This is a genomic window from Hydrogenophaga sp. (assembly GCF_011772445.1).
Classification (GTDB): Bacteria; Pseudomonadota; Gammaproteobacteria; order Burkholderiales; family Burkholderiaceae_C; genus Hydrogenophaga.
Genome location: NZ_WVZN01000026.1, coordinates 171,311 through 225,947 on the forward strand (window position 1 = coordinate 171,311; position 54,637 = coordinate 225,947).

General features: G+C 70.9%; 53 protein-coding genes and 1 pseudogene (2 of these 54 cut by a window edge). 30 read left to right on the forward strand and 24 right to left on the reverse strand.

What is annotated here, in order from left to right; all coding sequences use genetic code 11:
- The 9 genes from GTO19_RS12105 to GTO19_RS12145 form a co-directional block, all read right to left on the reverse strand.
- On the reverse strand, positions 1-973 hold the 5' end (the start) of the coding sequence (locus GTO19_RS12105) for a 3-deoxy-D-manno-octulosonic acid kinase (RefSeq protein WP_291021141.1). 1,076 nt of this gene lie to the left of the window's left edge; the window shows 973 of its 2,049 coding nt (coding positions 1-973); the start codon lies at positions 971-973; its stop codon lies beyond the left edge, outside the window.
- Positions 970-1,710, reverse strand: a complete 741-nt coding sequence (locus GTO19_RS12110; RefSeq protein ID WP_291021142.1) for a glycosyltransferase — start codon at positions 1,708-1,710, stop codon at positions 970-972. The genes GTO19_RS12105 and GTO19_RS12110 overlap by 4 nt, the downstream gene beginning before the upstream one ends.
- 81 nt (positions 1,711-1,791) lie before the next feature.
- Positions 1,792-3,123 carry a TolC family outer membrane protein gene (locus GTO19_RS12115; RefSeq protein ID WP_291021143.1) on the reverse strand — a complete coding sequence of 444 codons (1,332 nt, stop codon included), beginning with the start codon at positions 3,121-3,123 and terminating at the stop codon, positions 1,792-1,794.
- 21 nt (positions 3,124-3,144) lie between these two features.
- Positions 3,145-3,492 carry a rhodanese-like domain-containing protein gene (locus GTO19_RS12120; RefSeq protein ID WP_291021144.1) on the reverse strand — a complete coding sequence of 116 codons (348 nt, stop codon included), beginning with the start codon at positions 3,490-3,492 and terminating at the stop codon, positions 3,145-3,147.
- Between the two features lie 13 nt (positions 3,493-3,505).
- Positions 3,506-4,195, reverse strand: coding sequence for a protein-L-isoaspartate O-methyltransferase (locus GTO19_RS12125; protein ID WP_291021145.1), 690 nt, complete (start codon positions 4,193-4,195; stop codon positions 3,506-3,508).
- Positions 4,196-4,232: 37 nt separating this feature from the next.
- Positions 4,233-7,421: an efflux RND transporter permease subunit gene (locus GTO19_RS12130; RefSeq protein WP_291021146.1), complete on the reverse strand. Its 3,189-nt coding sequence runs from the start codon at positions 7,419-7,421 to the stop codon at positions 4,233-4,235.
- Positions 7,422-7,442: 21 nt separating this feature from the next.
- Complete coding sequence (locus GTO19_RS12135; protein ID WP_291021147.1) at positions 7,443-8,591, reverse strand: efflux RND transporter periplasmic adaptor subunit; 1,149 nt, start codon at positions 8,589-8,591, stop codon at positions 7,443-7,445.
- A 31-nt stretch (positions 8,592-8,622) separates the two neighbouring features.
- A complete protein-coding gene (locus GTO19_RS12140) occupies positions 8,623-9,282 on the reverse strand; it encodes a TetR/AcrR family transcriptional regulator (protein ID WP_291021148.1) in 660 nt (219 codons plus the stop codon).
- Between the two features lie 133 nt (positions 9,283-9,415).
- A complete protein-coding gene (locus tag GTO19_RS12145) occupies positions 9,416-10,891 on the reverse strand; it encodes a potassium/proton antiporter (RefSeq protein ID WP_291021149.1) in 1,476 nt (491 codons plus the stop codon).
- 92 nt (positions 10,892-10,983) lie between these two features.
- Between GTO19_RS12145 and GTO19_RS12150 the strand changes: the two genes are divergently transcribed.
- On the forward strand, positions 10,984-11,214 hold the full coding sequence (locus tag GTO19_RS12150) for an addiction module protein (RefSeq protein WP_291021150.1): 231 nt from the start codon (positions 10,984-10,986) through the stop codon (positions 11,212-11,214).
- Entirely contained in the window at positions 11,211-11,696 is a 486-nt protein-coding gene (locus GTO19_RS12155; RefSeq protein ID WP_291021151.1) for a type II toxin-antitoxin system RelE/ParE family toxin, read from the forward strand. Before GTO19_RS12150 ends, GTO19_RS12155 begins: the two co-directional genes overlap by 4 nt.
- Here the strand turns inward: GTO19_RS12155 and GTO19_RS12160 are convergent.
- On the reverse strand, positions 11,689-12,882 hold the full coding sequence (locus GTO19_RS12160; protein ID WP_291021152.1) for an acyl-CoA dehydrogenase: 1,194 nt from the start codon (positions 12,880-12,882) through the stop codon (positions 11,689-11,691). The two genes, GTO19_RS12155 and GTO19_RS12160, sit on opposite strands and share 8 nt — an antisense overlap.
- Positions 12,883-12,982: 100 nt before the next feature.
- Between GTO19_RS12160 and GTO19_RS12165 the strand changes: the two genes are divergently transcribed.
- Both GTO19_RS12165 and msrA read left to right on the forward strand, forming a co-directional pair.
- Positions 12,983-13,873: a LysR family transcriptional regulator gene (locus GTO19_RS12165; protein ID WP_291021153.1), complete on the forward strand. Its 891-nt coding sequence runs from the start codon at positions 12,983-12,985 to the stop codon at positions 13,871-13,873.
- A 63-nt stretch (positions 13,874-13,936) separates the two neighbouring features.
- Positions 13,937-14,473: a peptide-methionine (S)-S-oxide reductase MsrA gene (gene msrA, locus GTO19_RS12170; protein WP_291021154.1), complete on the forward strand. Its 537-nt coding sequence runs from the start codon at positions 13,937-13,939 to the stop codon at positions 14,471-14,473.
- Positions 14,474-14,806: 333 nt separating this feature from the next.
- On the opposite strand, the gene GTO19_RS12175 is transcribed toward msrA, so the two are convergent.
- Complete coding sequence (locus tag GTO19_RS12175) at positions 14,807-15,595, reverse strand: EamA family transporter (protein WP_291021155.1); 789 nt, start codon at positions 15,593-15,595, stop codon at positions 14,807-14,809.
- Between the two features lie 115 nt (positions 15,596-15,710).
- Here GTO19_RS12175 and GTO19_RS12180 point away from each other — a divergent pair, with 115 nt between their 5' ends.
- From GTO19_RS12180 to GTO19_RS12205, 6 genes and pseudogenes are all read left to right on the forward strand, one after another.
- Positions 15,711-16,217: a hypothetical protein gene (locus tag GTO19_RS12180; protein ID WP_291021156.1), complete on the forward strand. Its 507-nt coding sequence runs from the start codon at positions 15,711-15,713 to the stop codon at positions 16,215-16,217.
- Positions 16,218-16,247: 30 nt separating this feature from the next.
- A pseudogene (locus GTO19_RS12185) lies at positions 16,248-16,823 on the forward strand (ATP-binding cassette domain-containing protein); the annotation flags it as partial.
- Positions 16,820-18,055, forward strand: a complete 1,236-nt coding sequence (locus tag GTO19_RS12190; RefSeq protein ID WP_291021157.1) for an FtsX-like permease family protein — start codon at positions 16,820-16,822, stop codon at positions 18,053-18,055. The pseudogene GTO19_RS12185 and the gene GTO19_RS12190, both read left to right, overlap by 4 nt.
- Before the next feature lie 3 nt (positions 18,056-18,058).
- Complete coding sequence (locus tag GTO19_RS12195) at positions 18,059-18,304, forward strand: hypothetical protein (RefSeq protein ID WP_291021158.1); 246 nt, start codon at positions 18,059-18,061, stop codon at positions 18,302-18,304.
- Positions 18,305-18,446: 142 nt separating this feature from the next.
- Complete coding sequence (locus tag GTO19_RS12200) at positions 18,447-18,977, forward strand: DUF3299 domain-containing protein (RefSeq protein ID WP_291021159.1); 531 nt, start codon at positions 18,447-18,449, stop codon at positions 18,975-18,977.
- A 40-nt stretch (positions 18,978-19,017) separates the two neighbouring features.
- Positions 19,018-19,986 carry an AEC family transporter gene (locus GTO19_RS12205; protein WP_291021160.1) on the forward strand — a complete coding sequence of 323 codons (969 nt, stop codon included), beginning with the start codon at positions 19,018-19,020 and terminating at the stop codon, positions 19,984-19,986.
- Here GTO19_RS12205 and GTO19_RS12210 read toward each other — a convergent pair whose 3' ends face one another.
- Together GTO19_RS12210 and GTO19_RS12215 are read right to left on the reverse strand one after the other, a co-directional pair.
- Positions 19,987-20,439, reverse strand: a complete 453-nt coding sequence (locus GTO19_RS12210) for a hypothetical protein (protein WP_291021161.1) — start codon at positions 20,437-20,439, stop codon at positions 19,987-19,989. It abuts the gene before it with no gap.
- A 2-nt stretch (positions 20,440-20,441) separates the two neighbouring features.
- Positions 20,442-20,969 carry a GNAT family N-acetyltransferase gene (locus tag GTO19_RS12215; RefSeq protein WP_291021162.1) on the reverse strand — a complete coding sequence of 176 codons (528 nt, stop codon included), beginning with the start codon at positions 20,967-20,969 and terminating at the stop codon, positions 20,442-20,444.
- A 190-nt stretch (positions 20,970-21,159) separates the two neighbouring features.
- On the opposite strand from GTO19_RS12215, the gene rpsP reads away from it, so the two are divergent.
- The 6 genes from rpsP (at position 21,160) to GTO19_RS12245 (ending at position 25,051) form a co-directional block, all read left to right on the forward strand.
- On the forward strand, positions 21,160-21,417 hold the full coding sequence (gene rpsP, locus GTO19_RS12220; RefSeq protein WP_291021163.1) for a 30S ribosomal protein S16: 258 nt from the start codon (positions 21,160-21,162) through the stop codon (positions 21,415-21,417).
- An 8-nt stretch (positions 21,418-21,425) separates the two neighbouring features.
- Complete coding sequence (gene rimM, locus GTO19_RS12225; RefSeq protein ID WP_291021164.1) at positions 21,426-22,013, forward strand: ribosome maturation factor RimM; 588 nt, start codon at positions 21,426-21,428, stop codon at positions 22,011-22,013.
- A gap of 12 nt (positions 22,014-22,025) precedes the next feature.
- Positions 22,026-22,799 (forward strand): tRNA (guanosine(37)-N1)-methyltransferase TrmD, encoded by a 774-nt coding sequence (gene trmD, locus GTO19_RS12230; RefSeq protein WP_291021165.1) that lies wholly within the window; start codon positions 22,026-22,028, stop codon positions 22,797-22,799.
- A gap of 158 nt (positions 22,800-22,957) precedes the next feature.
- Positions 22,958-23,314 carry a 50S ribosomal protein L19 gene (gene rplS / locus GTO19_RS12235; protein WP_009518047.1) on the forward strand — a complete coding sequence of 119 codons (357 nt, stop codon included), beginning with the start codon at positions 22,958-22,960 and terminating at the stop codon, positions 23,312-23,314.
- A 65-nt stretch (positions 23,315-23,379) separates the two neighbouring features.
- On the forward strand, positions 23,380-24,072 hold the full coding sequence (locus GTO19_RS12240; RefSeq protein WP_291021166.1) for a CoA pyrophosphatase: 693 nt from the start codon (positions 23,380-23,382) through the stop codon (positions 24,070-24,072).
- Between the two features lie 49 nt (positions 24,073-24,121).
- A complete protein-coding gene (locus tag GTO19_RS12245; protein WP_291021244.1) occupies positions 24,122-25,051 on the forward strand; it encodes a CobD/CbiB family protein in 930 nt (309 codons plus the stop codon).
- 91 nt (positions 25,052-25,142) lie between these two features.
- Here the strand turns inward: GTO19_RS12245 and rsgA are convergent, their stop codons facing one another.
- Genes rsgA through GTO19_RS12260 form a run of 3 tightly spaced genes read right to left on the reverse strand, consistent with a single transcriptional unit; the run spans position 25,143 to position 27,652 of the window.
- A complete protein-coding gene (rsgA, locus tag GTO19_RS12250) occupies positions 25,143-26,057 on the reverse strand; it encodes a ribosome small subunit-dependent GTPase A (RefSeq protein ID WP_291021167.1) in 915 nt (304 codons plus the stop codon).
- Positions 26,057-26,377 carry a 4a-hydroxytetrahydrobiopterin dehydratase gene (locus tag GTO19_RS12255; RefSeq protein WP_291021168.1) on the reverse strand — a complete coding sequence of 107 codons (321 nt, stop codon included), beginning with the start codon at positions 26,375-26,377 and terminating at the stop codon, positions 26,057-26,059. The genes rsgA and GTO19_RS12255 overlap by 1 nt, the downstream gene beginning before the upstream one ends.
- Before the next feature lie 12 nt (positions 26,378-26,389).
- A complete protein-coding gene (locus GTO19_RS12260; protein ID WP_291021169.1) occupies positions 26,390-27,652 on the reverse strand; it encodes a M48 family metallopeptidase in 1,263 nt (420 codons plus the stop codon).
- 72 nt (positions 27,653-27,724) lie between these two features.
- On the opposite strand from GTO19_RS12260, the gene orn reads away from it, so the two are divergent.
- From orn to GTO19_RS12275, 3 genes are all read left to right on the forward strand, one after another.
- Entirely contained in the window at positions 27,725-28,312 is a 588-nt protein-coding gene (gene orn / locus GTO19_RS12265; protein ID WP_291021170.1) for an oligoribonuclease, read from the forward strand.
- 80 nt (positions 28,313-28,392) lie between these two features.
- On the forward strand, positions 28,393-29,973 hold the full coding sequence (locus tag GTO19_RS12270) for an inorganic phosphate transporter (protein WP_291021171.1): 1,581 nt from the start codon (positions 28,393-28,395) through the stop codon (positions 29,971-29,973).
- A 266-nt stretch (positions 29,974-30,239) separates the two neighbouring features.
- Positions 30,240-32,063: a DEAD/DEAH box helicase gene (locus tag GTO19_RS12275; RefSeq protein WP_291021172.1), complete on the forward strand. Its 1,824-nt coding sequence runs from the start codon at positions 30,240-30,242 to the stop codon at positions 32,061-32,063.
- Between the two features lie 43 nt (positions 32,064-32,106).
- Here GTO19_RS12275 and GTO19_RS12280 read toward each other — a convergent pair whose 3' ends face one another.
- Entirely contained in the window at positions 32,107-32,733 is a 627-nt protein-coding gene (locus GTO19_RS12280) for a hypothetical protein (RefSeq protein WP_291021173.1), read from the reverse strand.
- 112 nt (positions 32,734-32,845) lie between these two features.
- Positions 32,846-33,361 carry a MarR family winged helix-turn-helix transcriptional regulator gene (locus GTO19_RS12285; RefSeq protein ID WP_291021174.1) on the reverse strand — a complete coding sequence of 172 codons (516 nt, stop codon included), beginning with the start codon at positions 33,359-33,361 and terminating at the stop codon, positions 32,846-32,848.
- An 89-nt stretch (positions 33,362-33,450) separates the two neighbouring features.
- Here GTO19_RS12285 and GTO19_RS12290 point away from each other — a divergent pair, with 89 nt between their 5' ends.
- Together GTO19_RS12290 and GTO19_RS12295 are read left to right on the forward strand one after the other, a co-directional pair.
- Complete coding sequence (locus GTO19_RS12290; RefSeq protein ID WP_291021175.1) at positions 33,451-34,419, forward strand: tripartite tricarboxylate transporter substrate binding protein; 969 nt, start codon at positions 33,451-33,453, stop codon at positions 34,417-34,419.
- A 14-nt stretch (positions 34,420-34,433) separates the two neighbouring features.
- Complete coding sequence (locus GTO19_RS12295; protein WP_291021245.1) at positions 34,434-35,642, forward strand: flavin-dependent oxidoreductase; 1,209 nt, start codon at positions 34,434-34,436, stop codon at positions 35,640-35,642.
- 33 nt (positions 35,643-35,675) lie between these two features.
- On the opposite strand, the gene GTO19_RS12300 is transcribed toward GTO19_RS12295, so the two are convergent.
- Entirely contained in the window at positions 35,676-36,668 is a 993-nt protein-coding gene (locus GTO19_RS12300; RefSeq protein ID WP_291021176.1) for an AraC family transcriptional regulator, read from the reverse strand.
- 157 nt (positions 36,669-36,825) lie between these two features.
- On the opposite strand from GTO19_RS12300, the gene GTO19_RS12305 reads away from it, so the two are divergent.
- The gene (locus GTO19_RS12305) at positions 36,826-38,181 is read left to right on the forward strand and encodes a tetratricopeptide repeat protein (protein ID WP_291021177.1); all 1,356 of its coding nucleotides are present in this window, start codon (positions 36,826-36,828) and stop codon (positions 38,179-38,181) included.
- Positions 38,182-38,275: 94 nt separating this feature from the next.
- On the opposite strand, the gene GTO19_RS12310 is transcribed toward GTO19_RS12305, so the two are convergent.
- A complete protein-coding gene (locus GTO19_RS12310; RefSeq protein WP_291021178.1) occupies positions 38,276-38,989 on the reverse strand; it encodes a response regulator in 714 nt (237 codons plus the stop codon).
- A gap of 163 nt (positions 38,990-39,152) precedes the next feature.
- Here GTO19_RS12310 and GTO19_RS12315 point away from each other — a divergent pair, with 163 nt between their 5' ends.
- The 6 genes from GTO19_RS12315 to GTO19_RS12340 all read left to right on the forward strand — a co-directional run bounded on the left by GTO19_RS12315 (position 39,153) and on the right by GTO19_RS12340 (position 49,710).
- Entirely contained in the window at positions 39,153-42,731 is a 3,579-nt protein-coding gene (locus GTO19_RS12315; protein WP_291021179.1) for an LAGLIDADG family homing endonuclease, read from the forward strand.
- Positions 42,731-44,041, forward strand: coding sequence for an FAD-binding oxidoreductase (locus GTO19_RS12320; RefSeq protein ID WP_291021180.1), 1,311 nt, complete (start codon positions 42,731-42,733; stop codon positions 44,039-44,041). The genes GTO19_RS12315 and GTO19_RS12320 overlap by 1 nt, the downstream gene beginning before the upstream one ends.
- Before the next feature lie 86 nt (positions 44,042-44,127).
- A complete protein-coding gene (locus tag GTO19_RS12325; RefSeq protein WP_291021181.1) occupies positions 44,128-45,498 on the forward strand; it encodes a Fic family protein in 1,371 nt (456 codons plus the stop codon).
- A gap of 197 nt (positions 45,499-45,695) precedes the next feature.
- Positions 45,696-46,670: a tripartite tricarboxylate transporter substrate binding protein gene (locus GTO19_RS12330; protein WP_291021182.1), complete on the forward strand. Its 975-nt coding sequence runs from the start codon at positions 45,696-45,698 to the stop codon at positions 46,668-46,670.
- Positions 46,671-46,680: 10 nt separating this feature from the next.
- Positions 46,681-48,750, forward strand: a complete 2,070-nt coding sequence (locus GTO19_RS12335) for a metallophosphoesterase (protein ID WP_291021183.1) — start codon at positions 46,681-46,683, stop codon at positions 48,748-48,750.
- 42 nt (positions 48,751-48,792) lie between these two features.
- Positions 48,793-49,710, forward strand: a complete 918-nt coding sequence (locus GTO19_RS12340) for a LysR family transcriptional regulator (protein ID WP_291021184.1) — start codon at positions 48,793-48,795, stop codon at positions 49,708-49,710.
- Positions 49,711-49,737: 27 nt separating this feature from the next.
- Here the strand turns inward: GTO19_RS12340 and GTO19_RS12345 are convergent, their stop codons facing one another.
- From GTO19_RS12345 to GTO19_RS12360, 4 genes are read right to left on the reverse strand one after another with little or no spacing between them, the layout of a single operon-like run.
- On the reverse strand, positions 49,738-50,139 hold the full coding sequence (locus GTO19_RS12345; RefSeq protein ID WP_291021185.1) for a DUF2894 domain-containing protein: 402 nt from the start codon (positions 50,137-50,139) through the stop codon (positions 49,738-49,740).
- Positions 50,132-50,794, reverse strand: a complete 663-nt coding sequence (locus GTO19_RS12350; RefSeq protein ID WP_291021246.1) for an OmpA family protein — start codon at positions 50,792-50,794, stop codon at positions 50,132-50,134. The genes GTO19_RS12345 and GTO19_RS12350 overlap by 8 nt, the downstream gene beginning before the upstream one ends.
- Positions 50,794-52,524, reverse strand: coding sequence for a hypothetical protein (locus GTO19_RS12355; protein WP_291021186.1), 1,731 nt, complete (start codon positions 52,522-52,524; stop codon positions 50,794-50,796). Before GTO19_RS12355 ends, GTO19_RS12350 begins: the two co-directional genes overlap by 1 nt.
- A gap of 10 nt (positions 52,525-52,534) precedes the next feature.
- Positions 52,535-53,239, reverse strand: coding sequence for a DUF3348 family protein (locus GTO19_RS12360; protein ID WP_291021187.1), 705 nt, complete (start codon positions 53,237-53,239; stop codon positions 52,535-52,537).
- A 118-nt stretch (positions 53,240-53,357) separates the two neighbouring features.
- Between GTO19_RS12360 and GTO19_RS12365 the strand changes: the two genes are divergently transcribed.
- Positions 53,358-54,428: a flavodoxin family protein gene (locus GTO19_RS12365; protein ID WP_291021188.1), complete on the forward strand. Its 1,071-nt coding sequence runs from the start codon at positions 53,358-53,360 to the stop codon at positions 54,426-54,428.
- A 117-nt stretch (positions 54,429-54,545) separates the two neighbouring features.
- Positions 54,546-54,637 carry the 5' portion of a hypothetical protein gene (locus GTO19_RS12370; protein WP_291021189.1) on the forward strand. It continues 370 nt past the right edge of the window, so the window shows 92 of its 462 coding nt (coding positions 1-92); the start codon lies at positions 54,546-54,548; its stop codon lies off the right edge, out of view.

Below are 54,637 nucleotides of genomic sequence, written 5' to 3' on the forward strand. Positions count from 1 at the left end.
AGCACACGCTGGCGTGGCGGTACCAGTGCGTCAGCTCGCCCATGGCGTCGATCAGCAGCACGGCGGTTCGATCGTTCACCGCGTCGCGGCGGCTGCGGCGCGCGAAGGGCAGTCCACGGCGCTGCAGCTCGGCCGCGACAGCGTCGAAGCGCTGCGGGTGGCGCGGCACCAGCACCAGCAGGACCTGCGGGTGGTGCTCGCGCAGGCCGGGCCAGGCGTCGAGCCACGCGGCCTCGTCGCCTTCGTGCGTGCTGCCAGCCACCACGAGCCGGCGCGCCGCCAGCTCGGGCGACAGGGGCTCGGCCTGCTCGGGCGGGGCGACGTCGAATTTGAGGTTGCCGGTGATCGCGACGCGTTCGGTCGCGACACCCAGGTCGCGCAGCCGCTCGGCCGATTCCGCGTCGGCCGCCGCCACGCCGAGCCTGGGCCAGGCGTGCGCCATCAGTCCTGGCCAGCGCCGGTAGCCTTGCGCCGACGCCGCGGACAGGCGCGCGTTGACCAGCAGCACTGGCAGCGCGCGTTCGGCGCAGGCGAACAGCCACTGCGGCCACAGTTCGCGCTCCACCAGCAGCAGGGCCTGCGGTTGCAGCCGATCCAGGAAGCGCCGCACCGCGCCGGGGGTGTCGATGGGCGCGTAGCGGTGCGCGATGCGATCGCCCCAGGTGGCGCGCAGCGCGGCCGCGCCGGTGGGCGTCTGCGTGGTGACGGTGATGGCGTGCTCCGGCCAGTCGCGCAGCAGCGCCTCGATGAGCGGACGCGCCGCCTGCACCTCGCCCACGGAGGCCGCGTGCAGCCACAAGCCGCCGAAGCGTGAGGGCTCGACGGGGATGTGGCCGAGGCGTTCGGCGAGCCGCTCGCGGTAGCCGGGCTCGCGCCGGCCGCGCCACCACAGCCAGCCCAGCAGCAGGGGCGCGAGCGCGCGGCTCAGCAGCCGGTAGGCCCGCAGGGTGGTGGTGGCGCGTGGCGGGTTCAACGCCAGTGTTCGGCCACCCACTGCGTGGGCAGCACGCGCCGGTACCACTTGCCGCTCACGCCGGCGATGGCGTCGGGCGGGTTGGGTTTGCCGTGGAAGGCGATGATGCGCGCGCCCGGCGGGATCACGGGCGGCTGGAACCAGCCCATGAGGCCGCGGCGCATGCAGTGGCGCTTGAAGCTCACGCACCAGCCCTCGGGCCAGAAGCTCACCTTGCCCTGGCGGCCCAGGTAGCCGGTGATGAACTCCTGCTCGTTGCGCACGTCGGCGATGGACTGGGGGTAGCCGTTTTTCAGGTGCTCCAGCGCGTCGGTGTGGGCGCCGATGGTGTAGAGGTAGCACGAGGTGTTGCCCGTGCCGTCCTTCTTGTCCCATTCCTTGATGACGATGAACTCGCCGGGCTGGTCGAAGAAGGGGTCGAGGCTGTCGACGATGACGATGTCGAGGTCCAGGAACAGGGTGCGGCCGCTGAGGTCGTAGAGCGGGCTGGCGAAGCTGGTGAGCTTGAGCCAGCCGTGACCGAAGGTCCAGGGCTTGCGCTGGTCGAATTCGTCGAAGCCGACCGCGGGGATCGGCTTGACCTCGATGGCCGGGTCGATGCCGGCGCCGTCGTCGGTGAGGCAGACGAAACGAAACGGCCGGCTCAGGTGGCGCGACACCATGCTGTGGAGCTTGTTGACGTAGTCGGGGCCGTACTTGCGGCCCCATTTGATGCACAGCACGTTGACGGCTTGCACGTCGTCTCCTGCGGGGTGAAAAAACGGGTCCGCCCGGGTTGGGGCCGGGCGGACGGGGGGATCGGGGGAGTGTATCGGCTCTCAGCGGGCCAGCAAGGCGTCGATCGCCTGCAGATCGGCCGGCGTCAGTTCCCCGCTGGCCTGTCGCAGGCGCAGGCTGCCCAGCAGCACGTTGTAGCGCGCCTGGGCCAGGTCGCGCTTGGTCTGGAAGAGCTGGCTCTGCGCGTTGAGCACGTCGATGTTGATGCGCACGCCCACCTGGTAGCCCAATTGGTTGGCCTCCAGCGCGCTCTGGCTGGAGGTCTCGGCCGCCTCCAGTGCCTTCACCTGCCCCTGGCCCGAGACCACGCTCAGGAAAGCGCTGCGCGTGCGCAGGTCCACGGTGCGGCGCGCGGCGTCGAGGTCGGCGCGGGCCTTTTCCTCCAGTGCCAGCGTCTGCTTCACGCGGTTCTGGATGGCGTAGCCCGCGAACAGCGGCATGTTGAACTGCACGCCCACGCTGGCGTTGTTGCTGCGCACGTTGCCCGGCACGCCCTGGATGCCGGCCGGCCCGCGCGCCACCTGGTACTGACCCACCAGGTCCACCGTGGGCTTGTGGCCGGCCTCGGCGCGCTGCGTCTCCAGCTCGGCGATCTCCAGGTTGCGCCGCGCGCTCAGGATGGCGGGGTGGTTCTCGCCCGTGCGGTCCACCCAGGCCTGTGGCGTGGCGGGTTCCAGGGGCGGCAGGTTCAGGGGAGCGGCCAGGGGTAGCGGCGTCACGCCGCTGCGGCCCACCAATTGGTCGAGCGCGAGCTTCTTCACGCGCAGGTCGTTTTCGGCGGCGATCTCCTGCGCGGTCACCAGGTCGAAGCTGGCCTGGGCCTCGCGCGCGTCGGTCACGGTCGCCGTGCCGACCTCGAAGTTGCGTCGCGCGGCGGCGAGCTGTTGCTCCACCGCCGTCTTCTGCGCGCGCACGAAGGCGAGCGTGTCCTGCGCGGCCAGCACGTCGAAGTAGGCCTGCGAGGTGCGCACGATCAGGTCCTGCTCGGCCTGCACCAGCTGGGCCTGCGAGATGTCGCGCGAGAGATTGGCCTGGTCGTTGGCGAGCCGGTTGGCGGGCCGGTACAGCGGCTGGCTGGCCGACAGGGTCACGCTCTGGCTGTTGCTGGTGCCGTCGAGCAGGTTGTTGTCGCTGTCGCGGCGCGCCCAACTGGCGCCTGCGCCCAGGCCCACCTCGGGCAACAGGCCGGCGCGCGCCTGATCGGCCTGCGCCAGATTGGCCTCGTGCTGCGAGCGCGCGGCCAGGTAGGTGGCGTCGAAACCGCGCGCGGCCTCGAACAGCTGCGACAGGCTTTGCGCCTGCGCGGCGGATGCCGCCCCCAGGGCCATCAGCACGGCAAGCGTCAATGGGCGAAGGGGCGTGGCGAAGCGCATGGGAGGATCCTTGGGAGTTGATCAGTAGCGGGGGATCGACGGGTCGCGTTCCTGCGACCACAGATCGATGCCGCCGTGCACGTTGACGACGCGTGTGCGGCCCTGGTCCTGCAGGAACCGGGCCACCTGCGCGCTGCGGCCACCGTGGTGGCAGAGCACGGCGATGGGGCGGTCGTGGTCGAGCTCGGCCAGGCGCGCGGGCACGCTGCGCATGGGCATGGCCAGCAGCTCGTAGCCCGGGCCGCTCGCCACGCTGGCGGTCTGCAGTTCCCAGGGCTCGCGCACGTCCAGCAGCACCGGCGTGGCGCGGCCGTCCGCCGTTTCCTGGCGGATCCAGTCGTCGAGTTGGGCGGGGGTGATGGCTTGCATGCGCGGGCTCGCTTCAGAAACGGAAGCGCGAGGGCTCGGGGAAGTTGCGCAGGCGCGGCGCGACGGTGTCCCAGGGCTGCACGGTGCGGAAGTCGGCATCACCCGCGCGGGTGATGAAGGTGGCGCGCATCATGGGCTCGCTGCCGGTGATGACCGCGAGCCGGCCGCCCGGGGCCAGCAGGCCCAGCAGCGCGGGCGGCACCTCGGCCACCGAGCCGGCGAGCAGGATGGCGTCGTACGGGCCGTCGGCGCGACAGGCCGCGAAGTCGTTCGCGCAGGCGTCGGCCTGGCGCACCTCGACGTTGGTGATGCCGGCCTGCATCAGGCGCGTGCGCGCCTGAGAAGCCAGCGCGGGCTCGATCTCGAGCGACAGCACGCGCTGTGCCAGGCTGGCCATGAGGGCGGCGGTGTAGCCGCTGCCGGTGCCGATCTCCAGCACCTTGTCGGTGGGCTGCAGGGCGAGGTCTTGCACCAGGCGCGCCTGCACGCGCGGGGCGAGCATGCACTGGCCGTCCACCACGGGCTGCGTCAGGGGCAGTTCCATGTCGGTGAAGGCCAGGGCCCGGTGCGCGGTGGGTGCGAAGTCCTCGCGCCGCACGCGGGCCAGCAGATCGAGCACGCGGCCGTCGAGCACCTCCCAGGGGCGGATCTGCTGCTCGATCATGTTGAATCGGGCCTGTTCGAGGCGGTTCGCGGTGGTCATTTCAATTCTCCATAGGGGTCGGCACAACCGGCGGATTTTAGGAGGCGCCCTGTGACGCGCCGTCCGGTCGGGGTGTGACGGCGGGCGGCAGGCCGGCCTTGCGGCGCAGCCAGTTGGCGAAGTCGTCCAGGTAGCCGTAGACCACCGGCACCACCACCAGCGTGAGCAGCGAGGAGGTGATGACGCCGCCGATGACGGCCTGGCCCATGGGGGCGCGCTGCTCCGAGCCTTCGGTGAGCGCGAAGGCCAGCGGCACCATGCCGAAGACCATGGCCAGCGTGGTCATGAGGATGGGGCGCAGCCGCACCTTGGCCGCCAGCAGCAGGGCCTCGTCGCGCGGCAGCGGGGGGCCGCCGGCGCGCCCTTCGCGCGCGCGGATGGCGAAGTCCACCAGCAGGATGGCGTTCTTGGTCACCAGGCCCATGAGCAGCACGATGCCGATGATGGAGAACATGCTCATGGTGGAGCCGAACATCAGCAGCGCCAGCACCACGCCGATCAGCGTGAGCGGCAGCGAGGTCATCAGCGAGAGCGGCTGCAGGAAGCTCTGGAACTGGCTGGCCAGGATCATGTAGATGAAGATGATGGCCAGGGCCAGCGCCGACAGCGCGTAGCCGAAGGACTCCTGCATGTTCTTCGTCGAGCCGCTGAACTCGGTGCGGTAGCCCGGCGGCAGGGCGATGCCGCTGACGACGCGCTGGATCTCGGCCGAGACCTCGCCGGTGGAGCGGCCGTAGACGTTGGCGCTGAAGGACACCTCGCGCTTGAGGTTGCGGCGGTTGATCTGGTTCGGGCCCGTGGCCTCGACCACGTCGGCCACCTGGGACAGCGGCACGGTGCGCGCGCTGCCGTCGGCGGCGGCGCCCAGGTTCAGCGGCAGTTGCAGCAGGTCCTGCGTGCGCTGCCGCTGCGGCGGCGGCAGGCGCACCGTCACGTCGTAGGTTTCGCCGTTCTGCGCGCGCCAGTTGCCCACCGTGGTGCCCGCCACCAGCGTGCGCAGGCTGTTGCCAATGGCGTTCGTGGACAGACCCAGGTCGGAGGCGAGTTCGCGCTTGAGCACCACGTCCACCGTGGGCTTGTCGGGCTTGAGACTGGAGTCCAGGTCCACCAGGCCGACGATGGGACGCAGGCGTTCGGTGATGAGCGCGCTCAGGCGCTCCAGCTCGTCGAGGTCGTCGCCCTGCAGCGAGAACTCGATCTGCTTGCCGCCGCCCACCGCATCGAGCAGGCCCGCGTGCGTGACGGTGACGCCCGGCACCGCGCGCAGGCGCTCGCGCAGCGTGGCCGCCATGGCGACGGCGCTGAGCGCGCGTTCCTCGCGGTTCACCAGCCGCACGTAGGTGCTGGCGTACATGCTGCCCTGGGCGGCGCCGGTGTTGATGGTGGTGAGCGTGTAGCGCACCTCGGGGAACCCGCGCAGGATGGCCTCCACCTCGCGCGCCTTGGCCTCGGTGGCGACCAGGGAGGAGCCGACCGGCGTGTGGTAGCTGACCGAGGCCTCGGAAAAGTCGGCCTGCGGCACGAATTCGGAGCCCAGCAGCGGCAGCATGGCCAGGCTGCCGATGAAGGTGGCCAGGGCCAGACCCAGCGTGGCCAGCTTGTGCCGCAGCGACCAGCGCAGCGCACCCTGGTAGCCCTCGGCCAGGTCGTCCTGAAAGCGGTCGAACCAGTGCGTCACGCGGCCCAGGGTGCGGTCGTAAAGCGATCGCCCCGGTGGTTTGCCGTGCGCGTCGATGGCCGGGTCGTGCCACACGGACGACAGCATCGGGTCCAGCGTGAAGCTCACGAACATGGAAATCAGCACCGCCGCGACCATGGTGATGCCGAACTCGTGGAAGAACTTGCCGATGATGCCGCCCATGAAGCCGATGGGCAGGAACACCGCCACGATGGACAGGGTGGTGGCGAGCACGGCCAGGCCGATCTCCTGCGTGCCTTCCATGGCGGCCTGGTAGGGCGTCTTGCCCATCTGCACGTGGCGCACGATGTTCTCGAGCACCACGATGGCGTCGTCGATCAGCAGGCCGACCGAGAGCGTGAGCGCCATCAGCGTCATCATGTTGATCGTGAAGCCCAGCGCGTTCATCACGAAGAAGGTGCCGATGATGGCGATGGGCAGCGTGAGCCCGGTGATGACCGTGGAGCGCCAGGAGTTGAGGAACAGGAAGACGATGAGCACGGTGAGGATGGCGCCCTCGATCAGCGTCTGGCGCACGTTCTGCACCGACACACGGATCGGCCGCGCACCGTCCGCGATGGGCTCCAGGCGCACGCCCGGCGGCAGCTCGGGTTTCACCGCGCTCAGGGCCGCGTTGAGTCCGTCCACCACGGCGATGGTGTTCTCGTCCTGCGCCTTCTGCACCTGCAGCAGCAGGGTGCGCTGGCCGTTGTAGAGCGAGAGGCTTTCCACCTCCTGTGTGCCGTCGCTCACGCGCGCCACCTGGCCCAGGCGCACGGGAGAGCCGCCGCGGCGCGCGACGATGATGTCCTCGAAGTCGCGCGGGTTGTGCAGGCGGGACAGCACCTGCACGACGCGCTCGGATTCGCCGGCCTTGAGCGTGCCCACCGGCAGGTCCTGGTTCTCGCTGCGAACGGCGGCATTGACCTGCTCGGTGGTGACGCCCAGGGCCTGCATGGCCACCGGGTCGAGCTCGATGTTGATGGCGCGCCGCGTGGCACCGACCAGCGTGACCGAGCCCACGCCGCGCACGTTCTCCAGGCGCTTCTTGAGGACCTGGTCGGCCCAGGTGGACAGCTCCACGCCGGACGGCGTGCGGCCGTCCACCGCGTCGGGCACCACGGCCACGGACCAGATGGCGCGGCTGGCCGGATCGAAGCGCAGCACGCGCGGTTCGTCCACCTCGTCGCGCAGCAGCGGGCGCAGGATGCCGATCTTCTCGCGCACGTCGTCGGCGGCCTTGCGCCCGTCCACCGTGAGCTGGAACTCGATGATCACCACCGAGGTGCCCTCGTAGCTGCGCGAGGTGAGGCTGTTGACGCCGGCGATGGCGTTGACGGCTTCCTCGACCTTCTTCGTCACCTCGGACTCGACGATCTCGGGCGAGGCACCGGGGTAGGTGGTGGTCACCACCACCACGGGGAAGTCGATGTTGGGGAACTGGTCGACCTGCAGGCGCTGCAGCGAGAAGGCGCCCAGCACCACGAAGGCCAGCATGACCATGGTGGCGAACACCGGGTTGCGCAGCGAGACCTGGGTGAACCACATGGCCGGGCGTGCTCGCGGCGCTCAGGGCCTGGTGGCGGCCAGGTTCACGCGCGTGCCGTCGCGGATGGCGCCAGCCGTGGCGGCGAGCACGGTGTCGCCTTCGGCGAGCATGGGCACGGCCTGGTGCGGCACGCCGTCCACGCTGCCAGCGGGGGCAGGCGCCAGCGGCACGTGCTTCACCGCGCCGTCGCGCAGCACCTGCAGGTAGGGCTCGGGCTTGTCGTTGCGGATGGCCGAGACGGGCACGACGGATGCCTCGATGGCGCCGGCCACGATCTCGCCGCGCGCGAACAGGCCCTGGCGCATGCCCGGCACCGCGTTCAGGCGCAGGTAGACCAGCACGCTGCGGCTGCCAGCCTGCACGCTGGGGTTGATGCGCGCCACGGTGGCGGCCACCGGCTCGGCCAGGCCTTCCACGACCAGGCGCGCGCTCAGGCCCGTCTGGATGCGCGCGGCGTCGGCCGGACTCAAGGCGGCTTCCATTTCGAAGGCGGAGAGGTCCACCACCTCGAGCACGCGCGTGTCGACACCCACGCGCTCGCCGTTCTGCACCGGCCGCGCGGCGACCTGGCCCGCGATGGGCGAGCGCAGCACGGTGTCGGCGAGCGACTTGCGCGCGATGTCCAGGGCGGCCACGGCCGCGCGGTGCGTGGCCTCGGCCGCGGCGAGGTTGGCCTGCGAGGTTGCCAGCGCGGTGGCCGAGATGAAGCCCTGTTTCACCAGGGCCTGGTTGTTGTCCTGGTTGCGCTGCGCGATGCGCACTTGCGCCAGCGCGGATTCGGCCTGCTGTTCGGCCTGGCGCACGCGCGCCTGCGGCTCGGTGGGGTCGATGCGCGCGACCACCTCGTTGGCGGCCACGCTGTCGCCCTCGCGCTTGCTCAGCTCGCGCAACTCGCCGGCCACCCGGGCCTTGATGGCCACGGTCTGCAGCGCCTCCAGCGAGCCCGAGACCGCGGCGGTCTGTTGCAGCGGCAGGCGGCGCACGGTGATCAGGTCGCGCGCGGCGATCTCGTAGACCGGTGTGGTCTGCAGCGCCTCGGCGGCGGCGCGCGCCCGTTCGGCCTGGGTGCTGCGTTTGTCCAGCGCACGCACCACGCCCAGGGCCAGCGCGGCCACGGCCAGCACGGGCAGGGCCCAGTAGAGGGTCTTGCGAAGGCGCGAGGTGGTCATTGGGAAACCTTGGCTCGGTGCGCTGCGGTGCTCATGACAGGCGCTTGAGCATGCCGCTCAGGATCAGGTCGACCTGGGTGTCGATGAAGGTGAGCGGGTCGATCTGCTGCGAGGGCGGGGCGCAGGGCGTCATCGCGTGCTTCCACATCAGCAGGAAGATCATGGGCGCGACCAGGCTGTAGACGGCGTAGTCGAGCGGCATGTCGCGGAATTCGCCGCGGTCGATGCCGCGCTGCAGGATGCGGCGGATCAGTTCATGGCCGGGTGCCACCACCTCGTTCTGATAGAAGGTGGCGATCTCCGGAAAGGTGCTGGCCTCGGCCATCACCAGCTTGGTGATGCCGGAGGCGGGCGTCATGCCCACGCGCTCCCACCAGGTGTGCATGGCATAGCGCACCAGCTCCACGCTGTCGCCCTGGAATTCGGCCAGCTCGTCCGCCCATTCCGGGAAGCGCCCGGCCACGGTTTCACGCACCACGGCCTTGAACAGGTCTTCCTTGCTCGGGAAATACAGGAACAGGGTGCCCTTGGACACCCCGGCGCACGCGGCCACCTCTTCCACGCGGGTCGCGGCGAAGCCCTTCTCGACGAACAGGCTCAGCGCGGCCTCGATCAGCTCGCCCGGGCGCGCCTCCTTGCGGCGGGTGCGGCGCGGGGCCTCGGGCGGCAGGGTGGGGGCGGGGGAGGGCATCAGGTGGAAGTTACTGACCGGTGGGTTATTAATATACCCTACCCACCTTGCGCCCCGGTGTCGGGCTGGTAAAGCGGCGACGGCTTCCCGGCCGCCAGGCAGACGCACCCCGCGCGAAGGCGCTGGCCGGACGTCAGCCGAGCTTGATGCCCACGCGCGTGATCCGGTTCGCGTCGACCTCACGCACGCTCACCTCGGCCTTGCCGAGATGGGCCAGGTCACCCACCACGGGCGGGCGGTTGATCTCCTGGTGCAGCCAGCGCCCCACGCTCTGGTCCGATTCGCCCGGCACCGGCAGGCCATAGAAGCCGCACAGCGCCTCCAGCGGCGTGCTGGCGTCCAGCTCGAAGTCGCCGAACACCAGGCGCGCCTCCTCGGTGTCGTCCAGGTCGGGCAGGGCCACGTGCGTGTGGCGCGCCGCCAGGGCGATGGTCGAGCCCTGCAGCAGCAGCGAGGTCAGCACCACCACGAAGGCCACGTCGAGGAACTCGCGTGCGCCGGGCACGCCCGCCATCATGGGGAACACCGCGAGCACGATGGGCACGGCACCCCGCAGGCCCACCCAGGCGATGAAGCCGATCTCGCGCGGCGCGAAATGGAAGGGCATCAGACACAGCCAGACCGCCACCGGCCGGGCGACCAGCATCAGCACCATCGACACGCCCAGCGCCGGCAGCAGGGTGTCCACCATCTCGCTGGGCGTCACCAGCAGGCCCAGCAACAGGAACATGCCGGCCTGCGCGAGCCAGGCGTAGCCGTCCATGGCCGACAGCGAGGAGCGCACCAAGCGGCGCGCGCGGTTGCCGGCCACCACCCCCATCACGTAGACGGCCAGAAAGCCCGAGCCGCCGAGCCAGGTGGTGGCCGCGAACACGGCCAGTCCGCCCGAGACGATGAGCAGCGCGCGGATGCCGCCGCCGCCGTCGGCGCCGCGCCCCAGGCGCTTGAGCAGCTCGGCCAGGCCCCAGCCGCTGGCCAGGCCGGCCAGGGCGCCCCAGCCGAACTGCTGCACCAGCGACCAGGCGATGCCGCCCAGCGTGGCCTCGCCCGACGCGCCCGCGCCAGCCGCCAGCGCCACGCCGATGAAGGCCAGCGTGAGGTACACGGCCATCGGGTCGTTCATGCCCGATTCGATCTCCAGCGTCGCGGCCACGCGCTCGTTGAGCCGCACGCCCGAGGACTTGAGCAGCGCGAACACGGCGGCCGCGTCGGTGGAGCCCACGATGGCGCCCACCAGCAGCGCCATCGGCCAGGACAGGTCCAGCAGCCAGTGCGCCGCCGCGCCCGTGATGGCAGCGGAGATCAGCACCCCCAGGGTGGCCAGCAGGATCGAGGGTTTGAGGCCGGTGCGAAAGGTGCTCAGCTCGGTGCGCAGCCCGCCGTCGAGCAGGATGACCGCGAGCGCCACGTTGCCCACCCAGAACGCCAGGCGGAAGTCGTCGAAGCGCAGACCGCCAGGCCCGTCCTGTCCGGCCAGCATGCCCACCACCAGGAAGACCAGCAGAAAGGAAAAGCCCACGCGGGCGGAAAACACGCCGGCCAGCACGCTGATGAACACCAGCGCGGCGGCCGCGAGCAGCGGCAGGGACAGGAAGTCGAGCGAGAGCATCGTGCGCGCACGCTAGCAGAAAGCGTGCGCGCTGCGCCGCGGGGTAACCGGGGCCATGCTCGTATCATGTGTCCGTCGTTTGGAGGTGCCCCATGACCGATCCCGTTGTCGAACTCGCCGAACAGGCCCGCAGCTTGCCGGCCGACGAACGTTCACGGCTGGTGGAGCTGCTGCTGGAATCGCTCCACGAAGCGCCGCTGGCCGAAGTGGACGCCGCCTGGGCCAGGGAGATCGAGCGCCGTGTGGCGGCCCATGCGCGTGGCGAAGTCATCACCTACGCCGCTGAGGACGTCTTTGCCGAAGCTCGTCGCATCGCGCCGTGAAGCGGGTGCGCTTCACTCGGGAGGCGCGGGCCGAGTTGCTTGCCCAGACGGCCTACTACGAAACCCTTCGTCGAGGTCTGGGCGCGCGCTTTCGCTCCGAAGTGGAAGTCGCTGCCAAGCTGGCCCTGAGCTTTCCGGCGCACGGTAGGCCGGCGGTGGCCGGAACGAGGCGTCGACTCATTGCCGATTTCCCTTTCAAGATCTTCTATTCCGAGACCGACGAGGGCGTGCTGATTCATGCCGTGGCGGGTGATCAGCAGTTGCCCGAGTACTGGCTCAGCCGCCTTGCTCAGACCCGATGCCTGAGCGATGAATCCAGGGCCCCCCTGGCGCCACACGCCGGCCTGTTGACCTGCCGATCGGTGCAGGGCGCTGCGCGGATCACGCGCCGCAGCACCATCTGGCGCAGGGATCAGGGGCCAATGGAAGATCGTCTATCACCAGGGCACGCTCGTCAGCACCTGACGAGCGGCCTCAGTTGAACGCCGCGATGCCCGTGATCGCGCGGCCCAGGATCAGCGCGTGGATGTCGTGCGTGCCTTCGTAGGTGTTCACCACCTCGAGGTTGACCAGGTGGCGGGCCACGCCGAACTCGTCGCTGATGCCGTTGCCGCCCATCATGTCGCGCGCCAGGCGCGCGATGTCCAGCGCCTTGCCGCAACTGTTGCGCTTGAGGATGGAGGTGAGCTCCACGGGCGCCGTGCCCTCGTCCTTGAGCCGGCCCAGGCGTAGGCAGCCCTGCAGGCCCAGGCTGATCTCGGTGAGCATGTCGGCCAGCTTTTTCTGGATCAGCTGGTTGGCGGCCAGCGGGCGGCCGAACTGCTGGCGGTCCAGCACGTACTGGCGGGCGCGGAAGTAGCAGTCCTCGGCCGCGCCGAGCGCGCCCCAGGCGATGCCGTAGCGCGCGCTGTTGAGGCAGGTGAAGGGGCCCTTGAGACCGCGCACCTCGGGGAAGGCGTTCTCTTCGGGGCAGAACACGTTGTCCATCACGATCTCGCCGGTGATGGAGGCGCGCAGGCCCACCTTGCTGTGGATGGCGGGGGCGCTCAAACCCTTGGCGCCCTTGTCGAGGATGAAGCCGCGGATCGCGCCTTCGTCGTCCTTGGCCCACACCACGAAGACGTCGGCGATGGGGCTGTTGGTGATCCACATCTTGGCGCCCGAGAGGCTGTAGCCGCCGGCCACCTTCTTCGCGCGGGTGACCATGCTGCCGGGGTCGGAGCCGTGGTCGGGCTCGGTCAGGCCGAAGCAGCCGATCCATTCGCCGGTGGCGAGCTTCGGCAGGTACTTCTGCTTCTGCGCTTCGGTGCCGAACTCGTTGATCGGCACCATCACCAGCGAGCTCTGCACGCTCATCATGGAGCGGTAGCCGGAGTCGATGCGTTCGACCTCGCGCGCGACCAGGCCGTAGCAGACGTAGTTGAGGCCGGCGCCGCCGTAGGCTTCGGGAATGGTCACGCCCAGCAGGCCCAGCTCGCCCATCTCGCGGAAGATGGCCGGATCGGTGTTTTCCTTGCGGAAGGCCTCGGTCACGCGCGGCAGCAGGCGCTCCTGGCAGTAGGCGTGGGCGGCGTCGCGCACGGCGCGTTCGTCGTCGCTGAGCTGGCCGTCGAGGTGGAAGGGGTCTTCCCAGCTGAAGCTGGCTTTGGCCTTTTGGGGCGAGAGCATGGCGTGTCTCCGTGTGCGGTGGGCAATCCGGGGATTGTCCGCCCATGAGCCATAGCTGTCTAATATCGATCCTGTATTCAAGGATTCGAACGGCATATCGATGGAGTTTCGCCACCTGCGCTGTTTCCTGGCCCTGGCCGAGGAGCTGCACTTCGGCCGCGCCGCCGCGCGCCTGGCGATGACGCAGCCGCCGCTGTCGCTCAACATCCAGCAGCTGGAGGCCTCGGTGGGCGCGCCGCTGTTCGTGCGCAACAGCCGGGGCGTGGCGCTCACGCCGGCGGGCCTGGCCTTCGTGCCGCGCGCCCGTGCCCTGCTGGACGCCGCCGCCGGCGCGGCCCGCGAGGCGCGCGAGGTGGCGCAGGGCGTGAGCGGCCAGTTGCGCGTGGGCTTCGCGGGCACGGTGCTCTACCGGGGCCTGCCGCAGATCCTGCGCGGCTTCGCGCAGCGCCACCCGCGCCTGAAGCTGGTGCTGCGCGAGATGAGCTCCAGCGACCAGCTCATCGACCTGCAGCACGGGCGGCTGGAGGCCGGCTTCGTGCACACCCCGCGCGTGCCGCCGGGCTGCGCGCAGGTGCTGGTGTCGCGCCAGGCCTTCGTGGCCTGCGTGCCGGCGCAGCACCCGCTGGCGCGCAAGCGCCGCCTGGCCCCGGCCCTGCTGGCGGGCGAGCCCTTCGTGGCCATCTCGCGCGCCGTCTCGCCCGACTACCATGACCGCCTGCTCGCGCTCTGCGCCGACCACGGCTTCGAGCCCGACGTGCGCTTCGAGCTGCGGCACTGGCTCAGCGTGGTGTCGGTGGTGGCGCAGGGGCTGGGGGTGTCGCTGGTGCCGGCGGCGCTGCAGCAGGCGGGGTTGCCGGGCGCGGCTTTCGTGCCGCTGCAAGGGGATTCGCCGCCCTATGAGACGCGCTGCCTCTGGCGTGCGGGCACGGAAAGTGCCGCCCTGGCGGCATTCCTCGACGCCGTGCGGGGATTCGCTGCTCCCGCAGAATGAGCGGCTGCAAGAAATCCGGGCCTGCGCCGACTCAAGGGCATGCAAGGATCACAGGAGAGATGGATGAGCGACAAGCAGGTACTGGTGCTCGGTGGCGGCTGCTTCTGGTGCACCGAATCGGTCTACAAGGAAGTGCGCGGCGTGAGCGACGTGGAGTCGGGCTACAGCAACGGGCACGTGAAGCAGCCCAGCTACGAGCAGGTGTGCACCGGCAGCACGGGCCACAACGAGGTGGTGCGGTTGGAGTACGACCCGGATGAGGTGAGCACGCGCGAGTTGCTGGAGATCTTCTTCGTGGTGCACGACCCGACCACGCTGAACCGCCAGGGCAACGACGTGGGCACGCAGTACCGCAGCGGCATCTACTTCACCACGCCCGAGCAGCAGGCCGAGGCGCGGGCCATCATCGATGAGCTGACGAAGGACCAGGCCTTCGGCCGCCCGATCGTGACGGAGCTGAAGCCGCTGGAAAACTACTGGCCCGCCGAGGACTACCACCAGGACTTCTTCGAGCGCAATCCGCACCAGGGGTATTGCATGGCGGTGGCGGCGCCGAAGGTGGCCAAGTTCCGCAAGACCTTCGCGCGTTTGGCGAAGTAGGGCTGGGTCTGGGATTCGCAGATTTCACTCCACGACCTCGCGGCGCTCGCGGCCACTGGGTGCCCTGCTCCGCGAATGTCCCCCGCCAAGGGCTGCGCCCTTGGCTNNGCTCCTCCTTTATTTCGCTACGCAGGGCACCCAGCGTCCGCGAGCCGAAGAAGCGGTGGCGCGCCCACAGACCGAGTGCCAACGAGGTCGTCGGTGATCGGGTGTCCGGCGTAGCGACATAAAGGAGGAGGATCGGAGCGCGCCAGCGCTCCGATCCGGGGGACAGTCGCGGAGCCGGACACCCGGTCGCCGACGACCGGAGCAACCGGAGAAGGGGAGCCCCCGTCAGCGCCCCCGCCGCCACCGCGGCCAGAACACGATCACCGCCAAGCCCCCCAGCACCAGCGCACAGGCGCCCAGTTTCCACCCCGGCATCGCCTCCCCCAGGCTGAAGGCCGAGGCGCTCAGGCCGAACACCGGCACCAGCAGGGCCATCGGCGTCACCGTGGCCGCCGGGTGCCGCGCCAGCAGCCAGTTCCACGCACCGTAGCCGAACAGCGTGTTGCCGATGGCCTGCCACAGCACACTCGCCCACACCACGCCGTCGGCCGCGCGCATCGATTGAGCGATCAGCGCCGGCCCTTCCACCAGCAGCGAGATCACCAGCAGCGGCGGCACCGCGAACACACTGCTCCACACCATGAAGTGCAGCATGTTCACTTCGCCCAGCGTCTTCACCACCAGGTTGGCGCTCGCCCAGAAGAACGCCGCGCCGATCACCAGCCCCAGGCCCGCCATCGTCACCGTCGCGTCCAGGTTGGCGGCGATCAGACCCAGCCCGGCGATCGCCAGCAGCAGACCCGNNGACGCCAGGCCGGGCGAGATGCGGCCGTCGATGGCGAAGAACAGCAGGCCGAACTGGCCCGGGCCCAGCAGCACGCCCACGGCCGCCATGGACCGCCAGGTGGCGGCGGGACGCGGCACGAACAGCAGCCAGGGCAGGGCCGAGAGCGCGAAGCGCAGCGTGGCGAACAGGAAGGGCGGCAGGCCGTCCAGGCCCCAGCGGATCACGACGAAATTGGTGCCCCACACGGCCACGACGGCGAGGGCGAGCAACAGGTGGGAGGCAGGCAAGGGCAGGGCCGGGGGTGAGGGAGCGGGCAGTGTAGTCAGGCGGCAGAGGGCCCAGCGGCCGTGCCTTTCCATGGGGTTATTATTTGCAACTCAGTTGCGATATCAGGCCGCCGCGATGACCCGCTCCCCCACCGATGCCGACGCCGTCCCCGACCACCTGCAGGCCCGGCTGGAGGCCGCCGGTTTGCGCCGCACCCTGGCCACGCGCGCGGCGCTGGGGGTGTTCCTCGCGCGGCCGGGCCAGGGGCTCACGCACGCGCAGGTGCTGCAGGCCTTGCGTCAGCGCGGGCACGAGCCCAACCGCGTGACGCTCTATCGCCTGCTGGACCGCCTGGCCGCCTGCGCGGTGCTGGCGCGCCACAGCGACGACCGGGGCACCTGGCGCTACACGCTGCAAGGCGCGGGCGACGCGGCGCGGTCGCCCGCCACCGGCTGGCAGCCGCGCTTCGAATGCCGGCGCTGCGGACAGGACCGCGCGCTCGACGAGGCACCCGCCGCCGGCATGGCCTGGCTGCGCGAGCTGCGGCGCGCGCTGGCCCGACAGGGCGACGTGGTGGAGCGCGTGGAACTGGCCTTGCGCGGCGTGTGCGCGCCCTGCGCCGAGGCGGAGCGCGCCGCGTGATCCGCACGCGCGCGCTCGGTTTCGCGCNNGGGCGGCACGCTGGTGCTGCGCGGGGCCTCGGGCAGCGGCAAGTCCACGTGGCTGGCGCTGGCGGCGGGGCTCTTGACGCCCGGCGAAGGCACGGTCGAGGTGGCAGGGCAGTCGGTCGGCGCGCTGCGTGGCGCCGCGCGCGACGCCTGGCGCGGCGCCACCGTGGGTGTGCTGCCGCAGCGCCTGCACCTGAGCGCCGACCTCAGCGTGGCCGACAACCTGGCCCTGGCCTACCGCGCCGCCGGCCTGCCGGTGGACCGGCGCGCCATCGACGGGTTGCTGAGCGCCCTGGGCATCGAGGCCCTGCGCGAGCGCCGGCCCTCGGCCCTGTCGGGCGGACAGGCGCAGCGCGTGGCGCTGGCGCGTGCGCTGTTGCGGCGCCCGGCGCTGTTGCTGGCCGACGAGCCCACCGCGAGCCTGGACGACGCGGCCTGCGCCCAGGCGCTGGCCCTGCTGCGCGAGACCGCTCACCGCGCCGGCGCCACGCTGGTCGTCGCCACGCACGACGCGCGCGCGCTGGCCGTGTTCCACGGCGCGGCGGTGCTGGCGCTTGAGTCGGTGGGGGCGTCAGCATGACGACTGGCCTGCCGCGCCTGGCCTGGCAGTACCTGTGGGCGCGACCGCTCACCGCCGCGCTGAACCTGCTGCTGCTCACCCTGGGGCTGGCCTCGATCGCTTTTCTCGTCCTCGCGCGCGACCAGGTCGATCGTGCCTTCGAGCGCGACCTCGCCGGCATCGACGCGGTGGTGGGCGCCAAGGGCAGCCCGATGCAGCTCATCCTGGCCGGCGTGTTCCACCTGGACGTGCCGCCCGGCAACATCGCGCTGGCCGAGGCGCGGCGCATCGCCGAACACCCCCAGGTGGCGCAGTTCATCCCGCTGAGCCTGGGCGACAACCTGCAGGGCTGGCGCATCGTCGGCACCACGCCAGACTACCTCTCCCTCTACGGTGCCACGCTGGCGCGCGGCGCCTTGTGGCAAGCGCCCATGCAGGCCGTGCTGGGCGACGCGGTGGCGCGCGGCAGCGGCCTGGACCTTGGCGCCCGCTTCGTCGGTGCGCACGGCCTGGGCGCGGGCGGCGCGGTGCACGACAGCACGCCTTACGCCGTCACCGGTGTGCTGCGCCCCTGCGGCTGCGTGCTCGACCGGCTCGTGCTCACGGCCACCGAATCGGTCTGGTTCGTGCACGACGAGATGCACACCGACGAGGACCAGGGCGCCGAGGAGCGCGCCGAACTGCAGGCCGCATTGGACGCCGAGCGGGAAATCACCATCGGCCTGGTTCGCTACCGCAGCCCCTTGGCCGCCGCGGGCTTTCCGCGTTTCGTCAACAGCAACACGCCGCTGCAGGCGGCGGCGCCGGCCGTGGAGGTGACGCGCCTGCTGAGTCTGATCGGGCAGGGCACGCAGGTGCTGCGCGCGCTCGCGGGCGTGCTGCTCGTGGTGGCCGCGCTCTCCGTGTTCATCGCGCTCTGGAGCGCGGTGCGCGAACGCCGCGCCGACCTGGCCCTGCTGCGCCTGCTGGGTGCACCGCCGCGTCGCGTGGCCGCCCTGCTCCTGGCCGAGGCAGCCTGGCTGGCCGTGCTCGCCACGGCCTTGGGCCTGCTGGCCGCGCAGGGCCTGGCCGCCCTCGCCAGCCGCGGCTGGGGCGACGCGGCCCTCCCCACTTTGCTGCAGGCCGGCCACTGGCCCGCCGCCCTGGCCTGGGTGCCCCTGCTGGCCCTGGGCGCGGCCTTGCTGGCCGCGGTGCTGCCCGCCATCGCCGCCTACCGCGCCGACGTTCACACCCTTCTCAACCCCCGGAGCTGATCCATGAAAGCACCCATCACCACCACCCTGTTCGCCGTCCTGCTGAGCGCCGGCGCCGCCTTCGCTCAACACTCCGACAAGGAAACCCGGGAGGACATCCAGCGCCACCGCGCCATGGCCGCGGCACACGAGGGCGCGGCCAAGTGCCTGGAGGCGGGCAAGGGCGAAAAGGTCTGCATGGCGGAACTCGCGGTCGCTTGCAAGGGTCTCGCCTTGGGCAAATACTGCGGCATGCGACACGCGCATTGAGGGCCACCCCCGCCGCGCTGCGCGCGACCCCCTGAAAGGGGGCGACGCCTGCGGCCCGGCAAAGCCGGTTCCGCGGCACCCTCGGTCAGACCTCTTCGCTCCGCCATTCATGCATCCGTACCGACGTCACCTTCTGCTGAACTTGGCCGCACTGGCCTCGGGGCCGGCTTTCGCGCAGGTGCTGGGTTCGCCGCTGGGCGCACCGCCCGCCGATGGTGCCGGCGCGGGCCCGCTGGGCCTGCCGCACGGCCAGGGCGCGGGTGTGCACAGCCCGCAAAGCCCCATCGCGCCGCTGCCCAAACGCGACGACGTGGTGGCCTGGTCGCTGCTCACCGACGTGAAGACCGCAGTGAAGACCGTGTCCAAACGCAAGCGCGTCGTGCCGGTCTACCCGCCCGAGGTGCGTGCGCTCGACCAGCGCCGCCTCAAGCTGCATGGCTTCATGCTGCCGCTGGAGCCGGGCGAGAATCAGCGCCATTTCCTGCTGGCCTCGGTGCCGCTCACCTGCTCGTTCTGCACGCCGGGCGGCGCCGAGAGCCTGGTGGAGGTGCGCACGAAAACACCCGTCAAGTACCGGCTCGAGGCGGTGGTGGTCGAGGGGAAGTTTCACGTGCTCGACAACGATCCCTACGGCCTGTACTACCGCCTGAGCGAGGCCGAGGGCAGCCGCTGAAGCGGCCGGGTGGCGCGGGCCCGGGCGATACCATCCCCGGGTGAACCTCGCCCAGCACCCCCTTTTCGTCTCCCTCACGCCCGTCTTCCTGCTCATCGCGCTGGGCTACCTGGCGGGGCGGCGCGAGTGGATACGCGACTCGGCGGTCAAGGACCTGTCCAACCTGGTGTTCCTGCTGCTCATCCCGGCGCTGCTGTTCCGCACCATGGCCTCGGTGCACCTGGAAGTGCTGGACCTGCGCCCCGTGCTGGCCTACTTCCCCGTGGTGGTGCTGGTGCTCTTCGCCATCGTTGCCTGGCGCGGCTTCAGCCGCGAGAGCGTGGTGATCGCCATGGCCAGCGTGTTTTCCAACATGGTGATGATCGGCATCACCCTGGCCGAGCTGGCCTATGGCAAGTCCGCGCTGGTGACCATGCTCACCCTGGTGTCGGTGCACGCGCTCATCCTGCTCAGCGTGGGTTCTGTGGTGCTGGAACTGGTCGTGGCGCGCGAGGCGCGCGAGCGCGGTGAGGCCGCGCCGCCCTTGTGGGCCACGCTGGGCTCGGTGATCAAGGGCACGCTCATCCACCCCATTCCCCTGCCCATCCTGAGTGGCCTGCTGTTCGCGCAGTCGGGCTGGTCCTTGCCGGTGGTGATCGACAAGCCGCTGCAATTGCTGGGCAGCGCCTTCGGTCCGATCGCCCTGGTGCTGGTGGGCGTGAGCCTGGCGCGCACGCCGCTGGCCGGGCACTGGCGGCCGGCCTTCGGCGTGGTGCTGGTCAAGAACCTGCTGCTCCCGCTGCTGGTGGGCCTGTCGGCCTGGGGCCTGGGCATCACCGGGCTGCCGCTCACGGTGATGGTGGTGGCCGCTGCCCTGCCGGTGGGGGCCAACGTCTTCCTGTTCGCCCAGCGCTACGACACGGCGCAGGCGCTCACCATCGCCGCCACCGGCCTCACCACGGTGATGGCGCTGTTCACACTGAGCCTGGTGATGACGGCAATGGCCTGGCTCAATCCGCTGGGCGGCTGATCACTGGCTGATCTTGCGCGCCTCTTCGACCTGGTATTCGAAGTAGCGCTGGAAGCCGAAGGCCAGGCTGCCCATGAAGGCGATGGTGCCCACGAGCAGCGAGAGCACCAGCGCGATGACGGTGAGCCAGTTGGTGTGCCCGGCTGTTCCGCCGGGGCTGGCGGGGTTGAACCAGCGGTCCCATTTCCCGGCGTCGGCCAGCGCGTAGACGATGCCCGTGAGGCAGGCCGCCGCGATGCTCAGGCCCAGCAGCGGGATCAGCACCCAGGACAGCTTGTCGTCCTGCCCGTGGGCCAGCACGCGCTCCACGCCGTACCAGCCCAGCGCGGTGGGCAGCGGGTGCAACCAACCCACCCAGTCGCCCAGGCCGCGCAGGTAGAAGCGGTGCAGGCCCAGGGCGCCACCGATGAGCGCCAGCCACACGGCCAGGGTCTTGTTCTTGCGTCGCGTCACGCTCAGCCCTCCTGAGGCGGCGCGTGGTGCGCCTCGCCCAGGGGCTTTTCCATGATCACGATGTCCAGCCAGCGGCCGAACTTCCAGCCGCAGGCCTGAACCGTGCCCACCGGCGTGAAGCCCAGCGCGCGGTGCACGCCGATGGAGCCGGCATTGGCCGAATCGCCGATCACCGCCATGACCTTGCGGATGCCCGCGCGCTGCAGCACGGCGAGCAGCTCGGCCAGCAGCAGCCGGCCCAGGCCCTTGCCTGCCGCCTCGGGGGCCAGGTAGATCGAGTCCTCCACCGAGAAGCGATAGGCCGGGCGCGGCTTGAACCAGTTGCCGTAGGCGTAGCCGAGCACCTGGCCGCTTTCCTCCACCACCAGCCAGGGCAGGCCCTTGCCCAGCGCGTCGGCGCGGCGCTGGGCCATCTCGGCCTCGGTGGGCGGGGTGGTTTCGAAGGTGCCGGTGCCGTGCAGCACGTGGTGGGCGTAGATGCGGGTGATGGCGGCGAGGTCGTCGTCGGTGCTGGGGCGGATCAGGGGCATGGGCGGAAGCCGGAGGCGAGGGGGTGTCGAGTGATGGGGCAGCGGGCTATAATCGCCGGCTTTGCGGTGTTTCGCTGGCCGGGTGGTCAGTCGTGTGTCTCAAGCGCCGCAGGAAATCGAGCAGCGGATCGAAAGATCCGGCGGCACCCCGGAAGTCCCGGATCGTGCCCAACCACCCGAAGGATAAATCATGGTCGTCATTCGACTCTCCCGCGGCGGCGCCAAGGCCCGTCCGTTCTACACCATCGTCGCCGCCGACAAGCGCTCGCGTCGCGATGGCAATTTCATCGAACGCCTGGGTTTCTACAACCCCAACGCCAAGGGCGGCGAAGAGAAGCTGCGCATCGCCAGCGACCGCCTGAACTACTGGCTCGGCGTCGGCGCCACCCCGTCCGACACGGTCGCGCGCCTGGTCAAGGAAGCCAAGGCCGCCGCCCCGGCCGCCTGATCGCCACCATGTCCGCGGCCCTGGTCGCGTCGGCCCTGCCGGCCGATGCCGTCGAACTGGGCCGCATCCAGGACGCCTGGGGCATCAAGGGCTGGGTCCGCATCCAGCCCCACAGCGCCGACACCGACGCGCTGTTCGCCAGCCGAGACTGGTTTCTTCAGCCGCCCGAAGCCCGCTTCGCGCGCGGCTTTTCCGTTTTCAAGGGCTGCGTCGTCCTGCGCGTGGCCGAGCTCAAGGCGCATGCCGAGGGACTCGTCGCGCGAATCGAAGGCATCGACGACCGCAACCTCGCCGAGTCGCTCAAGGGCTGCCGCATCTCCCTGCCGCGCAGCGCATTCCCCGAGCCCGAGGCCGGTGAGTTCTACTGGGTCGACCTGATCGGCCTCACGGTGGTCAACCGCGAGGGCGAGGAGCTCGGCGTGGTGCGCGACCTCATGAGCACCGGGCCGACTTCGGTGCTGGTGCTTGAATACCTCGAGACCGTGGACGGCGAGGAGCGCAGCGCCGAGCGGATGATTCCCTTCGTGGCCGCGTACATCGACGACGTGGACCGCGCGGCGCGTCGCATCACCGCCGACTGGCAAAAAGACTATTGAGCCAGGGCGCCCATGCGCTTCGATGTCGTCACCCTGTTCCCCGAGCTGTTCGAGCCCTTCCTCGCGCACGGCATCAACCGCCGCGCCTTCGAGTCGAAGCAGGTCGACGTGCGCCTTTGGAACCCGCGCGATTTCGCCGAGGGCAACTACCGCCGCGTGGACGACCGGCCCTTCGGTGGTGGGCCGGGCATGGTGATGATGGCCGAGCCCCTGTGGCGCTGCCTGCAGGCGATCCGCGCCGAGCGCGCCGAGCCAGAGGACGCACGCGCCCCGGTGGTGCTGTTCTCGCCCGTGGGCGACCGGCTGGACCACGCGGGCATCGCGCGGTGGGCCGATGCGCCGCAGGGTGCCGTGCTGGTGTGCGGGCGCTACGAAGGCATCGACCAGCGCTTCATCGACGCCTGCGTGGACCTGCAGCTCAGCCTGGGCGACTTCGTGCTCTCGGGAGGTGAAATCCCGGCCATGGCCCTGCTGGACGCCGTGGCGCGCCTGCAGCCCGGCGTGCTGGGCGACGAAGGCAGCCACCAGCAGGACAGCTTCAACCCCGCGCTGGATGGCCTGCTGGACAGCCCGCACTTCACCCGACCCGAGGTCTGGCACGGCCCCGACGGTCCCCTGGGCGTGCCGCCGGTGCTGCTGGGCGGCCACCACGAGCGCATCGAGCGCCACCGGCGCGAGCAGCGCCTGGCCCTGACCGCCCGCCAGCGGCCCGACCTGATCGCCAGGGCCCGGGCCGAGGGCCGCCTGGGGCCGGACGACGAGCGCTTCCTGCGCGGCCTGGGTTGAGCCTGTCTGCCCCGGCTTGGTCTGGCAGGACCGGTCTGGCTATAATGGTGGGCTTTTCGATCCTCTGGCCGGCCGCCGCGACCGTTGGGTAAGTCAGTTCTGACTTCACGGATTCGCGGCCTTTAGTGCAGCGCGGCCACGATCGTGGAACAGGAACCATGAACCTCATCCAGACCCTCGAGCAGGAAGAGATTGCCCGCCTCGGCAAGACCATCCCGCCCTTCGCCCCTGGCGACACCGTGATCGTCAGCGTCAACGTCATCGAAGGCACCCGCAAGCGCGTGCAGGCCTACGAAGGCGTCGTGATCGCCCGTCGCAACCGCGGCCTGAACTCCAGCTTCATCGTCCGCAAGATCTCCAGCGGCGAAGGCGTGGAGCGCACCTTCCCCCTGTACAGCCCGCTGATCGCCAAGATCGAGGTCAAGCGCCGCGGCGACGTGCGCCGCGCCAAGCTGTACTACCTGCGCGAGCGCAGCGGCAAGTCGGCCCGCATCAAGGAAAAGCTGGGCGCCTGATCCGGCCTCCCGCAACAAGCCGCTCCCCGGAGCGGCTTTTTTGTCGCCGCTGCGTCCATTCGTCCATGACCGAGCCCGTCGTCCGCCTCCCGCCCTTCGATCCGCGCACCGTGCCCGTGGTGGCCACGGGTGCGAGCGAGGGCCTGCTGCCGGCGGCCGCGCACCGGCTCACCCCGGACGGCCTGCGCGCCCTGTTCGAGGCACCCCCGATCTGGACACCCGAGTTCGTGCGCGAACGGCGCTTCGCCGACCGTGAGCCGGCCGACGCGGCCGTGCTGCTGCCGCTGGTGGTGCGCGACGAACTCCACCTGCTGCTCACCCAGCGCACCGCCACCTTGTCCACCCATTCGGGCCAGATCGCGTTCCCGGGTGGCAAGGTCGACCCGGAAGACGCCGACGCCATCGCCGCCGCGCTGCGCGAGGCGGACGAAGAAATCGGTCTGCCGCCGCAAAGCGTCGAAGTGCTGGGCACCCTGCCGGTCTACATCACCGGCACGGCCTTCCACGTGACCCCGGTGGTGGGCCTCGTTCAGCCGGGCTTCTCGCTGCGTCCCAACCCGCACGAGGTGGACGACGTCTTCGAGGTGCCGCTGCGTTTCCTGATGGACCCGCGCCACCACCGACGCCACCTCATGGAGTTCGGCGGTGCCGTGCGCGAGTGGTACTCCATGCCCTGGCACGACGGCCAGCACGAGCGCTTCATCTGGGGTGCCACGGCCGGCATGCTGCGCAACCTGTACCGCTTGCTCACCGCCTGAGTCGCGCGCGGCGAAGGCCTGGGCCTGCGTGCCCACTATCATCGGCCCCATGGGTTTCCTGGCCATCCTGCTGGCGCTGCTCATCGAGCAGGCCCGTCCCCTGTCGTTCAACAACCCCGTGCACGCCGGACTGCGTGCCTGGGGCCGTGGCGTGCGCCGCAACCTCGACGCGGGCCAGTCCTCGCACGGCTGGCTGGCCTGGCTGCTGGCCGTGGGTGTGCCGTCGGCGCTGGCGGCGCTGATCTACCACGGGCTCTGGGAACTCAGCGGCGTGTTGTCCTTCGTGTGGACGGTGGCCGTGCTCTACGTGACGCTGGGTTTTCGCCAGTTCAGCCACCATTTCAGCGAGATCCGCCGCAGCCTTGAGGACGGTGACGAGCGGGCCGCGCGCGAGCAACTGGCGCAGTGGCTGCGCGTGGACGCCAGCGCGCTGCCGCGCACCGAGCTGCTGCGCCAGGTGATCGAGCATTCCGTGCTGGCCGCGCACCGACACGTGTTCGGTGTGTTCGTGTGTTTCCTGCTGTTCTGGGTGATCGGCCTGGGCCCGGCGGGAGCGGTGTTCTACCGGCTGGCCGAATACCTGTCGCGCAACTGGCGCGCGCGTGCGGACGGCACACCCAGTGAAGCGCTTCGCCGCGCCGCGGCCACCGCCTGGCGCTGGATCGACCACGTGCCCGCGCGCATCACGGCGCTGGGCTTCGCGGTGGTGGGCAACTTCGAGGAGGCGGTGGCCAGCTGGCGTGCCGATGCCGAGCAGTTCGCACCGGGCAGTGACGGCGTGGTGCTGGCGGCCACCTCGGGCGCCATCAACGTGCGGCTGACCCCGCAGGACCCGGCCGCCCCGCCGCCGGACGACACCGATCCCGGTGCGCGCCCCGAGCCTCAACTGGCCCACTTGGGCAGTGTGGTCGGTCTGGTGTGGCGCGCGGTGGTGCTGTGGATGCTGCTGCTGGCGCTGTTGACGCTGGCCCGGGTGTAGGAAGGCGCGGTCCAAGACACCGCGGAACCGGCTTTGCCGGGCCGCTGGTGTGCCCCTTGAGGGGGCGCGCGAAGCGCGGCGGGGTGGTCTGTCAATACGTCCGCTTGTTTGCCAGCTCGTCGAACAGTTCGTTGTAGAGCCGGTAGCGGACTTCGTCGATGGCCAGGGGGTCGCTCGCGGGATCGGCGCCCACGTGCGAGCGCACGCCGCAGCCCGGCTCATGCCGGTGCGTGCAGTTGTAGAAGCGGCAGTCGCCCAGGGTGGCGCGCAGGTCGGGCATGAGCTGCGCGAGGTGCTCGGCTTCCAGGTGGTGCAGGCCGAACTCCTGAAAGCCCGGCGAATCGATGAGCGCGCTTTCCCGCGCGGCGTCGAGCCAGTACCAGGTGGTGCTGGTGGTGGTGTGGCGCCCGGTATTGAGGGCGCGCGAAATCTCGCCGGTCTGGGCACCGGCCTCGGGCACCAGTCGGTTCACCAGCGTGCTCTTGCCCACGCCCGAGGGGCCCAGCACCAGGGTGTGGCGGCCCGCCAGGCGTTCGCGCAAGGCGTCCAGGCCCTGGCCCTGCTGGAGGCCCAGCGGCAACACGGGGGTGCCCATGCGCCGGTAGGCCGCGAGCCGCGCCCAGGCCTGCTCGAACGCCTCGCCCAGGTCCTGCTTGTTGAGCACGATGAAGGCACTGATGCCCTCGGCCTCGGCCGCGAGCAGGGCGCGCGTGAGCTGGCTTTCGGAGAACACGGGCTCGGCCGCCAGCAGGATCAGCACCTGGTCGAGGTTGGCCGCGAAGGCCTTGGTGCGCATGTCGTCCTGTCGGTAGAACAGGTTGCGCCGCGTCTCGATGCGCTCGATGCTGCCCTCGTCGCCGCTGCGCTGCCAGGCGACGATGTCGCCCACCACCACCGCGCTCTTCTTGCCGCGCGGGTGGCACAGGGTGCGCTGCCCGTCTTCGCCCTCCACCAGGCAGTGGCGGCCGTGCGCCGCCACCACGCGAGCGAGCTGCGTGCCGCCCATCAGGTCGCGAGCAAGGCGTTGACCGCCGCCGCGCAGTGGAAGTCGCTGACCGAGATGCCGTTCACATCGTGCGTGTTGAAGCGCAGGGTGCAGCGGTTGTAGCCGAAGGCCGTGTCGGGGTGGTGGTCCTCGCGGTGGGCGATCCAGGCCATGGCGTTCACGAAGGCCAGGGTCTCGTGGTAGTTGGCGAACCTGAAGGTGCGCTCGATGGCGCCGTCGATGAGCTTCCAGCCATCGGGCTCGCTGCCGTTGAGCTGGCTGAGCTGGGTGACGATCTCGGTGGCGTTGAGCGCGCGGCGGTTCTGGTGGATGGGGTTCATGGTCGGGCGCTCTCAGGCGGTTTGCAATCGCGCCAGGCGTTCGCTGGCGGGGGGGTGGGAATAGTAGAAGCGCGCGTACAGCGGGTCGGGCGTGAGCGTGCTGGCGTTGTCCTTGTAGAGCTTGAGCAGGGCGCTGGCGAGGTCGTTGCCGCGCGTCTTCTCCTTCGCGAAGGCGTCGGCCTCGAACTCGTGCTTGCGCGACAACTGCGCGGCCAATGGCGACAGGAAGTAGGTGAACAGCGGCACCGCCAGCAGGAACAGGATCAGCGCGAGCGCGTCGTTGGGCGCAGCCAGGTCGGGCTCCACGCCGAGGCCTGTGTAGAACCAGGCCTGCGAGGCCGCCCAGCCCAGGGCCGCGAACCCCACGAAGCTGAGGCCGAACAGCATCACCACGCGCTGCGTGATGTGGCGCAGGCGGTAGTGGCCCAGCTCGTGTGCCAGCACGGCGTCGATCTCGTCGGGCGTGAGCTGTTGAAGCAGGGTGTCGAAGAACACCACGCGCTTGGCCGCACCGAAGCCCGTGAAGTAGGCATTGGCATGCGCGCTGCGCTTGCTGCCGTCCATCACAAACAGGCCCTGGGCGGAGAAGCCGCAGCGCGCCATGAGCGCGTTCACGCGGTCTTTCACGGCCTCGTCGGTCAGCGGCTCGAACTTGTTGAACAGCGGCGCGATGAGCGTGGGGTACAGCACCAGCGCGAGCAGGTTGAACACCATCCACACGCCCCAGGCCCACAGCCACCAGGTGTCGCCGGCCGCGCCCATGAGCCAGAGCACCAGCGCGGCCAGCGGCAGGCCGATGGCCGCGCCCAGCAGGCCGCCCTTGAGGCCATCGGCGATCCACAGGCCGAGGCTGGTCTTGTTGAAGCCGAAGCGTTCCTCGAGCCGGAACGTGGCGTACCAGGAGAAGGGCAGGCCCAGCAGGCCGCCGATGAGCGCAAAGGCGGCGATCAGCGCCAGTTGCTGCCAAAGGCCCGGGCCCATGACGTCCAGCAGCGCCAGGTTGAGGGCGTTCAGGCCGCCCAACAGCGTCCAGCCGATGAGCACGGCGGTTTCGAAGGCAGTGCCCAGCAGGCCGAAGCGCGCCTTGGCGATGGTGTAGTCGGCGGCCTTGCGGTGCGCCTCCAGCGGGACGGTGGCGTCGAACGGCGCGGGCACGAGGTCGCGGTGGCGGGCCACGTGGCGGATCTGCCGGCTGGCCAGCGCGAAGCGCGTGAGCAGGCCCAGCACCAGCAGGGCACAGAAAACGGCGGTGAAGGCGAGGGAGGCGGTGTCCATGAAGGCGCCAGTCTACCGGCGCCCATGCGCCAGCGCCGGGGCCGGCTCGGGCCGATGACGGAGAATCGCGCCATGAGTTCGAATCCCGCCGACATCACCGCCCCCGAAATGCCCTCGCTCGCCAAGAACGACCAGAACCTGGTCTGGATCGACTGCGAGATGAGCGGGCTGGACCCCGAGAAGGAGCGGCTGCTGGAGATCGCGGTCGTGATCACCGGCCCCCAGCTCACGCCCCGCATCGAAGGGCCGGTGATCGTGATCCACCAGAGCGATGCCGTGCTCGATGCCATGGACGCCTGGAACAAGGGCACACACGGCCGCAGTGGCCTCGTCGACAAGGTGCGCGCCAGCACCGTGAGCGAGGCCGAGGCCGAGCAGCAGCTCATCGACTTCATTGCCCGCTACGTGCCCAAGCAGGCCTCTCCGCTGTGCGGTAACACCATCGGGCAGGACCGCCGCTTCCTCGTGAAGTACATGCCCCGTCTCGAGGCCTATCTGCACTACCGCAATGTCGACGTGAGCACGCTGAAGGAACTGGCCAAGCGCTGGCGGCCCGAGGTGGTCGACGCCTTCAAGAAGCGCCAGATGCACACCGCGCTGGCCGACGTGCACGAATCCATCGACGAGCTCGAGCACTACCGCGCGCAGTTCCTGCGTTGAACCGCCCCTGGCACGCCGCCTGCCGGGTACGCCGCCCGCAGGCTTGCATGACAATAGCGTGACTTTCACGCCAAATTCACATGAAGAAGAAGTCCCGCCCCTTCGTCGAACGCCACTTCGAGGCGCTGCAACTGGCCACCGCGGTGGCCTTTCTCTTGCTGGTGGGACTGTACGCCTCGCTGACCGGGGCGGCCGACGCCGGCTTGAGCCGCACCGCCGTGTGGTTGCTCATCATCGCGGCGGCGGTGGGCGCCTACATGGCCATGAACATCGGCGCCAACGACGTGGCCAACAACATGGGCCCGGCGGTCGGATCCGGGGCCATGACCATGGGCTGGGCGATCATCGTCGCCGCGGTGTTCGAGGCGCTGGGCGCCATCGTCGCCGGGGGGGAGGTGGTCAGCACCATCAAGGGCGGCATCATCGACCCGGCCGACATCGCGGATCCCACGCTGTTCGCCTGGGTGATGTTTGCCGCACTGCTGGCTGGGGCCCTGTGGCTCAACCTGGCCACGGCGCTGGGCGCGCCGGTGTCCACCACGCACTCCATCATCGGTGCCGTCATGGGCGCGGGCATCGCCGCGGGCGGCTGGGGTCTGGTGCACTGGCCCACCATCGGCGCCATCGTGGCGAGCTGGGTCATCTCGCCGCTGGCCGGCGCGCTGTTCGCCGCCGCATTCCTCTACCTCATCAAGCGCAGCGTGACCTACCGCACCGAGAAGACCGAGGCCGCGGCGCGCGTCGTGCCCGTGCTGATCGCGCTGATGGTGTGGTCCTACACCACCTACATGCTGCTCAAGGGCCTGAGCCAGATCGTCAAGGTGTCCTTCCCGGTGGCGCTGATCGCCGGACTGGCCGTGGCAGCGCTGGTCTGGGCACTCGTTCGCCGCCCCATCGATCGCGCCGCGCGCCAACAGGAGAACTCCAAGGACGGCGTGAACCAGCTCTTCACCTGGCCGCTGGTCTGTTCGGCCGCGTTGCTGAGCTTCGCGCACGGCGCCAACGACGTGGCCAATGCCGTGGGCCCGCTGGCCGCCATCTACGAGGCCGTGAAGGAAGGCGCCATCGCCTCCACCGCGGGCACGCCGATGTGGATCATGGTGCTGGGCGCGCTGGGCCTGTCGGTGGGGCTGGGGCTCTACGGCGCCAAGCTCATTCGCACCGTGGGCAAGGAAATCACCGAACTCGACCAGATGCGTGCCTACTCCATCGCCATGGCCGCCACGCTCACGGTGATCGTGGCTTCGCAACTGGGCATGCCGGTGTCCACCACCCACATCTCCATCGGCGCGGTCTTCGGCGTCGGGTTCCTGCGCGAACTGCTCAAGGTCAACTACGCCAAGATGGAGGCCGTGGTGCGCGCCGGGCACCAGGGCGCTGACCGCGAGGAGGTCGAGGCCTACATGCAGCGCTTCGAGTCCGCCGAGGTACAGGAGAAGAAGCAGATGCTGGCCGACATGAAGCAGCGCGCCAAGGTGCGCGGGCTGGATGGCGCGGTGTTCGACAAGGGTGAGCGCAAGGCCTTCAAGAAGGCCTACAAGAAGGAAATCGTCAAGCGCTCGGTGGTCATGCGCATCGTGGCGGCCTGGATCGTCACCGTGCCCGCCACGGCCGTGCTGGCCGCGCTGCTGTTCCACCTGGTCGCGGCCGTCATGGCCTGATCAGGGCTTGGGGTTTTCCCGGATCTGTGCGAGAATCGCGGGCTTCGCTGGCAACGGCGAAGCCCTTTGTGCATTGGCCTCACACACCCGGCCCCCGAACACCGCCCGCCACCCGCGCGAGCGAGCAGGGGCCACCGCTTCCGGGCGGACCGTTTGTGGTTGATGTTGTGTAACCACGAACGGATCCGACGCCCCGGGGCTTGAATCCCCTTCGCGCGGCATTCGGTCATTGGCGCCCCATTCCTTTGCGGGGCGCAGGAACGAACATGAGCGACGCTTTCGAAGCGCGCGGCGAGACCTCGCCCGCGATCTCTCCCGAACAACAACAGCAGGCCCCGGCGGACGCCAGCGCCTTCGCCGCGCTGGGCCTGGCCCCCGAACTCGTGTCGGCCGTGGCCGACCTGGGCTACACCCAGCCCACGGCCGTGCAGGCCAAGGTCATGCCGCTGGCCATCAAGGCCGAAGGCGCCGAGCGCTACGCCGACCTGATGGTGTCCAGCCAGACCGGCAGCGGCAAAACGGCGGCGTTCCTGCTGCCGGTGCTGCACACCCTCATCCAGCAGCAGGCCGCGCGTGAAGCGGCCGAGCGCGCCGAGCGCGAGCGCCTGGCGGCCGAGGCCGCCGCGCGCGGCGAGGCGCCGCCCAAGGCGCCCAAGCGCAAGAACCCGCTGCTTCCGCGCCACTTCAAGCCCGCCACGCCCGGCGCCCTGGTGCTGTGCCCCACGCGCGAACTCGCGCAACAGGTCGCGCACGACGCCATCGACCTGGTGCGCCACTGCCGTGGTCTGCGCATCGCCAGCGTGGTGGGGGGCATGCCCTACCAGCTGCAGATCGCCAAGCTGCAGAACGCCGACCTCGTGGTGGCCACGCCGGGCCGCCTGCTGGACCTGCAGCGCTCCATGCAGCTCAAGCTCGACCAGGTGCAGTTCCTCGTCGTCGACGAAGCCGACCGCATGCTCGACCTGGGCTTCTCCGACGACCTCGCCGAGATCAACGCGCTGACCGCGCAGCGCCGCCAGACCATGATGTTCAGCGCCACCTTCGCGCCGCGCATCCAGCAGCTCGCCATGCGCGTGATGCACGACAACGGCAAGCACGTGCAGAAGGTGCAGATCGACAGCCCGCAGGAGCAGCACGCCAACATCAAGCAGGTGCTGTTCTGGGCCGACCACGCCGAGCACAAGCGCAAGCTGCTCGACCACTGGCTGCGCGATGCCTCGATCAACCAGGCCATCGTGTTCGCCAGCACGCAGATCGAATGCGACGGTCTGGCCGGCGAACTGCAGCAGGCCGGCTTCGCGGCCGTGGCGCTGCACGGCGCGCTGAGCCAGGGCCTGCGCAACCGCCGCCTGATGGCACTGCGCAACGGCCAGGTGCAGATCCTCGTGGCCACCGACGTCGCCGCGCGCGGCATCGACGTGCCCACCATCACCCACGTCTTCAACTTCGGCCTGCCGATGAAGGCCGAGGACTACACGCACCGCATCGGCCGCACCGGCCGCGCGGGCCGCGACGGCCTGGCCGTCACCTTCGCCGAGTTCCGCGACCGCCGCCGCATCAGTGACATCGAGGCCTACACGCAGCAGCGTTTCAAGGCCGAGGTGGTCCCTGGCCTGGAGCCGCGCGAGCGCCCGCCGGCGCCGCGCCGCGAGGGCTGGTCGCAAGACCGCCGTGGCGGTGGTGGCCGCCCGGGTGGCCGTCCCGCCGGCCGTGGCGAGGGCTGGGGCCCGGCGCGCGGCGAAGGCCGCGCGCCCTATGGCGAGGCGCGTCCTTTCCGTGGCGAGAACCGCGCGCCCCACGGCGATGCGCGCCCCGCGCGTGCGGATGCGCGCGCGCCGTACAACCACGAGCCGCGCGCGCCGTACAACGGCGACGCCCGTGGCCCGCGTGGCGACGTGCGCTTCTCGCGCGGCGAGGACCGCCCGGCCCAGTCCCGCGGCTGGGGCCAGCGCCCCAATGGCGGCGCACGCGAAGGCGGCTTTGGCGCACGCGAAGGCGGTTTCGGTTCGCGCGACGGCGGCTTCGGTGGCCCGCGTGGCGGCGGCTTCGGTGAGCGCGCGGGTGGTCCGCGCGGCCGCCGCGACCGCTGAGCCTCGGCGCCCGGTCCATCCGATCAGCGCCGCGCGACGGCGCTCACATCTCGAGCCACTCCAGCACCTCCCAGGTGCCCGCGAGTGGCTCGTCGCCATTCACGGTGGCGAGGTCCATGCCGAGGCGCTGCAGGCACCAGGCGCGCTCGCGCCCGTCCGGTGGCGCCTGGTTCGCGCGTTCGACGCGCCAGTGCGTGCCCGTCTCGTCCAGTCGGCCGAAGGCCAGTTCCTGCGCGCCTTGGCTGGCGGGCCTGACATGCAGCAGGTAGTCACCACAGATCAGCAAGCGCTCCAGCGTGGGCAGGCCCTGCGCGTCCCGACGCGCGAGCGCGATGCGACGCCCGTGCGAAGCCGGCAGGCGTTCCCACACCGCCAGTTGGCGTTCGCGCAGCGCGGTCTGCACGATGCGATCGGGTGTCTGGAACACGCTGTGTTCCGCGCCCGGGCCACCGCGTGGGCCCGGCGTCTCGTCCGGGTCGCTCAGGGCACCGTGCCAGTTGCCGGTCTGTACCCAGCGCACCCAACTCGTGGTGTCGCGACCCGCCGGTGTTTCCAGCAGGGTGCGGGCCCACACGCCCTGGTACGCCGACGCCACCGCCAGTGGCGCGTGCGGGGCCGCGCCGAGCGGGCCCGTGGCCGTCGCCAGTTCATGTGACTCGATCGTTTGCACGCTAGCGGTCCCCGTGTGCGGTGATCGTCCGCTTCGGTGCGGACGGCGGGATCGACAAATCCCTTTCCGCAAGCCATAGCAATCGTCGGGCCAGCCGCGGGCTGGCGCCCGCTCAGGTGGGGGAGCGGCGCGGGCGCGCGCGCGGCGCGGGGGCCGCGTCGGCGTTGGCTTCCAGCGGGACGAAGGGGGCACGCGCCTCGTCCGCCAGCCCATCGGTAAGTGTTTGCAACAGCTCGATCAGTTGGCGCCGCTGGACGGGCGTGAGCGGCGAGAGCAGGCGCTGGTAGGCCCGCTCGGCTGGCTCGCGCGCGGCGGCCAGCAGGGTTTCACCCTCGGGAGTGAGGCTCACCGTCATCTGCCGCCGGCTCACGCTGGAGCGCTCGCGCGACACCAGACCGCGTTCCTCCAGGCCCTTGAGCACGCGCATCACCGTCACCTTGTCGAAGGCGAGGGCGCGCGACAGCCGTGTCTGGTCCAGCCCCGGTTCGGCCGCCAGCACGGTCAGCACCCCATACTGCGCCGGCGTGAGGCCCACACTGGCGCAGGCGTTCTCGAACACCGCCGCCGAGATCTGGTGCGTGCGGCGGAGCAGGAAGCCGGGGCGCTGGTAAAGGTCGTTCAAGGTCATGGCGTTCGTCGGGCGATCGGGATTCTACGGATGTGCGACAGGCGAACTTCCTTCATATTTGAAAGCATGCTAACGATAGGAGACCCCGCATGAAATCCGGCTTCGTGCTCACCCGCCGCGGCCTCGTCGCCGCCGCGCTGCTCGCCACGGCGGGCCTGGCCGCCGCGCAGGATGGCCCGCTGCGCCTCATCGTGCCCTTCACGCCGGGCACCGGCATCGACCTCATCGCCCGCACCGTGGGCCCCAGACTGTCCGAGCGCCTGAAGCGCCCGGTGGTGGTGGAGAACCGCGCGGGGGCCTCCGGCAACATCGGCACCGAGGCCGTGGTGCGCGCCGCGCCCGATGGCAGCACCCTGCTGGTGAGCGTGAACACGCTGGTGATGAACCGCAGCCTGTACCCGCAGATGCCCTTCGACCCGGTGCGCGACCTGCAGCCGGTGAGCCTGACGAGTTGGGGCCAGCTCATCCTGGTGACGCACCCGCGCTCGGGCTTCAAGACAGCGGCCGAACTGATCGACGCCGCGAAGAAGGCGCCCGGCAAGCTCAACTACGCCTCGCCCGGCGTGGGCACGCCGCACCACCTGTCGATGGAGCTGTTCAAGAACACCGCCAAGGTCTTTCTCACGCACATTCCTTACCGCGGCACGGGCCCGGCCGTCACCGACATGATCGGCGGCCAGGTGGACGCCATGTTCCTGCCCATCCACGTGGCGCTGCCGCAGGTGCGCAGCGGCCGCCTGGTGGCCCTGGGCATCGGCAGCGACAAGCGCCACCCGCTGCTGCCCGATCTGCCCACGCTGAGCGAGGCCAAGGCGGGCGATGTGAACGTGGACATGTGGTACGGCGTCTTCGCGCCCAAGGGCATGCCCGCCGCACAGGTGGCCACGCTCAACCGCGAGATCAACGACATCCTGCGCAGCGAAGACGTGAAGAAGGCCTTCGAGGGCCAGGGCATGGACCCGGCGAGCGACACGCCCGATGGCTTCGCGAAGCTGGTGAACCGGGACGCGGACCGTTGGGCCGCGCTGATCAAGGCGCAGGGCATCAAGGCCGAATGAAGCAAGGCACGACGATGAAGATCGCGGTGGTGGGAGGCGGCATCGGCGGCCTGGCGTTCGCGCTCGGCCTGAAGCAGCGCGGGTTGGATTGCGATGTCTATGAAGGCGTGGCCGAGGTGAAGGAACTGGGCGTGGGCATCACGCTGCTGCCTCACGCCATGCGCGAGCTCGATGCCCTGGGCCTGACGGCCGAGCTGGAGGCCATCGCCATCGAGAACCGCGAGAGCGTGTTCTTCAATCGCTGGGGCCAGTTCGTCTACAGCGAGTCGCGCGGCCGCCACGCGGGCTATCCGCTGCCCGAACTGGGCATCCACCGCGGCAAGCTGCACGGCGTGCTCTGGCGCGCCGCGCGGCAACGTCTGGGCGATGCGCGCCTGCACACCGGCCACCGCTGTGTGGCCATCGAACCCGGGGCGCAGGGGGCCACGCTGCGCTTCGACAACGGCGCGTCCGTGCGGGCCGACGTGGTGGTGGCCTGCGATGGCGTGAACTCGGTGATCCGCCGCCACTTCCACCCGCAGGACAGCGTCTGCTACGCCGGCATCAACACCTGGCGCGGCGTGTCGGTGCACAAGCCCATCCTGGACGGCAAGAGCTACCTCCGCATCGGCAGCATCGACACCGGCAAGATGGTGATCTACCCCATCGTCGACAACGTGGACGGCCAGGGCCATCAGCTCATCAACTGGGTGGCCGAGATCCGCGACCCGCGCGCGCCCATGAACGACTGGAACAAGCCCGGCCGCGTAGAGGACTTCCTGCCGATCTTCCAGGACTGGCGCTACGACTGGCTGGACGTGCCCGCGCTCATCGGCGCCGCGCAGCAGATCTTCGAGTACCCCATGGTCGACAGGAACGCCCTGCCGCACTGGGGCGAGGGCCGCGTGACGCTGCTGGGCGATGCGGCGCACCCGATGTACCCGCGCGGATCCAACGGCTCGGCACAGGCGCTGATCGACGCGCGCACCCTGGCCGATGAACTCGCCGCCACGCCGGGCGACCCCGAGGCCGCGCTGCGCCGCTACGAAGCCGTGCGCCTGCCCGCGACCGCGAAGGTGGTGGAGACCAACCGCACGCTGCCGCCGGACTTCATCATCATGAAGGCCGACGAACTCAGCGGTGGCCAGCCCTTCACCCGCATCGACGACCTGATCAGCCAGGACGCGCTGCGCGAGATCTCCGAGAACTACAAGCGCATCGCCGGGTTCTCGCTGAAGGCCTGAGGCCCGGCGGGGCGATCGCGGCGGCCCGCCGCGTCACGGCGCCAGCAGCGTCACACCCGCTTGGCGCCGCCGCCAGGCCGCGGGCGATTCCTTGAAGGCGCGCTTGAACGCGCGGTGGAAGGCGGGCTCGCTCTCGTAGCCCGCCACCTCGGCGATGCGCGCGATCGGGTCGTCGGTTTCGCGCAGGCGCTCGGCCGCCAGGTGCATGCGCTGCTGGGCCAGGTAGCGCATGGGCGGCTCGCCCACCAGCGCGGTGAAGCGCTCCGCGAAGGCCGATCGGGACGCCCCGACCAGGCGGGCCAGCTCTTCCGTTGTCCAGGCGCGCTGGCGTTCGCCGTGCAGCAAGGCCAGTGCGCGGCCCACCTTGGCGTCGCGCAGGCCGGCGAGCCAGCCATTGCCACCTTCGGGTTGTCCCGCCAGGTACTGGCGCACGGCCTCGGCGAACAGCAGTTCGGCCAGCCGACTCAGCACACTGGGCGTGAGCCCGTGCTGCGCGCCCGCGGGCTGCGCGGCGAAACGCAAGGAGCTCTCCACCCACTGCGCCGAAGCGGGGTCGCCCAGGCGCAGGTGCAGCACCTCGGGCAAGGCCATGAGCAGGGGATCGCTCACGTTGTCGTGGCCCAGGTAGCCGCAAAAGAAGCGCGCGCCGAGGCGCTGGCCCGGGTGCACCAGGCGCAGCACCCCGTGTTGGCCCGCGTGGTGGTCCAGCTGTTCCACCGGCAGGGGCGGCGCGCCGAGGTCGCTGCCCAGGCGGTGGCGCTGGTTGCGCGGCAGGATCGCCAGGTCGCCCGCGCGCAGCTCGATGTCGCGCGCCGCGCCCTCCACGCGCAGGCGCATCGTGCCCTCGCAGACGTAGTGGTAGGCGATCACCTCGCGCGGCAGCGGCGTGAACTCCGCGCAATCCTCGGGCCCCACCTGCGACAGCACGCACCAGGGCTCGCCGAACTCGGCCTCCACGAACACGCCGCCGCGCAGGCGCAGCGCGCGCAGCACGTCGTCCAGGGCATGGTCGGGGGCGTCGTTCATATCGATGGGGGAGGGCCGCGGCGGCTCGGCAACAAAACCCGGCGGCGCGGAGATGGTCGCCGCCGGGGCCGCTGCCTAGATTAAGCGCACCGGCACCGCGCGGGCAATGACTGCCTGTCGCGTGCGCCGGATTTCATCGAACCACGGAGCATTTCCCATGATCACCGACGCACAAGGCCAGGCGCTGTCGGGCGCCACGCGCGAAGCCGCGCAACACTTCGACCAGGCGGTCACCGCCTTCAACCTCTACCGGGGCGACCCCATCGCCGCGCTGGACGCCGCCCTGGCACTGGCGCCGCGCTTCGCCATGGCGGCCCTGCTGAAGGCGCATCTGATGGCGGTGGCCACCGAGCCCGCCGCCACGCAGGCCGCGCGCGGGCTGCTGGCCACGGTGGCCGGCTGGCCGCTCAACGGGCGCGAGCGCTCGCACCTGGCGGCGGCCACGCGCATCCTGGACGGCGAATGGTCGGCCGCGGCCGTGCTGCTGGACCGCCACCACATCGAGCACCCCTTCGACATCGTCGCGCTGCAAGTCGGGCACCTGGTGGACTTCTTCCGCGCGAACGCGCGCAGCCTGCGCGACCGCATCGCGCGCACGCTGCCGCAGTGGGCCGCCGACCGGCCGGGCCGTGGCCTGCTGCTGGGCATGCACGCCTTCGGTCTGGAGGAGTGCGGCCAGTACGCCGAGGCCGAGGACGCCGCTCACGCCGCGCTGAGCGCCGAACCGCGCGACTGCTGGGCGCACCACGCGGTGGCGCACGTGATGGAGATGCAGGCGCGCCACGAGGACGGCATCGACTGGGCGCGCGTGCGTGAGCCGTACTGGACCGGCGCCGACAACTTCTTCCAGGTGCACAACTGGTGGCACCGGGCGCTGTGCCACATCGAGGTCGGCCAGGCCGACCAGGCGCTGGCCCTCTACGACAGCCCCATCCGCTCTGGCCGCAGCGCGGTGGCGGTGGACATGGTGGACGCCTCGGCCCTGCTGTGGCGCCTGCACCTTGAAGGGCATGAGATCGGCGATCGCTGGCAGGAACTGGCCACGGCCTGGGACGCGCACGCCGACGGCCGCAGCTACGCCTTCAACGACTGGCACGCCGCCATGGCCTGGCTGGGCGCGGGCCGCGAGGCCGAGGTGCGCGCGCTGGAGGCCCGGCTGCGCCATGCGGGCGAGCGCGGTGAAGCGGCGCGCTGGGCGGTGGAGACGGGGGCCGACCTGGTGGCCGGCTTCGCCGCCTTCTGGAACGGCGACTTCGAGCGGTCGATCGACTGCCTCTGGCGCGCGCGCCCCATCGCCAACCGCTTCGGCGGCAGCCACGCGCAGCGCGACGTGATCGACTGGACCCTGACCGAAGCGGCCCTGCGCGGCGGCCAGCGCGCGCTGGCCGAAGCCCTGGCGCACGAGCGCTTGGCGCTGCGGCCGGACAGCAGCGCCAACCGTGCCTTTCTGCGGCGCGCGCTGGCCCTGGTGCCGAGCGCGAGCGGCGAGCCGGCCGTGCGCCTGGCCGCCTGAGTGGCCGCCTGAGTGGCCGGGAGCGCGATCGGCCGCCGGGCCGCCCTCAGGCGGATCAGCCCGCCCCGCGCAGCGGCGGAGCGTGGGGGTTCCCTCAGTCCTCGCCGCTCATGGTGACCAGCAACTGGATCACCTCGGCGCATTCTTCCTGGATGCGCTGGACGGGGTAGAGCTCGGCCGAACTGGCACCCGCCGGGGCGCGCTCGCGCAGCGTCTCGGCCTGCAGCAGGATGGCCGAGATGCGCTCGAACAGCTCGGAGGTGATGGCGTGAACGTCCATCGGGGCCGCTGCGGCCGCGGGCGCTGCAAGCGGCGCGGGAGGCGGCGCGGGGGCGGGCGCCGGCGGAGCCGGGCGCTCGGCGGCCTTGCGCACGGGCAGCGGGCGCTCGTCGAGCTCGATGTACTCCATCGCCTCGCCACTGAGGATCTGCTCCAGCCGCAGGCGGATCAGGTCGCGGTCGATCGGCTTGGTGAAGAAGTCCAGCACCCCCGCGTCGAACGCGCGCTGGCGGTACGAGGAGGTGTTGTGCGAGGTGACCATCACCACCTTGGTGTTGGCCAGCGCGGGTTTCTCGCGCATGCGCGCGATCACCTCGTAGCCGTTCAGGTCGGGCAGCTCGGCGTCGATGACCAGCAGGTCGGGCTGGTGCTGGGCCAGCTTGATCAGGGCGTCGTCGCCGCGCACGGCGAAGTGCAGCTGCGCGATGTCGAGCAGGGTGCGCGCGAGCAGGTGCACCATGCCCGGGTCGTCGTCGACGATGAGGATCTTGTGGCGCCGGGGCGCGGGGTTGATGGTGGATGGCGACATGGCGCGCTCCTGGGTGGGGCGGTGAGCGGGCGAAAGCCCTCAGGGTACATCTCGGCAGCAGCGGCCCGTTCTTGAGCCGGCCGGCCGGGCGGCCCACAATGGTGCCACGCCCCGGCCTTCCCCCCTGTAGGACCGGGCCTCGCCTTCGAACGGGACCACCGCCATGAACCGAGAACCCGCCGCGCGCGACCTCTTGCCCGAGCTGGACCCCCAGCCCATCAGCGAAGAGGTGTTGCGCGAGAAATACCTCAAAGACGGCGAAACCACGCGCGAGCAGCTCTTCGCGCGCGTGGCGCGCGCCCTGGCCAGCGTGGAGGCGCCGGATCGCCGCGCGGCATTCGAGGCCCGCTTCCTGGACCTGCTGCACCAGGGCGGCATCGGTGCCGGGCGCATCATGAGCGCGGCCGGCACCGAGCTGCAGGCCACGCTCATCAACTGCTTCGTGCAACCGGTGGGCGACTCCATCCAGGGCCGCGACGAGGCCGGCTACCCCGGCATCTACGAGGCCTTGCGCGAAGCCGCCGAAACCATGCGCCGCGGCGGCGGCGTGGGCTACGACTTCTCGCGCATCCGACCGCGCGGCGCGCGCGTGAAGGTCACGGCCTCCGTTGCCTCCGGGCCGTGCAGCTACATCAACGTGTTCGACCAGTCCTGCGCCACGGTGGAGAGCGCGGGCGCGCGGCGCGGCGCGCAGATGGGTGTGCTGCGCATCGACCACCCCGACGTGCGCGAGTTCATCACCGCCAAGCGCACGCCGGGGCGCTGGAACAACTTCAACGTGTCGGTGGCCGTGCCCGACGCCTTCATGGACGCGGTGCTGGCGGATGCGGCATGGGACCTCGTCCACGCCGCGCAGCCGGGACCCGAGCAGGTGGCGCGTGGCGCGCACCAGCGCGACGACGGCCTATGGGTCTACGAGACCGTTCGCGCGCGCGAGCTGTGGGACGTGATCATGCGATCCGCCTACGACTTCGCCGAGCCGGGCATCCTGTTCATCGACGCGATCGGGCGCGACAACAACCTGCGGGCCATCGAGAGCATCGAGGCCACGAATCCTTGCGTGACGGCCGATACCTGGGTGATGACCGAGGAGGGGCCGCGCACCGTGCAGGACCTCATCGGGCGTCGGTTTCACGCGGTCGTGGACGGCCTCAGCTACGCGGTGCGCAGCGAGGGATTCTTCGAAACCGGCCGCAAACCCGTGTGGCGCCTGAGCACGCGCGAAGGCCACGCCTTGCGCCTGACAGCCGACCACCGGGTGCGCCGCGTGGCACGCAGGACGCGTTACAGCATGGAACTGGATTGGACCGAGGCCGCCCGGCTGCGGCCGGGTGACGAGATCGTGCTCAACAACCATCGCGCGCTGCAGGGCTGGGCCGGTGCGGGCACGCGCGAGGAGGGCTACCTGCTCGGCTTGCTGATCGGTGACGGCACGCTCAAGGCCGACAAGGCCACGCTGTCGGTATGGGCGCCCGAGTTGCGCGTCGTCGGGCAGGACACCGTGGCCTTCGCCGCGTCGGGCGCGGCCGGGGTCGTGGAAGCCGCCGAGGCCGCCGCCGCCACGCTCACGCACCGAGCCGATTTCCGCGGTTTCCAGCGCCCGATCGCCGGCCGTGGCGAGGCGCGCCTGAGCAGCGCGGCGCTGCGCGATCTGGCGTTCTCACTGGGCATGGCGCCGGGCCGAAAGGGCATCACGCCGGCGATGGAGCAGCGGTCCTCCGATTTCTGCGAAGGCTTGCTCGGTGGCCTGTTCGATGCCGACGGCAGCGTGCAAGGCGCTCAGGACAAGGGCGTGAGCGTTCGCCTGTCGCAAAGCGACGAGGTGCTGCTGCAAGCGGTGCAGCGCATGCTGCTGCGCCTGGGCGTTGCTTCGACGCTCTACCGTGAACGCCGGCCCGCAGGCGCGCGCCGCCTGCCCGATGGCCGAGGCGGTGCGGCCGACTATCCGACGCAGGCCCAGCACGAGTTGGTGATCTGCAAGGACAACCTGCAACTGTTTGCCGAACGCATCGGCTTCCAGGACACCGACAAGGCGGCCCGGCTGGAGCAGGCGCTGGGCGACTACCGCCGCACCCCCAACCGCGAGCGCTTCCTTGCCACCGTCGAATCGCTGCTGCCCGACGGCGAAGAGACCGTCTACGACGTGACGGTGGACGACGTGCACGCCTTCGATGCCAACGGCCTCGTGGTGCACAACTGCGGCGAACAGCCCTTGCCCCCTTACGGCTGCTGCGACCTCGGCCCCATCATCCTCACGCGCTTCGTGCGCCACCCCTTCGGCGTGGGCGGCGACGCGGCCTTCGACTTCGAGGCCTTCGAGCGCACCGTGGCCCTGCAGGTGCGCGCGCTCGACAACGTGCTCGACCTCACATATTGGCCGCTGCCCGAGCAGCGCGCCGAGGCACAGGCCAAGCGGCGCATCGGCGTGGGCTTCACCGGCCTGGGCGATGCGCTCATCCTGCTCAAGCTGCGCTACGACAGCGAGGCCGGCGTGGCCATGGCCGCGCGCATCGCCGAGCGCCTGCGCGACGCGGCCTACCGCGCCTCGGTCGAGCTCGCGAAGGAGAAGGGCGCCTTCCCCAAGCTGGACGTCGAGAGCTACCTGGCCGACGGCACCTTCGCCAGCCGCCTGCCGGCCGACATCCGGCGGGCCATCCGCGAACACGGCATCCGCAACAGCCACCTGCTGTCCATCGCGCCCACGGGCACGGTGAGCCTGGCCTTCGCCGACAACGCCTCCAACGGCATCGAGCCCGCCTTCTCCTGGACGTACACGCGCAAGAAGCGCGAGGCCGATGGCAGCACGCGTGAACACGAGGTGAGCGACCACGCCTGGCGCCTGTGGCGCGCGCTCGGCGGCGACGTGCAGAACCTGCCGCCGTACTTCGTCTCCGCGCTGGAGATGGGCGTGGACGGCCACCTGGGCATGATGGCCGCGGTGCAGCCCTTCATCGACACCTCGATCTCCAAGACGGTGAACGTGCCCGCCGAGTACCCCTTCGAGGAATTCAAGGACCTGTACCTCAAGGCCTGGCGCGGCGGACTGAAGGGCCTGGCCACCTACCGGCCCAACGACATCCTGGGCGCGGTGCTGTCGGTGCAGGGTGCCGCGGTGGCCGACGAACCCGCCGCGCCCCTGCCCGGCGACCCCATGCGCAGCGTGATCGAGCAACGCCCGTTGGGCGCGCTCGACGCGGTGGCCGAGAAGATCGAGTACTGGACGCAGGAAGGTCACCACACCACCTACATCGTGGTGTCCTTCCTGCCCGTGCCGACGACCGATGGGCAGGGCACGCAGTCGCGCGCCATCGAGTTCTTCATGCCCGTGGGGCAACGCGCCGAGTCGCAGCAGTGGATCACCGCCAGCATGCGCCTGCTGTCGCTGGCCGCGCGCGGCGGCTTCCTCGCGCGCGCGTTGCGCGACATGCGCAAGGTGGCCTGGGACCGCGGCCCCGTGCGCCTGGGCACACGCACGCGCGAGGACGGCGCGGTGATTCCCATGTGGCACGACTCCGAGGTCGCGGCGCTGGCTTTCGCGGTGCAGAACATCCTGGAGCGCCGCCAGGGCGTGACAGGCACCGTGTCCGTTGCCACGCCTGTCGCGCCCCCGTCGGCGGTGGCCTTGTCCGTGCCCGGCCAGATGGCCGGGCGCAAGTGCCCCGAGTGCGGCGCGCACGCCATGATCCGCAAGGACGGCTGCGACCACTGCACAGCCTGCGGCTACGTGGGCTCCTGCGGCTGATGGAACGCCACGTCCTGAGCACGCGCGCCGATCCCCTCACGCACGGCCTCTGGGAGGCCTCGGCCCCGCCCGCGCCCGAGGCACCGCCCTTGCAAGCCCCCCGCTCGGTGGACGTGGCCATCGTTGGCGCCGGCTACACCGGCCTGTCGGCCGCGCTGCACCTGGCCGAAGGCGGAGCGTCCGCGCTGGTGCTGGAGGCCATGGACATCGGCTTCGGCGGCTCGGGCCGCAACGTGGGCCTGGTCAACGCGGGCCTGTGGGTCATGCCCGCCGCGCTGCCCGAGCGCTTGGGTCCGGTGCACGGGCCGCGCCTGCTGGAACGTCTGGGCGAAGGCCCCTCGGTGGTGTTCGGTCTGATCGACCGCCACGGCATCCCCTGCGAAGCGGTGCGCCAGGGCACGCTGCACTGTGCGGTGGGCGCGTCGGGGTTTCGCGGACTCGGCGAACGCGCGCGGCAATGGCAGGCCCTCGGCGCGCCGGTGGAGTTGCTGGACGCGTCCGCCGCCGCGCGGCTGACCGGCACCACCGCCTACAGCGGCGCCTTGCTCGACCGCCGCGCCGGCACCCTGCAGCCCCTGGCCTACGCGCGCGGCCTGGCGCGCGCCGCGCAAGCGGCCGGCGCCACGCTGCACGCGCATTCCCCGCTCGCGGCCGTGCGCGACGAAGGCACGCACTGGCGCCTCACCACCGCGCAGGGCGCCACGGTGGACGCGCGCTGGGTGCTGGTGGCCACCAACGCCTACAGCGCGCCCGCCGGCCCCTGGCCGGGGCTCGACGAGGAGCTGGTGCGCTTCCCCTACTTCAACCTCGCCACGCGGCCCTTGAGCGAGCGCGAGCGCGCCACCATCCTGCCGCAGCGCCAGGGCGCCTGGGACACGGCCCTGGTGCTCTCCTCGTTCCGGCTCGACGCGGCGGGCCGCCTGGTGTTCGGCAGCGTGGGCGCGCTGCGCGGCGCGGGCCGCGCCATCCACCGCGACTGGGGCCGGCGCGCCCTCGCGCGCCTGTTCCCGTCGCTGCGCGGCATTCACTTCGACCACGAGTGGTACGGCCACATCGGCATGACCCGCGACGCCCTGCCGCGGCTGCACCGCCTGGCGCGCAACACCTGGTCCTTCAGCGGCTACAACGGCCGCGGCATCGCGCCGGGCACGGTGTTCGGCCGCGAGTTCGCGCGACTGGTGCTGGGGCAGTGCAGCGAGGCGGACATGGCCTTGCCGGTGACGCCTGTGCAAGCCGTGCCGCTGCGCGCGGCGCGCGAGGCCGGCTACGAATGGGGTGCGCGCGCGGTGCACCTGTTGCACGGCCACTGATCCGCTCGACATCTGCTCAAATCACCCCTTATTTGCTCAATATCAAGGTATTATTTGCTCAAATTGAGTGAATATGAGCAGATACCATGGGTCAATCACGTGAAATGGTGCTCCAGGCGCTGAGGCGCCTGGCCGACGGCGGCCAGCACCGGGTGTCGTCGACCGAACTCATCCGGGCCACCGGTGGCAGCTCCGCGACCGTGCGCCGCCACCTGGACGCGCTGTGCGCCAGTGGCGAGCTCGTGCGGGACGGCAAGGCCCGCGCCACACGTTATCGACTGGCCCGGCGTGAAGTGGACTCCGTGCCGTCCGTCCCACCCGTGCTGGCGGTGCGCGAGCCGGGCGAGGCCCGGGGCGGGCCGGCGTGGTCGCTCGCGGCACTCCAGTTGCGTCGCCGGCTCGAAGTCCCTTTGGCGGCGAGGGACCCGGTCTCGTACCAGCGCGACTTCGTCGACCGCTACGTGCCCAACGCCAGTTGGCTGATGCCGCCCGCGCTGGCGGACGAGCTGTACCGCGCCGGCCGGATGCGAGACCAACAGCCCGCCGGAACCTACGCCCGCAAGGTGCTGGAGCAATTGCTCATCGACCTCTCCTGGTCGTCCTCTCGCCTGGAAGGCAACCGCTACTCCTTGCTCGACACGCAGGAGCTCTTCAAGCGCGGCACCGCGGGCAACGACACCGATGCGGTGATGCTGCTCAACCACAAGGCGGCCATCGAGTTCCTGGTCGATGCCGCGCCGTTGCAAGGGCTGTCCACCGCGCTGGTGAGGAACCTGCACGCCGTGCTGATGCAGGACCTGTTGCCCGACAGCGAGGCACTGGGCGCCATCCGCCAGAAGGTGGTCAACATCAGCGGGTCCGTCTATGTGCCCAACCAGGTGCCCGCCACGCTGGAAGAGATGCTGGACAGCGTCGTCGAGAAAGCCCGGCTGATCAAGAACCCGATCGAGGCCGCCTTCTTCCTGTGGGTGAACCTCGCGTACCTGCAGCCCTTCGAGGACGGCAACAAGCGCACGAGCCGCCTGTCGGCCAACATTCCGCTGATGCTCTACAACTGTTCGCCGCTGTCCTTCCTCGACGTGGACGTGAACGACCACGCGTTCGCCATGCTGGGTGTGTACGAACAGCGCGACCTCGCGCTGGCCGTGGACCTCTTCACCTGGGCGTACCGGCGCTCGCTCAGGCAATACGCCGCGGTGAGGGATTCGCTGGGTTCGCCGGACCCGCTGCGCCTGCGCTACCGCGAAGCCCTGACCGACGCGATTGGCCTGGTGGTCCGCGAGCGAAGGTCCTTGCAGGCGGCGCTGGACGAACTGGGCCTCGGCGAGGCGTCGGCCCCGGGCTTTCGCGAGCTGCTGATGGACGAGTTGAAGAAGCTGGAGGTCTTCAACTGCGCGCGCTACCGTTTGACGCTGTCCGCCACGCAGGCCTGGATCGCCGCGAGCCGGCCGCTCTGAGAACTGGCTCGATGATCGATCCGCCCTCGCCGGCGCGCGTCGACGAGCGCTTCCGGCCCCTGGGCGTGCACGCCACCGGTGCGTGATCCGCACCCTGGTGCGCCGCAGAAGTTCTGCTTATCCGCGCATTAGAAATTCGCGCTTCAGTCGATCGGCCTCGCCGCCCACAATGGGCCGCACTTCAACGAGGCCGCCCCATGCAAAGACGACAACTCATCCACACCCTCGGCGCCGCCGCCCTGCTGGGCGCACGGCCGTCCTTCGCCCAGGACACCTATCCTTCGCGCGCCGTGCAGGTGCTGGTGGGCTTCCCCGGCGGTGGCGCCATGGACGTGGCGGCCCGCATCGTCACCAACGCCCTGGCCGACGAGGGCATCAAGCCCGTGGCCATCATCAACAAGCCCGGCGCGTCCGCCACCATCGCCACCGGTCAGGTGGCGCGTTCGGCCAACGACGGCTACACCGCATTGCTGTCCACCTCGGCCAACCTCGGCATCGCGCCCTACCTGTACGCCAGGCTGCCCTATGACGCGGACAAGGAACTCGTGCCCGTGGCGCAGTTCGGCGTGGCGCAGAGCCTCATCTACTGCTCGGCCTCCTCGGGCCTGCGCGACCTGAACGCGCTGCTCAAGCGCATCGCGGCTTCGCCGGGCCGGCTCAACTACGCCTCGCCCGGCAGCGGCACCACCGCGCACCTGGCCTTCGAAAGCCTCAAGGCGCAACGCAAGCTGTTCATCGTGCACGTGCCCTTCCGGGGCAGCCCGGCGGCCATCACCTCGGTGCTCTCGGGCGAGCTCGACATCGGCATCGACGCCATCGGCCCCACCCTCAGCCACATCCGGTCCGGCAAGATCGTGCCGCTGGCCCAGACCGGTGCGAAGCGCTCCGCCTCGCTGCCCGAGGTGCCCACGCTCGACGAACTGGGCGTGCGCGGCATTCCCAGCGGCACCAACCTCGGCTTCATGATGCCCGCCGGCACACCGGCGCCGATCCTCGCGCAGTGGAGCGCCGCGATGAAGCGCGTGCTGGCCACGCCGGCCGTGGCCGAGCAACTGAGCGCGGTGGGCGTGGACGTGGCCTACCAGGACGCCCGCGCCTACGCCGCCACCATGGCCAGCGAGCAGAAGCTCTGGCAGGCCGCCGTCAAGTACTCGGGCGCCGCCGCGAGCTGAGAAGGTGCGCATGTCCCCCCGACTATTCCGCTTCGCCGTCATCGCCGACAGCCACGTCAACCCGTCCGACGAGGACCGGATCTCGCCCTACGAGTCGCACCGGCTCACCAACACGCGCCTCGCGCACACGGTGGACGTGCTCAACGCCCTGGCGCCCGACTTCACCGTGCACGTGGGCGACATGATCCACCCCGTGCCCGAGGCCGTGTCCTACCCCGATGCGGTGGCGCGCTTCAAGGCCGCGGTGGGCCGCCTCGACGCGCCCCTGCACCTGGTGCCCGGCAACCACGACGTGGGCGACAAGCACGCCGACTACGTGCCCGCCGGCGAGATCTGCCAGCCCTACGTCGAGCTCTACCAGCGCCACTTCGGCGAGCACTTCTACGCCTTCGACCACGGCGACTGCCACTTCGTGGTGATCAACACCTCGCTCATCAACTCGGGCCTGGCCGCCGAGGCGCGGCAGGCGCGTTGGCTGGAAGACGATCTGCGCGCCAACGCCGGGCGGCGCACGCTGCTCTTCGTCCATTACCCGCCCTTCATTGCCAGCGCCGATGAGCACGGCCACTACGACAACATCGACGAGCCCGGCCGTTCCTGGCTGCTGGGCCTGGTGGCGCGGCACCAACTGGCGGCGGTGTTCACCGGCCACGTGCACAACTTCTTCTTCAACACACACGCGGGCACGCCGATCTTCTCGCTGCCGTCCACGGCCTTCGTGCGCGGCGACTACTCGGAGCTGTTCGCCGTGGGCCAGCCGCCCGAGCACGAGAACGGCCGCAACGACGTGTCCAAGCTCGGCGTGCTGGTGGTCGACGTGTACGAGGACCGCCTGGTGCCGCAGTTCATCCGCACGCACGACCGGCCCGAGGGCGCCGCGCCGAGCGTGCAGCGCGACTGGCCGCAACTGCCGCCTGCCGCGGGTGCATCGGGCCCCGGCCTCGGCCTGGACCTGCGCTACCACTGGGGCGAGCTGCACCAGATTCCCTACAGCAGCATGCTCGACGAGTTCCGCCGCAAGCAGGCGCGCAACGACTACCCCATCCTCGCGCTGTGGGAGATGGGCATCCGCACGCTGCGCGTGCCGCTGGACGACCTGATCGACCCGGCCTCGCGCGCGCGCATGGCGGCCCTGGCCGCGCTGGGCAGCCGCTTCACGGTCTTCCTCTTCGGCTGGCCCACGGACGAACAGCTTGCGCTGTTGCGCGAGCACCGGCACCTGCTGCGCGCGCTGGAACTCATCGTGAAGTGGCCGCTGGCGCCGGACCTGGGCGATCGGCTCGACGCGCTGCGCGAGCGCGTGGGTGTGCCCCTGCACCTTTCGCGTTTCTGGAGCGCCTCCGGCCAGTCGCGCGACGGCAAGCAGATCAAGCTGCTGGTGGACCACGGCTTCGCGGGCGCGGCCGACCCGGCGGCGCGCGAGTTGCTCGACGCGACGGGCGGGCGGGGCGTCGATGCCCTGGTGTTTCGCGTCGCCGCCGACACCCTGTTTGACGAAGGCATCGCCGAGGCAGCCGAGTTCGCCAAACGCCACCGCGTGCGCGCGCAGGTGCACGTGCGCCTGGCGTCCGACAGCCCGGCCCAGGCGCGTCACGACGCGCAGGCCAATGGCGTGCGCGCACTGGGCGCGGCCTTCGCCAGCCGCTGCTTCCCGCAGGTGGACGTGTTCCTCGACACGCTCAGCGACGTCGACCGCGGTTACTTCCCGCGCGCGGGCCTGGTGGACCGCCGCTTCAACCCCAAGCGCGAAGGCCAGGCCCTGCGCAACCTGCATGGCGCGCTGAGCGAGCTGCCTGCGCCACAGGCGCCGCGCTGGGTGCGCGACCCGCAGTTCCTGGTGGGCACGGCGCATGTGGGCTCATCCACGCTCTTGCTGGTGCTGCCTGCGGGTGGTGGTGCGCTGATGCAGTTGCCCGACTGGCTGGACACGCAGGGCCTGCGCGTGAAGCGCTGGCTGGACCTGGCGAGCGGGGAGGACCGGACCTGGCCCGACGCGGACCCCGATGCGGCAAAGGTGCTTGAGGGCGCCTGCCTGATCGAACTCGCGGCCCATCGGGTGAAAGAGCGCGTCGAGGCCTGAGGGGTGCCCCTGCGAGGGGCACAGGGGACACCATAATTCCCCATGCCCACCCTCCGCCAGCTCAAGGCCCTGGCCCTCATCGGCCAGACCGGCAGCTTCACGCGCGCCGCCGAGAAACTGTTCATCACGCAGTCGGCCGTGAGCTCGCTGATCCGCGAGCTCGAGGAAGAGGTCGGCATGCCGCTGGTGCAGCGCGGCCGGGTCATCGGCCTGACCGAGGCCGGCGAGCACCTGCAGCGCGCGGGCCTGCGTGCCGACCTGGAAATCGAGCGCGCCCTCAAGGACCTGCGCCACGGCAAGACCGCCGAGCGCATCGTGCTGCGCGTGGCGGCCGGCTCGCTTTCCTCGGCTGCGCTGCTGCCGCCGGCCATCGCCAGCCTGCAGGCCAGCGAGCCGCAACTGAAGATCGCGCTCTTCGATCGTCCCGTGGGCATGCTGGGCGACATGCTGCTGCACGGCGAGGCCGACGTCGCCGTGGGCTCGATCGACTCGCCGCTGCGCCTGTCGGGCGAGCTGCGCTCCACCCTGTTGTTCGAGGATCGCATCGCCCTGGTGTGCGCGCGCGACTCGGCGCTGAGCGAGCAGGCCGAACAGGCGGGCGGGCTGGGCTGGAGCGACCTGCACCACACCGAGCTGGTGCTGGTGGGACGCACCGGTGGTCAGTGGAACCTGTTGCTGCAGGACCAGCTCGCCGAACACGAGGGCCTGGCCATCGGCCACGAGGTGCAGTTGCTTTCCACCGCGCTGGAGCTGGTGCGCGCCCGACTGGGCGTGGCCGTGCTGCCGATGTACGCCACGCGCCACCTGGAGTCACAGAGCTTTTGCGTGGCCCCACTGCTCAAGACCAGCGCGGGCTGGAGCACTTACTTCGTGACGCGCAACGGGCCGGTGGACGAGGCGAAGCTCGCGCCCATCGAGCGCTTGCGCGAGGCGCTGGCGGCGCAGGCACCGCTTGCCTGAACGGGCCATCGCCCGAACCCGGGCCCCTCAGGGCTTGGGCCTGGCTTTCCGGGCCTTGACGGCCGGCGCCGGCTTGAGCCGGGCACTCGCCTCGTCCAGCCACAGCAGCGCGTCGGTGTGCGCCATGAAGCGGCGCAGGTAGTCGGGTGAGAGCTCGCTCAGCAGGCCCAGGGTGCGCAGCACCAAGCGGTGCGGGTTGAGCGGCCCGGGGTTCTCGGGCCCGCGTTGCACGGCCTGCTGCACCTCGTCCTCGGCGTGCAGGCGCTCCCAGGTGTCGCGAAAGGCCTGCGCGCTGCGCAGTTCGGTGCGCGCGGCGAGGGGCTGTCCGCTGACGGTGGCGATGTGCCGGTTGAGCTGGGCCAGGACGCTGGCCTGGGTGGCGGTGGCCGAGCCGGGGCGGGACGCAGGGACCTCGTCGCGCTCAGTCACGTGCGGCTTTCCGGCTATCGCTGGCGGCCTTGGGTACGGGGGCCATCTCCACGCGGCGGTTGAGCGCGCGGCCCTTCTCGTCGTCGTTGGAGGCCACGGGTTGTTCGGCACCGAAGGCGGCGCTGAACACGCGCTGGCGCGGCATGCCTTCTTCGATGAGGGCGCGCGTGACGGTGAGCGCGCGCTGGGCCGACAGCTCCAGGTTGTCGGCGAAGCGCTGGTTGCCGGCCTGCACCGGGCGGTCGTCGGTGAAGCCGCTGACCATGAGCATCTCGTCGCGCTCGCCCAGGTACACCTGCAGCGGCGGCACCAGGCTGCGCAGGATCTGCCGGCCCTCGGGCCGCAGCTCGTCGGAGTTGAGCGCGAACAGCACGCTGCCGCTGATGCCGATGCGGCCGTTGTCCAGGGTCACGCGGCCGTTCTGCAGGGGAATGGCCAGGGCCTTTTCCAGCGCCATGCGGCGCTGCTCTTCCTGCTCGCGCTTGCGCACCTCGGCCTGCAGGCTGTTCACCAGGTCCATCTGCACCACCAGCACGCCCACCAGGATGAGCACGAAGGCGCCCACCAGGCCGGACATCAGGTCGCCGAACACGGCCCACACGGGGGCGTGGTGCTCGTCGCCGCCGTCGTCGGGGCGCTCGTCCAGGCCGGCCATCATGCGGCCTGCCTCCCCACGGGCTGCGCGCGCAGGCGGCGCAGGTCTTCCACGATGCCCTGCTGCGAGCTGATGCTCAGGTCGATCACCTCGCGGGCCTGCGCCACGTAGTAGGCGAGTTGTTCGTCGCTGCGCGCGATGGACTGTGTGACGGCGCTCTCCACGCCGCGCAGGCTCTCAATGAGCTTGTCGTTCGTGGCGCTGAACTGCTCCATGCCTTGGCCGAAGGCCTGACCCAGACTGGCCAGTTCGATCGCGCTGGCCTTGACCTGCGCGGCCACGTCCTCGGCGCGCACGGCCTGCACGCCCACGGTGTCGGCGAACTGGCGGCCCACCTGGTCGAGCACCGCGCCGGCCGAGGCAACGAGCGACTCGATGGCGGCCGCCTGCTCGCCCGTGCCCTGCTGCACGCGCTGCAGCAGCGAGTCGATGTGCTGCAGCAGCGCGCCGCGTTCCTGCAGCGCCTGCTGGTCGCGCTCGGCGAGCTGGGCCATTTCCTCGCGCCGCTGCGCGACCAGCTCGGCCGCGGCCCGGGGCGCTTCGCCGGCGGTGGCGATCAGGCGCGCCATCGGCGCTTCGAAAGCCGTGCCCAGCGCGGCGAGTTGGCGGGTGTGCTGCTCGCTCTGTCGGCTCTGTTGTTCGCTCATCGCGTTCTGCAGCTCGGTCAGGCGCTCGCGGTGTTCGGCCTGCGATCGGTTCAGGGTCTCCTGCACGCCCTGCATGAGCGCGCCGCTGCGCTGCTCGAAGCCGCTGCCGACGGCCTGCATCAGCGATTGCAGCGAGGCGTCCACGCGTTCGTGGTGGCGCGTGGTCTGCTCGACGATGGCGCCCATGGCCTGCGCCACGGCGCCCTGCAGGTTCTGCGCGGCGCTGCGGGCGCTGGCGTCCAGGCTGTCCTTGAGCGATTGTTCGACCGAGCGCGCGAGCTGCCGGTAGGCCTCGCCCGAGCTGTCCAGGAAACGCGTCTGGCGCGCGAGCAGTTGTTCGTCGAGCTGCTGACCGCGGCGCTCGATCTGTTCCACCAGGGCCTGCAGTTGCGTCACCACGGCGGGCAGGGCATTGGCCTGTTGCTGCAGGGCGTCGACGGTGGCCTGGCGCTGGTACGCGAGGGAGAAGGGCCGCAAGGCGTCGGCCACGCGCGCGTCGAGCTGGCGCGACACCTCGGCGCGCTCGCGCCGCGCGATGGCGGACATCAGGCCGAGCATGGCCGAGGTGGCCACGCCCACGACCGAGGTGCCGAAGGCCAGGCCCAGGCCCTTGATCGGCGCGGCCAGCGCCGCGCGGATCGCCTGCAGGTCGGCCGAGCCTTCGAGCGTGAAGACCACGCCTTTGAAGGTGAGCACCATGCCAAGGAAGGTGCCGAGCATGCCCAGCATCACCAGCAGGCCGATGAGGTAGGGCGTGAGCGCCAGGCCGGGCAGGGCGCCGCGCTCGTTTTCGATGCGCTGGCGCACGCCGTGGCGCAGCCCGGCGGGCACGCGGGCCAGCCAGTCGCCCAGCGTGGCGCCGGGCAGGGGCGCTTGCTGCAGCGCGGTGGCGAGTCCGGCGGTGTCGTGGCGGTAGCGGTGGATCTCGAGCGCGCCCAGCAGGAACACGCCGCCGATGAGCGCGGTCATGACGAGCGCGGTGGCGCTGGTGCCGATGAAACCGGCACCGACCCAGAAGACGGCCAGCAGGCCGAGGGCGAAGGCGGCGGCGACGAACGTGCGGTTCAGGAGGGGGCGGTTCATGGGTGTCTGTTCAGTGCGAGGCGCTGGCCTGGGCCAGGGCTTCGATGAGGCCGGTCACGGGCTGCAGGCGCAGCTCGAGCTCGGCCGCCAGGGCCTGCTGCAGCTCCTGCTCGAAGGGCTCGGGCCAGTCGTCGGGGTGGGTCTGGCGCAGTTGCTCGAAGCGCGCCTTGAGGAAGGCCGGCACGCCGGACAGCAGCCGCTGTTCACGCCCGGCCAACAGTCGGTCCAGCGTGGCGTCCAGTGCGGCAAGCCGCGCCAGCCGCGGCGAGGCCTTGGCCAGCGCTTGGCGCACGTGGGCGCGAAAGGCTTCGATGGCGGTTTCCATGCGGCGTTGCAGGTCGAGGCAGCGCTGGTGGTGCGGGGCGAAGGCGCTGTCCCCCGGCTCGACCGGCAGCGCGGGCGGGGCCGAAATGCCCTGGCGCAGCGTGGCGCGCAGGCGCTGCAGCGCCGCCTGCAGGTCGGCCACGCCGGCTCCGTTGGCCGCGCGGCGTGGGGCCAGGGCCGGCGGCGCCTGGTGCGCTGCCAAGTCCGGCGGCGCCTGGTGCGCTGAAAAGCCCGGCGGCGCCTGGTGCGCCGCGTGCAAGGCAATGGCGTCGCGCACGTCCAGCCAGCCGCCCAGGCGCTCGGCGAGGTCCTGGCGCGGGGTGTCGGGCTGGGCCGGCAGGTAGCCGGCAAGCTGGCGCACGAGGGCGGTGCGGTGGAAAGGGCGGTGCAAGAAAAATGCGGGGACGGCGGCGGGGAACCCGGCATTTTCCACCACCGGCGGCGCCCGGCCGGCCCCCGGGCATGGCGGTTGCCGGTGGTAACACCTTTCCCTCGACGCCGATGACGCCATGACCACCGTCCGCAAGGGCCAGGCCGCGCCCCCGCTCGACCGCGAGACCTTCAGCCGCCGCTTCCGCGCCGACTTCCACGACCCGGCCTTCGAGGCCGAGGCGCCCGCGCTGGCGCGCCTGGAGGCGATCGCCTGGCAGGCCTACCAGGACGGCCGCAAGGCGCCCCGGACGCACCCGGCCGGCCCGGCCTATGCCGATCCCACGTACGAGCTGTCGGACGAGTGGCGCGAGACGAAGGAGCGGCTGGCGGCGGCCCAGGCGCGCTGGCTCGATGAGGCCACGCCGTCGCGTGCGCTGGTGATTTGCGGGTCGGCGCGCAACGACGGCAGTTGCCCGGGCGAGATGTCGAAGACCTTCCGTCTCACGCGCATCGTGCGCGACGCGCTGGCGTCCGAAGGGATCGGCACCGATGTGCTGGACCTCAGCGAACTCACCTCGGGCTATGGCCGCCACATCCACCCATGCAAGGGCTGCCTGTCCACCGCCATGCCCCTGTGCCACTGGCCCTGCAGCTGCTACCCGAACCACGCCATGCGTCAGACGGGGGACTGGATGGCCGAGATCTACGAGCGCTGGGTGTCGGCGCATGCGGTGGCCATCGTCACGCCGGTGTACTGGTACCAGAGCCCCAGCCCCTTGAAGCTGATGATGGACCGGCTCGTCTGCGCCGACGGCGGCAACCCGGACCCGACGCGCACGCAGGGCAAGGACCCGGCCAAGGCCAAGGCGGTGGAACTGGCGGGGTGGGACTACCCGCAGCACCTGGCCGGCCGGGTCTACGGCGTGCTGGTGCACGGTGACGTCGGTGGCATCGAAGACACGCGGCGCCTGCTGTCGGACTGGCTCGACTGGATGGGCCTGATCGACGCCGGCATGCAGGCCCGGCTGGACCGCTACATCGGCTACTACCAGCCCTACGCGGACAGCCACGAGGCCCTCGACGCGGACGAATGCTTGCAGCAGGAGGCGCGCCATGTGGGCCTGGCGGTGGCGCATGCGGTGCGGGCGCTGCGCGCGGGCACGCTGCAGCGCGTCACGCCCGCGCTGCGGCGGCCGCGGCCCAAGTGAGATGAACCGAGCCCGTTTGAGGGAGCGCGATCACCCCGGGGCCGGGCACGCCGACTGCCCCCGACAGGGACGGGCGGTCGACACGGCGTGGACCGCCGTTCCAGGAAAGGACACCCCATGGCACGCAGCAGCATTCAGGGCACCAGCCCCGCACCTTCACAACCCGGAGGACGCGACACCGCGTCCCTCGGCCCCGGAGACTCCTCCGA

What these genes read in the sequence shown, in the direction of transcription:
- GTO19_RS12115 (WP_291021143.1), bottom strand. Translation starts at nt 3,123, where the DNA reads ATGCGCTTCGCCACGCCCCTTCGCCCATTGACGCTTGCCGTGCTGATG.
- GTO19_RS12120 (WP_291021144.1), bottom strand. Translation starts at nt 3,492, where the DNA reads ATGCAAGCCATCACCCCCGCCCAACTCGACGACTGGATCCGCCAGGAA.
- GTO19_RS12125 (WP_291021145.1), bottom strand. Translation starts at nt 4,195, where the DNA reads ATGACCACCGCGAACCGCCTCGAACAGGCCCGATTCAACATGATCGAG.
- GTO19_RS12130 (WP_291021146.1), bottom strand. Translation starts at nt 7,421, where the DNA reads ATGTGGTTCACCCAGGTCTCGCTGCGCAACCCGGTGTTCGCCACCATG.
- GTO19_RS12135 (WP_291021147.1), bottom strand. Translation starts at nt 8,591, where the DNA reads ATGACCACCTCGCGCCTTCGCAAGACCCTCTACTGGGCCCTGCCCGTG.
- GTO19_RS12140 (WP_291021148.1), bottom strand. Translation starts at nt 9,282, where the DNA reads ATGCCCTCCCCCGCCCCCACCCTGCCGCCCGAGGCCCCGCGCCGCACC.
- GTO19_RS12145 (WP_291021149.1), bottom strand. Translation starts at nt 10,891, where the DNA reads ATGCTCTCGCTCGACTTCCTGTCCCTGCCGCTGCTCGCGGCCGCCGCG.
- GTO19_RS12150 (WP_291021150.1), top strand. Translation starts at nt 10,984, where the DNA reads ATGACCGATCCCGTTGTCGAACTCGCCGAACAGGCCCGCAGCTTGCCG.
- GTO19_RS12160 (WP_291021152.1), bottom strand. Translation starts at nt 12,882, where the DNA reads ATGCTCTCGCCCCAAAAGGCCAAAGCCAGCTTCAGCTGGGAAGACCCC.
- GTO19_RS12165 (WP_291021153.1), top strand. Translation starts at nt 12,983, where the DNA reads ATGGAGTTTCGCCACCTGCGCTGTTTCCTGGCCCTGGCCGAGGAGCTG.
- msrA (WP_291021154.1), top strand. Translation starts at nt 13,937, where the DNA reads ATGAGCGACAAGCAGGTACTGGTGCTCGGTGGCGGCTGCTTCTGGTGC.
- GTO19_RS12180 (WP_291021156.1), top strand. Translation starts at nt 15,711, where the DNA reads ATGACCCGCTCCCCCACCGATGCCGACGCCGTCCCCGACCACCTGCAG.
- GTO19_RS12190 (WP_291021157.1), top strand. Translation starts at nt 16,820, where the DNA reads ATGACGACTGGCCTGCCGCGCCTGGCCTGGCAGTACCTGTGGGCGCGA.
- GTO19_RS12195 (WP_291021158.1), top strand. Translation starts at nt 18,059, where the DNA reads ATGAAAGCACCCATCACCACCACCCTGTTCGCCGTCCTGCTGAGCGCC.
- GTO19_RS12215 (WP_291021162.1), bottom strand. Translation starts at nt 20,969, where the DNA reads ATGCCCCTGATCCGCCCCAGCACCGACGACGACCTCGCCGCCATCACC.
- rpsP (WP_291021163.1), top strand. Translation starts at nt 21,160, where the DNA reads ATGGTCGTCATTCGACTCTCCCGCGGCGGCGCCAAGGCCCGTCCGTTC.
- rimM (WP_291021164.1), top strand. Translation starts at nt 21,426, where the DNA reads ATGTCCGCGGCCCTGGTCGCGTCGGCCCTGCCGGCCGATGCCGTCGAA.
- trmD (WP_291021165.1), top strand. Translation starts at nt 22,026, where the DNA reads ATGCGCTTCGATGTCGTCACCCTGTTCCCCGAGCTGTTCGAGCCCTTC.
- rplS (WP_009518047.1), top strand. Translation starts at nt 22,958, where the DNA reads ATGAACCTCATCCAGACCCTCGAGCAGGAAGAGATTGCCCGCCTCGGC.
- GTO19_RS12240 (WP_291021166.1), top strand. Translation starts at nt 23,380, where the DNA reads ATGACCGAGCCCGTCGTCCGCCTCCCGCCCTTCGATCCGCGCACCGTG.
- GTO19_RS12245 (WP_291021244.1), top strand. Translation starts at nt 24,122, where the DNA reads ATGGGTTTCCTGGCCATCCTGCTGGCGCTGCTCATCGAGCAGGCCCGT.
- rsgA (WP_291021167.1), bottom strand. Translation starts at nt 26,057, where the DNA reads ATGGGCGGCACGCAGCTCGCTCGCGTGGTGGCGGCGCACGGCCGCCAC.
- GTO19_RS12255 (WP_291021168.1), bottom strand. Translation starts at nt 26,377, where the DNA reads ATGAACCCCATCCACCAGAACCGCCGCGCGCTCAACGCCACCGAGATC.
- GTO19_RS12260 (WP_291021169.1), bottom strand. Translation starts at nt 27,652, where the DNA reads ATGGACACCGCCTCCCTCGCCTTCACCGCCGTTTTCTGTGCCCTGCTG.
- orn (WP_291021170.1), top strand. Translation starts at nt 27,725, where the DNA reads ATGAGTTCGAATCCCGCCGACATCACCGCCCCCGAAATGCCCTCGCTC.
- GTO19_RS12270 (WP_291021171.1), top strand. Translation starts at nt 28,393, where the DNA reads ATGAAGAAGAAGTCCCGCCCCTTCGTCGAACGCCACTTCGAGGCGCTG.
- GTO19_RS12275 (WP_291021172.1), top strand. Translation starts at nt 30,240, where the DNA reads ATGAGCGACGCTTTCGAAGCGCGCGGCGAGACCTCGCCCGCGATCTCT.
- GTO19_RS12285 (WP_291021174.1), bottom strand. Translation starts at nt 33,361, where the DNA reads ATGACCTTGAACGACCTTTACCAGCGCCCCGGCTTCCTGCTCCGCCGC.
- GTO19_RS12290 (WP_291021175.1), top strand. Translation starts at nt 33,451, where the DNA reads ATGAAATCCGGCTTCGTGCTCACCCGCCGCGGCCTCGTCGCCGCCGCG.
- GTO19_RS12295 (WP_291021245.1), top strand. Translation starts at nt 34,434, where the DNA reads ATGAAGATCGCGGTGGTGGGAGGCGGCATCGGCGGCCTGGCGTTCGCG.
- GTO19_RS12300 (WP_291021176.1), bottom strand. Translation starts at nt 36,668, where the DNA reads ATGAACGACGCCCCCGACCATGCCCTGGACGACGTGCTGCGCGCGCTG.
- GTO19_RS12305 (WP_291021177.1), top strand. Translation starts at nt 36,826, where the DNA reads ATGATCACCGACGCACAAGGCCAGGCGCTGTCGGGCGCCACGCGCGAA.
- GTO19_RS12310 (WP_291021178.1), bottom strand. Translation starts at nt 38,989, where the DNA reads ATGTCGCCATCCACCATCAACCCCGCGCCCCGGCGCCACAAGATCCTC.
- GTO19_RS12315 (WP_291021179.1), top strand. Translation starts at nt 39,153, where the DNA reads ATGAACCGAGAACCCGCCGCGCGCGACCTCTTGCCCGAGCTGGACCCC.
- GTO19_RS12320 (WP_291021180.1), top strand. Translation starts at nt 42,731, where the DNA reads ATGGAACGCCACGTCCTGAGCACGCGCGCCGATCCCCTCACGCACGGC.
- GTO19_RS12325 (WP_291021181.1), top strand. Translation starts at nt 44,128, where the DNA reads ATGGGTCAATCACGTGAAATGGTGCTCCAGGCGCTGAGGCGCCTGGCC.
- GTO19_RS12330 (WP_291021182.1), top strand. Translation starts at nt 45,696, where the DNA reads ATGCAAAGACGACAACTCATCCACACCCTCGGCGCCGCCGCCCTGCTG.
- GTO19_RS12335 (WP_291021183.1), top strand. Translation starts at nt 46,681, where the DNA reads ATGTCCCCCCGACTATTCCGCTTCGCCGTCATCGCCGACAGCCACGTC.
- GTO19_RS12340 (WP_291021184.1), top strand. Translation starts at nt 48,793, where the DNA reads ATGCCCACCCTCCGCCAGCTCAAGGCCCTGGCCCTCATCGGCCAGACC.
- GTO19_RS12350 (WP_291021246.1), bottom strand. Translation starts at nt 50,794, where the DNA reads ATGGCCGGCCTGGACGAGCGCCCCGACGACGGCGGCGACGAGCACCAC.
- GTO19_RS12355 (WP_291021186.1), bottom strand. Translation starts at nt 52,524, where the DNA reads ATGAACCGCCCCCTCCTGAACCGCACGTTCGTCGCCGCCGCCTTCGCC.
- GTO19_RS12365 (WP_291021188.1), top strand. Translation starts at nt 53,358, where the DNA reads ATGACCACCGTCCGCAAGGGCCAGGCCGCGCCCCCGCTCGACCGCGAG.